This is a genomic window from Saccharicrinis sp. 156 (genome assembly GCF_050589685.1).
Classification (GTDB): Bacteria; Bacteroidota; Bacteroidia; order Bacteroidales; family Marinilabiliaceae; genus Saccharicrinis.
In genome coordinates this window covers 173,015-230,460 of record NZ_JBNGOS010000005.1, presented here as the reverse complement: position 1 = coordinate 230,460, position 57,446 = coordinate 173,015, and the positions used below count along the sequence as shown (strand labels likewise).

The following is a 57,446-nucleotide window of genomic DNA, read 5'->3' as shown; positions in this document are numbered from 1 at the left end:
TGCTCAATGCCACCGCATGGTCCTGATCCAATCCCAAATATTGTGAGCCAAACATAAATGTAACCTCCCTCAATCCCAATCCACCTAACGAAATTGGAATGGCAGACATAATACTGGACAACAAAAACAAAAACAAGTAGTCATCCTGTCTCCCCGTCAATTCGGTACCCATCGACTTTAAAATAATAATGGCCGAAATCATTTGTAATCCCTGAATAACAATCGACAGCAAAAAAACTTTCCAGGTAGCCCCGGTTAAATGGCGACTAAAAAGCCGCAAATAAATAAAATACCCCAGCGCAATAAAAGGAATAAAAACGATAAAATAATTGAGGAACGGATTAATCCATCTTAACAAATCATGGATCATCTGTATTCCGCCCTCGGGCACGGCAGCTTTACCTAAATCATAATCTATAAAATAAACCAAAGCGCACAGGAATACTAAAATCACCGATAAACCACTAAGCCTATCGGCCAAAACAGTTCCTATCAATCGCTTTACCGAAGTTTTATAATATCTGTTAATTAAGAAAACTTTATATCCATCTCCGCCAACGCCTCCAGGTAGAAACAAATTATAAAACATACCCAGCCAGTATAGTTTTAAATTTACCAATGAACCTATTTTAACCGGTACGTATTTGTAAAATATATTGAGCCTAAATGCCGAAACTATTTGAGATAGCCCATACACCAATATGGATAATATTAAAAACCAGACATTAATTCCTTTGATGGCCCCAAACGTCTGTTCAATATCAACTTTTGAAAAAACATAATACAATGCAGTAATTGATAACACTATTTTGGCAATCAGTTTTATTGCCTTGGAATGCTTTTTTAAGAACGACAAAATCCGAAAATTTTAGATATAATTTGAAGTTACAAAGTAATGCATATTTGCAACAATAACAGTTTATTAACCTAGCTTTAACTTTCTTTGTTTAAAATACGAAGGCAGATTACTATTTAATTTAGGTTTATAGGCCCAGTTTAATCGGTAACCTAAAAAATAATGAAGTAAATAGGTATAAGCTGTTCCGATAAGTGCCCCCACAAATATATCCATAAAAAAGTGTTGACACAGGTACACCCTGGAAACCCCTACCAATAAAGCTATAAAAAAAGTTACAACCCCCCAGTATCCTTTTTTTAAAACAATGCTGAAAGCAAATGCCCCAGCAAAAGCCGTCATGGTATGCCCGGAAGGGAACGAACCGGAGTGATGATATTTAAATCCTTCGATTACATGATAAAATGCTTCCGTCCCCAGATAAGAAGCCGGACGAGGCATTCCGTTAAATATTACCTGCTTTAATAAAAACGTAAAAATTCCGGCACAGACGAGTGCCGAGGCAAACAAAATGGAATAATAATATCGGATAAACAGAAATACAACCGAGAGAATGCCTAGTAATCCTCCAAGTCCCAAATGCGTATAAAGTTGAAAGAAACCATCCCAAGGTTCCGAAGCTAAACTATTTAAATGCAACAGTAGTTCCCCTTTGGAAAATAGGAATAAGCATGCACCTCCAACCAGCGCAAAAACGAGACAACAAACAATAAAAACTTTAGAGGATATAGGAATATGATTTTTCATTTTTACCTGATAATTTATCTTACATGCACATTATCTCAAACATAGAAAGATAATTCACCAAGATAACATGATAACTAATTAATTATGTAATAAACCTAAACAAATTGTTATTTTAAAAGCATTTCGGCGAGTTCTTCTTCATAGAAAAAGTCACCTCCTCCAAAGGCAGGATACAAATCATCTATCCATTGTGCTTGGCAATCGTACTTGGCAAAAAATGGGCGGGCTGCCCAATCGCTGTTACGTCCTTGAATAAACTCAAGCGCGATAATTTTCTCACCCTTAATTTCAGTTACGCCAATCACTCTTATTTTTCCGGGCGTACAGGACATACTTGGCCCTCTGACTGTACGGGCTATCCCGCTCACTTGGGTATAGGCTTTCTGAAAAATCTTCCACGCTCTCACAACAGGAATTCCAAAATAATCCTGTGCACCTGTGTCACGCGCAATAAACATGTAATACGGCACCATTCCTAATTCAACTTGTTTGCGCCACATATCAGCCCAAATGGTGCTGCTTGCATTAATATGATTGAGAACCGGCGATTGTGTTCTGATGATTGCCCCTGTGCTTCTAATTCTTCGAATAGCTTGTTTAACCGCATCCGTACTAAGCTCCTGTGGGTGGTTGAAGTGCGCCATGAACGAAAGCGACTTGCCTGCCTTTGTGATACGTTTAAAAATAGACAGCATTTCATCCGCATCAGCGTCCGTTAAAAAACGATAGGGCCAAAAACTCAGCGATTTGGAACCAATTCTGATGGTTTTTAGATGCTCTATGTTTGCCTCTATTATTTTGGATATATAGGTGTCAAATGTTTTGGCTTTCATTACCATTGGGTCACCTCCGGTAATCAGCAGATCTGTAATTTCCGTATGTTCTTTGAGGTATCCAACTATAGAATCGGCTTCTTTCATCGAAAACTTAAGCTCACTATCCATGTTGGTAAACTGCGGCCACCTAAAGCAGAAAGTACAATAGGCATGGCAAGTTTGCCCTTGTGATGGAAAAAACAACATCGTCTCTCTGTACTTATGTTGTACTCCATTTAATTTTTCCCCTTTTAATTCAGGTACATTGTATTCCAACTGACCTGCCGGATGAGGATTAAGTTTTTCCCGTATAATATTAGCTTCCCTTCTAATAACATCTTTGTCGGCACCAGAAAGAATTAGTTCGGCCATACGATTAAAATCTTCGCGGAACAGCATATCTTTCTGTGGAAAATTCAAGATAAACATGGGGTCTTCACGAAAATTATCCCAGTCTATTAACTCATCAACTACATAGTTGTTCGTTTTAAACGGAAGAACATTTCCAACGACCTCAATATTCAACAAATCTTCTTCCGACAATCTTTCAATTTGCGGAATCTTCCTAAAATTATGCAATGCGTAAGTTTGATACCTCATTGTTACACAGTCTTTATAAGTTTTTAATCTCTCAACACAACATCAAAACGCCCAAAAAAAAGCGATAGTATATCTGTCACTTTCAATTGGAAAGAGTAAGCATACTCATATAGTAAAAAGAGGGTGCTCCCAACACCCAAAAAGACAGATTCTACTAAAAATACGAAAAAAATACCATATTGGCAATTGCTTAACTTTTAATTAATCCAAACGTAAACCACAGTACGAAAGGATGTTATGGGCATATAGTATAAATCGGACACAAAATTAGTGAAAATATGTAAGAAATTCTACCTGACACCGTTTAAAAAACATGACATTAGACATCTTTATGTTCATATCAAAAGCTTTATTTTTGGCATAACCCTAACTTTAAGGCAGCAATCTGCTACCTGATGAGTTCGGTTCTATTGGTATCCAATTTCAGAAAGATGAACAACAACGTAGTGAAGCCCCATAATGACGATCCCCCATAGCTAAAGAAAGGGAGTGGTATCCCGATAACCGGAGCCAGACCAATGGTCATTCCAATGTTTACCGTAAAATGATAAAAGAATATTGACGCAACGCAGTATCCGTAGATCCTACTAAATGCGGAATGTTGTTTTTCGGCAAGAAATATTAATCTCAATATCAAAAACAAAAACAGAAAAACTACCGAAAAAGTACCTAAATATCCCCATTCCTCGCCGACGGTACAAAAAATAAAGTCGGTGCTCTGTTCCGGCACAAAGTCAAACTTGGTTTGGGTACCCTGAAGGTATCCCTTGCCTGTAAGGCCTCCCGAACCGATAGCAATTTTTGATTGATTCACGTTATAACCAGCCCCCAAGGGGTCATCTTTAAATCCAAGCAAAACATAAACACGGTTTCTCTGATATTCCGATAGTACATCATTTACAAAGTAATCTGCCGAAAAAGTAGCCGCTACGGCACCCCACATAAAAATTATAGCAGGTATTACTGGTTTTAGTTTCTTGGCAAAACCTCGTACCAAAAGATACACCGTTAAAACAACGATTGCAAACAATGCAAATAAGTCCCATCGCAACGTTAGCCCCAGCACATAAAACACAGCTAACATCAGTAAAAATCCTCCTGCGAGAAATATCATGCTCCGTAAAGCAATTTTTTTGTCGATTTGCAAAAACAGAAATAAGTATATCCCCAGCACAATCAATGATAATATGATGATATTGGGATAAACCAAGGTCAGGACTGAAGTTATGGCTGCTATAATTCCAAATATCAATATGTTACCCGTCAACCCTTCGCGATAGAACGGTAAAATAAAAATAAAGAAAACCAAAGCCGAACCCGTATCGTTCTGCAGCAAAATACACATTACCGGTAATGCCCACAAGCCAACAATCTTGATCAGTTCTTTAAACTTGCCAAACGAAAACTCATGCCGACTCATAATCCTAGACAGGGTTAGTGCCGTAGCAATCTTAGCCAGCTCCGCGGGCTGAAACCTAACCGGACCTATCTCAAACCATGATTTGGCTCCATTAATCTCTTTCCCGATGAATATAACCGTAAATAGCAACACCACAGATAAACCATAAAGAAAATAAGAGAACGCCACATAAAAAGTACTATTCGTCATAAATATGGCCCAAATAATAATCATGGAAAGGGCTATCCAGATAACCTGTTTGGCATATTCCATGTCGGTATCGAAAAATACGGGGTTCTCGGGATTATAATTGGCGGCATAAATATTAAACCAACCAAATAGTACAAGGGTTACATAGATAATGATGGTCACCCAATCCGCCTTTTTATCATAACTATTTTTCAACATGAATCAAATCTCCTTCTAACATTCGTTGTTCGATCCATTTCCGGGACGGATGGATTTCCTTATTCAAATATTTTTCTACCATCAAACTGGCTATAGGCGCTGCCCACCGCGCTCCAAAACCACCATTTTCAACATAAACCGCTATAGCAATCTGCGGATCATCCTTTGGGGCAAATGCTATAAAAACGGAATGATCTTCGCCATGGGGGTTTTGGGCCGTTCCGGTTTTTCCACATATGCTTATTCCCGGTATCCGGGCAATCGTCGCCGTACTTCCCGCACCGCCCCATATCGCCAATTCCATTCCATCAACAACAGGACTAAAGTGAGCGGTGTCTATCCCTGTCTCTCGCACCTGTTTAAACCTGGACGGTATGGTGTCTTTTTCAATTTCCTTAATGATATGTGGCGTATAAAAAGTTCCACGGTTGGCTAACGTTGAAGCCATATTGGCCATTTGCAGCGGAGTTGTCAACAGCTCCCCCTGACCAATAGCCAATGAAACTACGGTTAACGACGACCAACTTTTTTTGTAATATTTATCGTAATATTTGCTGTTGGGCACAAAACCGCGTATTTCGTTTGCAAAGTCTGCCCCTAATGTATAACCAAAGCCAAACTTAACCAGATAGTTTTTCCAAACCTCGAAACCTTCCTGAACAGATGCATTTTTGGGATTGTCCAGGATATTACGAAACACATGGCAATAATAAGCATTGCATGATTGAGCTATTGAGTTTTTTAAATCCAGCGGACTTCTATGATCATGACAGCCCAAATGAAATCGCCCTACATTATATCCCATGTAACACTCATATGCAGAATGGGGCGTTATCACACCTTCTTGCAATCCAATGAGCGCATTTATCGTTTTAAAAGTAGAACCTGGAGGGTACCAGCCCATAATCGATCTATTAAAAAGCGGCTTGAGCGTATCGGTGCTCAACATAGAAAAATGACTTGCCCGTTTTTTACCAACCAACAAGGCAGGATCGTAATTAGGTGCAGAAACCATAGAAAGCAACTCCCCCGTTTGGGGTTCAATGGCAACTATGGCACCGATTTTATTTTTCATCATTTCTTCGCCATATTTCTGCAAGTCGATATCAATAGTCAGTTTAATGTCTTTTCCTGCTTCAGCCGGGATATCATACTCACCATCTCTGAACACCCCTTTTTCGCGACCGTGAACATCTACTAAAACATATTTATATCCTTTTTTACCTCTAAGAAATTTTTCATATGTCGACTCTATACCATTAATGCCATGATAATCGCCGCGTATATAATAACCATCCTTTTCGATATCCTGTGGCCCCACTTCACCCACGTAACCCAGAATATGTGCTGCATGTGGGTATTCATATTTACGCAACGTTCTGCGCTGCACGAAGAAACCATCAAACTTATAAAGCTTTTCCTGAAGATATCCGTATTGCTTAGCCGATAACTGCTTATAAAATATGGATGGTTTTATCCTTGATATTTTCTTGTTTTTCAGCTTCCCCTTCATGTCGGCAAACAGCCTTCGTAGATCCTCTATATCTATTTCCAACGCCTTGCAAAAATCAACCGAATCGATTGGTTTAAGCTCTCTTGGCACCACCATTAAATCATAATCTGCCTGGTTGGAAACAATAAGCTTTCCGTTTCTGTCATAAACCAATCCCCGGGCAGGAAAATTAATAATTTCGCGACGGGTATTGCTTTCAGCCGAAAACTTGTAAGATGGGTCGTAAACCTGAAGAATAAAAAGCTTAATGACAAAGGTGATTCCAATGAACAAAAAGATAAGGGCGACAACTATGGTTCTTCTACTAATGTTTTCCACTGTTTACCTCCTTTAAATTCTTTGTTTCTTTTGGTACGTGAACAACAAAGTAACCCCTATGGCTACAAGGGTAAACAAGATGCTTCCAACTGTTTTAATCATTATCCCCACAAAATTCTCAATAGAAAATGATTCAATCACAAAATAAAATAGGTGGTGGATAAATACTAAAATCGCGGCATACTTAAAAAACCAACCAAAACCATAATATGATGGTAGCGGAAGTGTTCCCGGTTCATAATTATCTCGTGGTGCAAAGCGTTCCAAAACAAACGGCCTCACGAAGGCCAAAATTAATGAAGCGGCCATGTGCATTCCCATGGTGTTTGAAAACATATCGACAGTCAATCCCAGTACTGCGGCCAACGTCAACAATAACCAACCCGGTGTTTCGAAGGGGAGTGTTAAAATACAAATCACATATAAATAAGGGTTCAAGTAACCTGAAAACTCCATTTTGTTCAGGATTAAGACCTGAAGCAGTACAAAGAAGAAAAAATTAAATAAATATCTTGGTATTAGGCTTATCATTGCTCGGTCTCCTCCTCCAATTGTTGTTGCTGTTCCTGAAAAATATTCTCCACCACTTCTACATAGCTCAGTTTTGAGAAGTCGGTACTCAGCTTTACTTTTATTTTAAAAAAACTTTCGCCCTCCGGATGCAGTACCTCATCCACCGTTCCTATTAATATCCCCTCGGGAAAAGTAGATGAATACCCACTGGTCACAACCTGATCCCCTAAACTAACATTGGCATGTTCCGGAATTTCATCCAATATGGCATACAAAATAGATTTCGTATCCCAACTTACCGAGCCAAAAAAATCGGAACCTTTAAGTTTGGCGGATATTTTAAGTCTGGGGTTCAGAATTGAAAGTGCGGTACTGTAATTATCGCTGCATTTAATAACTATCCCCACTATTCCTCTACTACACAAAACACCCATATCAGGCTTAATACCATCTTTTTTACCTTTATTTAGTGTAATATAATTGAAATGCTTACGAACTGTATTATTCACTATTTTGCTCGCCCTGTATTTATATTGGTGCACCGACGAACTATCCTCAAGCATCGAAAAGTAATCTTTTGACTGTTTAAACGAGCTTGGCATCTGACTCCGCAAAAAAGCGTTTTCATTTGATAGTTCCCTGTTAATCTCTTTAAGCGCAAAATACTGCTCCACGCTATTCATCTTTTCGAAAAGGCTCCCGGCAATCCTTGACGATGAGCTTAGATATAAGGCACGTTGATTCTGATTGTACGAAACAATAAGAATAAAAGCTATTAACTCAAATAGTATAAAAAGAAATGTAAAATGATGTTTTAATATAAACCTTAAAAAATTTCTCATTCAATTGTTGTGTTTTCCGATTTTTAAGGCAATTTCTTGCTTTTGTTTATGTACTACGGCTTTAGGCCGGATAAAGTTAGTTTTTTCAGTGAAAAGATTGATTGATTACGATATTAAAATACAATTAATCGCTGTTAAAAAAGAAAACCCGGTTAGGAGATTTCACTCAGAACCGGGTTTTTTGCTTCTATCGAATAACTTATCTCATCAGGAATGAGAATTTATGCCTGTTTTTCAATGCAATCCCAGTGCCTCTTGCCACTGCATGCAGCGGATTCTCGGCGATATGGAAAGGAATATTAATTTTATCGGTCAATCTTTTGTCCAAACCTCTCAACAAAGCACCGCCTCCTGCTAAATAAATACCGTTGTTCACAATATCTGAATAAAGTTCGGGAGGGGTTTGTTCCAACGCACTTAAAATAGCTGTTTCTATCTTCGATATGGATTTTTCCAAACAGTGCGAAATTTCCTGGTATGATACAGGCACCTCAATTGGTAACGCTGTCATCTGATTGGGACCTTGAACAATATAGTCAGTTGGAGGCTCTTCCAACTCTGGTAGTGCCGAACCCACATGAATCTTTATTTCCTCCGCCGTTCTTTCACCCACTTTAATATTGTGCTGACGGCGCATATATTCCATGATATCGGCTGTAAGATCATCACCCGCTATACGTATCGACTTATTGGTTACAATTCCACCCAACGAAATAACTGCAATTTCCGTGGTGCCACCACCTATATCCACCACCATATTACCTTGTGGCGCCTCAACATCCAGTCCGATACCCAAAGCCGCTGCCATTGGTTCATAAATCATATAAACCTCGCGTCCACCAGCATGTTCGCCTGAATCTCGAACTGCCCTGATCTCTACTTCTGTACTTCCCGAAGGTATGCATATAACCATGGTTAACGATGGCGTAAATAATCTTGAGGACGTATTAATTAACTTAATCATACCTCTAATCATCTGCTCGGCAGCATTAAAGTCGGCGATAACACCGTCTCTTAACGGTCTGATAGTATAGATATTGTCGTGTGTTTTACCATGCATCTGGCGTGCCTTCTCACCGATAGCTATTAACTTGTCGGTTCTGCGATCAAGTGCCACAATTGAAGGTTCGTCCACTACAATTTTATCATTATGAATGATAATTGTGTTGGCCGTACCAAGATCCATGGCAAGATCCTGAGATAAGAATGAAAAGAATCCCATTGGGTTTGGATGTTTTTAATGTTTAAAATGACGTTTACCTGTAAATAGCATGGCTATTCCAAATTCATTACATGCTTCAATAACTTCCTCATCGCGAATACTTCCCCCTGGCTCGACAATATATTTAACATTGTATTTGTTCGCCGCTTCAATGCTGTCACGGAAAGGGAAGAACGCATCTGAGATAACCACTGAATTCTCTATTTTAACACCTTCTTTCAAATTGAAACGAGGCATTGTTAAATGACGTAAGCTGTCCAGACGGTTAGGCTGTCCCATACCTGCACCTGTTAACCAAAAAGAGCCATCTTCGTTCTCGGTAACAATAGCAATAGCATTACTTTTTAAATGCTTACACGCTGTAATACCAAACTTAGCCAATTCCATTTTATGGGAATCAAACTCGCGTTTAGTTACGTTTTTAAAATCTTTATCTACACCTTCGTCTTCATCCTGAACAAGAATACCTCCACTAACTGAACGGATTAGTTTTTCTCCGGTAATCTCATTTTTTATAGGGGTTTCCAATAAGCGCAGATTCTTTTTCTTAGCAAAAATACCTAATGCTTCCTCGGTAAACTCCGGTGCAATAATAATCTCTACAAATCTTTTTGAGAACCATTCGGCAATAGGGCCGGTTACGGTTCCGGTAAAGCAAATAATGCCACCAAAAGCACTAATAGGATCGCCTGCCCAAGCTAATTCGAGCGATTTTGCGATATCGTTCGTCACTGCCAAACCACAAGGATTTAGGTGCTTAACCACCGCTACCGCTTGCTTATTGTCCATATTGGTTACCGAATGGTATGCATCACTGGCAGCTTTCCAAGCAGCATCAGCATCCAACATATTGTTGTATGACAGCGCTTTTCCTTGTAGCACCTTCGCATTGGCCAGCGAAGCACCCTCTTTAATATTGTTGTATTTGTAAACGGTAGCTTGCTGGTGAGGATTTTCTCCGTAACGTAAAACTTCTCCGTCATTCAAGCTGATACGCTCCATATTGTCCGCATCAGGATTGAAATAATTAAAGATGGCAGAATCGTAATGTGACGAAACAGCAAAGGCAGCTCCGGCAAAGGCTTTTCTTTCATCAATGGTGGTTACGCCGTCATATTCGGTTAGCACTTTGGCCAAGTCGGCATATTGTTCTTTTGAAGGAACGATAACTACATCCTTAAAGTTTTTGGCAGCAGCACGAATTAAGGAAATACCACCTATGTCAATTTTTTCGATGATGTCTTGCTCAGGTGCTCCAGAGGCAACAGTAGCTTCAAACGGATAAAGATCAACGATAACCAGGTCAAGCTCAGGAATGTCAAACTCCATTAATTGTTCCTTATCGGAATCATTTTCCCTGCGCGACAGAATACCTCCAAACACCTTTGGATGAAGTGTTTTAACCCTGCCTCCTAAAATAGAAGGGTATCCGGTTATATCTTCAACCGCAGTTACTTCAACGCCTAAATCTTCGATAAATGTTTTTGTACCCCCGGTACTGTATAATTGAACATCAAGCTTATCCAGTGTTTTAACAATCTCGTCTAATCCATCTTTATGGAAAACCGAAATAAGCGCCGATTTAATTTTTTTTGAGCTACTCATCTTTTAATAATAATTATGCGATATTGAAAAATTCAAGTTGAAGTAAAGCATTCTTTTGAGTAAGAAAATATAGATACGTCATGTTTATATGTTTTGTTACACAAATAAATAGGCAAAAATGCTTCACTTCGGGCAAAATTAAGAAAATAAGCACATTTATCAAGGTTGTAATTAATTTTCTTGATAGATTTATAGTGGATAAGAAAAGCTGATATGATAATCGTATTTAAATTTTTAAGGGAGAGTCTTCTTTTTGCGCTTAATGCACTCAGATCAAACAAACTCCGAACCATACTAACTTTGAGTGGAGTCACCATTGGCATATTCTCCATCATTTCCGTTTTTACTTTAATCGATTATCTCGAAAGTCGCATCCGTGATAGCATTCAATCCTTGGGTGACAATGTTGTTTATGTGCAAAAATGGCCGTGGACTCCACCTGAGGGAGAAACCGAATATCCATGGTGGCGCTACTTAAACCGCCCCTTGCCCACTTTGAACGAGCAAAAAGTGATTGTACGAAATTCTCAATTGGCAGAGGCTTCTACTTTTGCGATTTCGGCACAGAAAAAAATAATTTTTGAGGATAACTTTTTCGACAACGTGCAGATTCTTGGTGTATCCCACGATTTTGACCAGAACTGGAATTTTGAGATCAGCAAGGGACGCTATTTTTCTCCATTTGAATCGAATAACGGAAGCAACATTGCTATTATTGGCGCCGAAATTGCCGACGAACTTTTTAGAGATGTCGATCCGATTGGCAAGCGTATTAAAATGGCAGGGCGAAAACTAACCGTGGTGGGCGTAATACTCCGCCAGGGCAAGGATATCTTCGGCAACAGTTTAGATACCAACATCATCATACCTGTCAATTACGCCAAGAGTATTTTTAATATTCGCAGCGAAAGCGTTCAACCTTTTATCATTGTTAAAGCAAAAGAAGGGGTTACAGCCGAGGATTTAATGAACGAATTAGAAGGGATTTTGCGGGCCGAAAGAAAAATAAAACCCAAGCAGGGAAATACTTTTGCGCTCAACAGAATAAGTATTGTCCAAAAGCAATTCGACGGACTGTTTGGCATATTGAATATTGCGGGTGGGTTTATCGGCTTTTTTGCGGTTTTGGTTGGCGGTTTTGGAATAGCCAATATCATGTTTGTTTCCGTAAAGGAGCGCACCCGGATTATTGGTATCCAAAAAGCTTTGGGCGCCAAACGAAGATTTATTTTATGGCAGTTTCTTTTCGAAAGTATCTTTCTTAGTCTTCTGGGAGGCACAATTGGTTTGCTGCTTATTTTTATTGTTATTCAAGTAGCCAATTCCACTATGAATTTGGGCATCCAGCTTACTTTCTGGAATATTTTTAGGGGGTTGTTTATCTCTATTTTCCTGGGCGTGGTTTCCGGTTATATTCCGTCCAACGGAGCCAGCAAGTTAGATCCTGTTGTGGCTATTAATAATTAAAACACAAAGCGAGAGCCAGACAGGGAGACCGCAGTATGACAAAAGGTAATAAGCTGCTTTTTATATATCAATCACCTCCTTTTGCCCCAGGCTGGGTTTAAACCCAGCCTGGGGCAGGTAGGTTCTTATCATCCCTATAAATCAGATCGACAAAATCGCTGTCAACTCCACTAATGCAGGATTTAATTTCTTTTTATTTTTTAAGGCCTGATTGAACGGAATATGGGTGATTTCTTTGTTCACCAACCCAATCATGATACTTTTTTGATCATCCATAAGCGCTTCAATGGCCGAAACCCCCATACGGCTCGCCGTTACCCTATCAAACGCTGTTGGAGAACCTCCACGTTGGATATGCCCAAGAATAGTTACACGAGTATCGTAATCCGGATATTCTTTCTGAACCCTCTCGGCCACCTGAATGGCTCCACCGCTGATTTTCTCGCCTTCGGCTACCAGAACAATACTACTGCTTTTATCCTTGTTAAACCCTTTTTCCAGAAAAGTATATAACTGTTTAAAATCCGTATCTATTTCCGGTACCAGAATAGCTTCCGCTCCCGAAGCGATTCCACTTCGCAAAGCTAAGAAACCCGCATCGCGTCCCATTACCTCAATAAAGAAAAGGCGACTGTGGGCACTGGCTGTGTCCCGTATTTTATCTACCGCTTCAGTAACGGTATTTAGCGCCGTATCGTAACCAATAGTATAATCCGTTCCGTAAAGATCGTTATCAATGGTTCCCGGAACGCCAACAATAGGAATATTGTATTCCTGTCCGAAAATACGGGCACCGGTAAAAGTGCCGTCACCTCCAATTACAACCAAACAATCAACACCTCTCTTTTTTAAGTTTTCGTAGGCTTTTTTTCTACCCTCAGGCGTTCTAAACCCTTCGCTCCGTGCCGATTTTAAAATGGTGCCACCCTGATGAATAATATTACTTACTGATTTGGACGTCATGGGCTCCATTCTGCCCTGAATCATGCCATGATACCCTTGCTTGATACCAACCACCTTAAGCTTGTGATAGATAGCCGCCCTAACCACTGCCCTTACGGCAGCGTTCATTCCCGGAGCATCCCCTCCCGAGGTCAGCACTCCAACTTTAGTCACTTGTCCCATAAATATTTATTTGTCTTTTGTTATCGTTTTAATATGTCGGGCCACTTTTTCCAACAGCCAGGGAGGCGTGGAAGTAGCTCCGCTGATGCCAACAGACTGAACAGGTTCAGCGAACCACTTTTTCTTCAATTCATCGACATCACTTACAAAATATGAATGTTTGTTGGTTTCCAGACACTTGGCGTAAAGCATCTTGGCATTACTGCTTTTTTTTCCTCCAACAAACACCATAACATCATGCTTTCGGGCAAAAAGCATCAACTTGGGTAATCTACCGGATACCTGTCGGCAAATGGTATCAAAGGATTTAAACTCAACCTGCGTATTGATGTTTTCTTTCAGATAGGTGGCGATACTTTTAAATTCATCAATACTTTTGGTGGTTTGTGCATATAAATGGGTAGCCTTGTTCAAATCAATCTTGGATATTTCATCCATCGATTCAATAACGATAGCTTCATTTTCTGTTTGCCCCAACAATCCCACTACTTCGGCATGACCTTTCTTCCCATAAATAATAACCTGTCCGTTAATCTTTCTCAGCATATGCCAGGAGGTTTTAATTCGCTTTTGAAGTTTTAAAACCACAGGACAAGTTGCATCGATTACCTGTTGACCGTTTATTTTAGCCTTCTGATAGGTGGTGGGTGGTTCACCATGGGCACGTATAAGAAATTTCTGTTTTTCAAGATTTTCTAACTCCCTGTTAGAAACCGACTTCAATCCTCTCTTCTCCAACCTTTCCATTTCCATATTGTTATGAACAATGTCGCCCAAACAATAGAGGATATCATTGTTTTCAAGCTCTGCTTCCGCGGCTTCAACAGCTTTCACAACCCCAAAGCAGAAACCTGAGGCCGGATCAATTTCGATGTGTAAAGATGACATTTTTATGGAAATTTATCTCACTCTTTAACAAGCAGCTACGCGATTTAAAAAAATTTAACATCTGCAAGATACCTTTTACTATAAACACACTTACTTAATCAACATTCTATTTTTTAGTTCACTAACGATAAATTCGAGTTGCTCTTCTTTGGTCATTTTTCCATTGTCCAACACTAGGGCATCATGGGCCTTTTTAAGTGGGCTTTCATCTCGTGTTTCATCGATATGGTCCCGTTTTTTCACGTTTTCCAGCACCTCCTCAAAAGTGATGGCTTCGTTTTTCTCCTGGTATTCCTTGAATCGGCGCCCGGCTCTAATCTCAGGCGAAGCTGTCATAAACAGCTTCAGGTCGGCATTGGGAAAAACTACGGTACCAATATCCCTACCATCCATTACTATACTGTCTGTTTCTCCCATCTTTTGTTGCAGTTGAACCATTTTCCTGCGAACAAAACCTAGCGCACTTATCATGCTAACATGATTACTCACTTCCAGACCTCTTATTTCTTTTTCAACTAACTTCCCGTTTAGGTATGTTTCGTTGGTTTTGGTTTGGGCATCGAATTTAAAAGAAATGGAGATTTTATCTAAAGCTTGCTTCAGAAAATCCTGATGAATGACACCGTCTTTTATAATATTGTTTTCCAGTGCATAGAGCGTCACACATCGGTACATGGCGCCAGAATCGATAAAAATAATATTTAACAGTTTCGCTAAATCTTTGGCTACAGTACTCTTTCCACACGAGGAATAACCATCAATGGCAATCACCAATTTTGAGATCGTATCAGTCATCATAATTTATTTGAGCCGGTAAAAATACTACTTTTGTTTACTGATTGCACAAATTTGGCAAATTAAAGATGTTTAAAAAACAAAATAGGCTACATCCTAAACCAATCCATAGGAAAGCTTAAAAAATCCACGCTCACAATAGCTATGTGGTTAAATTATAGTTCGTAATCCATTCTAGAAGGCTTGACAGCCTATTTAAAATTAGATAAGTTGGTGGATATTGAAAAATGATTGGATGCACCTCCCAAATGGTAACGTGCCGAACCATAGGAGAATAAAAATTTGTAAACCCGGAATCCGAATCCCCAGGACAATCCGGCGGTTGACATACGTTCCTCATAACCTAACTCTTGCCTTCGGCGATAATTATAGCCAAAGTCTACATGAAAGGTTTTAGACGGCATAAACTCTACTCCAAAAACCATGTACCGAAGCGCTTTGTCACCAAAACCCGAATCATCTGATTCGTTGGAGATTCCCGAATTACTGGCATTTTCAGCATCATAGGGTGTGTAGGTTAAATCCCAGTCCAACAGATTTTGTATGGTCAAGGAGAAACGAAACGGTGCATGTGCCAATTTCTTGGTAAATCCAATTTGTAAATCGGACGGCATGTCTTCTTGAATATTATCGTAAGATGAGATTTGGGACCCAACATTTTTCAGTACAATACCCATCGAAAAGTTCTTTTCGGCTTTTCGATAATGTACCCCAAAGTCGGCTGCAATACCGAACGAGCTGTAAACATCCAGCTTTGAATAGATAGGCTTTGCCGTTAAACCCATGGATAGAGTGGGTGATAATTGACGGGCATAGGTGAAGTTAAAAGAATACTCCGCAGCAGTAGCAATCCCCATGTCCTCACCAATTTCATTGGTTCTCTGAAAATCGCCGTAATTGATGTTGTGAATACCGAAACTAAATGTACCTACATTTTCAAAATGCTTTGCAAAGCCCACATAACCATAATTTATATTGGTCATGTAAGGAACATAGTTCAACACCATGGCCTCGTCCATTTCCTTTTGCAACAAGGCAGGATTATGGTAGGCCATATTTATGTCGTTATCTGTGATGGAAACATTGGAGCCTCCTAAAGCAGCCACCCTGGCCGAATTGGTCAGATTCAAGAAATCATAAGTGCTTTCTCCGCCACGCTGTGCCCCGATTGTTTGTGTTATTGCTACCAACAATATTACATATAAATACTTTTGCATATTATTCACTTATTCCTTGACTAACTCTTAAAACGACAAATATAAAGTTTTAGTGTTTATTCTAATACTCCTTCTTCAACGTTTCCAACACCTCGTAAACAGCCGGACACACAAAAGAGTTTCGAAAGGTGAGGTTTAATATCTGATAAAAACGTTTTCGGTCGGTGTGGGGGTATTCTCTGCAGGCCCGCGGACGAACTTCATAGATCATGCAATAATTATCGGGCATTAAAAATGGGCACGGCGTTTCTTTAAAAACATAGTCCTGGTCTTCATCTATCTCAAAGTATTGATCGATCAAATCTGGCCTTTTCATTATAAGATGCCTGGCTATACGGTCAATGTCACGGTCGATTATTATGGGACTGATGCTTTTGCAACAATTGGCACACCCCAAGCAATCAATATTCTCAAAAGCTTTAACATGGGCATTGTAAACAGAATCGTCTAAGGTTTTAGGCTTCTTTTTACGTAAACGAGCAACAAAGGCTTTATTTTCTTTGGCTTTATTGTTGGCCAGTTCTTTATATCTGTCTAAATCAAGCTTCATTCTTCCTCCTTTTCATCTGCGACACAAAAAGTCCGGTTACCACAATCGCTATACCCATCCCCTTCTGCGTATCGACAACATCACCTCTTAACCACCAGGCAAAGATGGCTGTAAACACCGGGATAAGATTAATAAACATATTCGACTTGGCTACACCGAGGTTCTTTATGGCCTTTGTAAAAAATATAAAAGCCAGTGAGGATGCAAAAATGGCTAGTTGAATAATGGCCAACCAGGAATCCGTAGTATGCTTGGCACTCATCAAACCTTTATGTTCCCAAAAAAAATAAAAAGGTAGAAACATAAATATTCCAATAAAATTTTGATAAGCGATAATGTTGACCGGAGAATATTTTTGAGCCAGCTTTTTCAATGTCAAGGAATAGCCGATTGTTGATAAAACCGCTACAAACATCAACATGATTCCCAGTAACGAGGCATTGAGTTCAAACCCGTTCTCAAATATCATGGTCCCTACGCCAAAAAAAGAAACAGCCATTCCCAACACTACCAAAACCGTTATTCTTTCCTTTAGAAACAGAAAGGCAAAAAAAGTAGCAAACAATGGAATCGTAGATATGATAACTGCCGCCAGTGTACTTGATACCAACTGCATGCCAAAGCTCTCGCCCATAAAATACATGAAAGGCTCAAAAAAAGAAAGCCATAAAATGAGTTTGTAATCTTTCTTGTTTAAAGCAGTCATTCTTCTTGTAAGAATTAAAAACAAAAACAATAACCCAGAGCTGATGATTAACCGCATCAGAACGGTAGAAATGGGCGCAAATGATTCATAAGCTACTTTTACCCACACAAAGGAAAATGCCCAAAAAATCATGGACATGATGATGTATATGATGGAAGATATATTTGTTTTTGACATAACCTTTAACAACGAGCCGCAAAAGTAGGTATTTTGTACGGATAAATCAGAGTCTCTCGTAATACCGCGCGGGATATTCTTTTAACATTTGTTTTTTTGTTATGCAGCCTCCCCCCAGCATAAAATACCCTAATAGGAACAGTACGCACGGTCTTCTGCAGAGCCTTCTGTAATGCCGCGGAACAAGCTCCCGATTCTTTCCAAGAACACAGAGGTGTGAGGTGGAAATAATGTTTTAAAAGGGAAATCCATGTCCGTGCCGCACATGCACCTAAAAACCGGCGCAGACTTTTTGATTCCGATTGAAACGAAAGCATTTACATATTTCCAACACTCATAAACACAACCAACATATAAAATTTCTATACATTTGCATGAATTATCTTTTGTATGGAGACCACATTTTACACAGATATTATATTACCCGTTCCATTGCCCCGATTATTCACCTACGAGATTTCTCAAAGGTGGATAAATGATGTGGAAATTGGTATGCGCGTGGTAGTTCCTTTTGGTAAAAAAAAATATTATTCGGGCATAATATATAGCCTGCACGATCAAAAACCAGAAGCATACGAGACCAAGGAAATCGTTTCTGTTTTGGATAGCACGCCCATCGTGAACGAAACACAGTTGCTTTTTTGGAAATGGATTTCCGAATACTATATGTGCACTTTGGGCGAGGTATATAAAGCTGCCGTACCTTCCGGCTTAAAGCTGGAGAGCGAAACCAAAGTTCATTATAATACCAATTGGGTTCCCGAGGAAAAACTCACCCCCAAAGAAACCATGGTGTTAGACTTTCTATCGGAGAAAAAAACGGCAACCGTTCAGGATTTGAACAATATTACCGAGCTGAAAAACTCCCTGCCCATTATTAAGTCTTTGCTCGATAAAGAAGCTTTATTTGTAAGCGAACGCCTTAAAGACGGGTACAAACCTAAAACCAAGAAGCTGGTGCAACTGGCACCCGAGTACTGTCACGATCAGAAATTACAAAATGTCTTCACGGAATTAAGCCGGGCCAAAAAACAATTGGAAGTTCTGATGGTATTCTTTACCATCATTGGAGGAGCCAATAAAAACAATTACAGCAAGGCTATAGAAAAAAACCTGTTGAAAGAAAAAAGCGGGGCCTCACTATCGGTATTAAATGAGTTGATAAAAAAAGGGGTGCTGCTGGAAGTTGAAACGGCCATCTCAAGATTGCAAACCGATACACTTTTAACAGATGGTTTACATGAACTTAATCCTGCACAACAAAATGCGAAACAGCAAATAGAGCAACAATTTAAAGAGAAAGACGCGGTGCTGTTGCATGGTGTAACTTCCAGTGGAAAAACTGAAATATATATCCACCTTATCAAGGAACAAATTGATAAAGGCAAGCAAGTGCTGTATCTGCTGCCTGAAATCGCCTTGACCACTCAGATCACTGGTCGCCTGAAAAAAGTATTTGGTAACGCAATAGGCATATACCATTCTAAATATAGCGATGCGGAACGCGTGGAGGTATGGAACGATATATTGCACCAAGAGAATTACAAAGTGGTGATCGGGGTACGTTCGTCCATTTTTCTCCCGTTTGACAACCTTGGCTTGATCATAGTGGATGAGGAGCATGAAAACACATACAAGCAATTCGACCCTTCTCCTCGCTATCACGCGCGCGATGCAGCTATGGTTCTGGCACATATGCATAAAGCCAAGGTACTTATGGGAACTGCCACTCCTTCTATCGAAACCTACAGAAACACGCAGCTGGCCAAGTACGGTCTGGTTGAACTATTTGAAAGGTTTGAAGGAATTCAGATGCCTCAAATAATTACCGTCAATGTGCGGGAGGAAAAGCGCAAGAAAAGGATGCACGCTCATTTTTCGGCCACCCTGATAGAGCATGTCACCAAAGCCATTAACAACGGGGAACAGGCCATTCTATTTCAAAACCGAAGAGGCTTCTCTCCTTATCTGGAATGCACACAGTGCTCCTGGGTCCCTAAATGCGACTTTTGCGATGTAAGCTTGACCTATCACAAGCACATCAATCAGCTGGTGTGCCATTATTGCGGTCATTCAAGTTATTTGCCTAAAACATGCAAAGCCTGCAATTCCCCGGCCTTACAGACCAAAGGCTTTGGCACCGAGAAAATTGAGGAAGATATAAAAATTATCTTCCCGGAAATCAAAGTGGCACGAATGGATTTGGACACGTCACGCACCCGCAAATCACACGAAACCATTATTGGTAATTTCGAACGGGGCGAAGTAGACATCCTAATTGGTACCCAAATGATTTCCAAAGGATTGGACTTTGACAACGTTAGCGTGGTGGGCATACTAAATGCCGACAGCATGCTGAACTACCCCGACTTTAGGGCCTTCGAACGCAGCTTCCAGATGATGGCACAGGTAGGCGGGCGCGCAGGACGTAAATACAAACAAGGAACTGTTATTTTACAGACCTCTAATCCGGATAATCCTGTCATATTAAATGTGATCAATAACAATTTTAAAAATCACTTCCAGTCGGAATTAGCCGAGCGGGAACTATTTAAATACCCACCTTTTTATCGTTTAATCCACCTTACGGTAAAACATAAAAATCAAAATACAGTCAATCAAGCCTCGGACTATCTCGGACAATACCTTCGTGGTCTTTTCAAGGAGCGCGTGGTGGGTCCTCAGGCACCCACTGTCAGCAAAATTCAAAACTGGCATATCCGCAAAATCATGCTAAAAATAGAAGGAGGAGTATCTCTTATCAAAGTGAAAGAAATGTTGCGGGATGCCATTAACACAGTGGTTTCTCACCCGGGATTTAAAGCCGTGGTGATACAGGCGGATGTTGATCCTATGTAGATAAAAGCAGAGAGACAACGGCACCGAGGTTTAAACCTGGAAGACCTTCGGCTTTCATGTCCAATATTATCCCTACCAGGATCTATGCCCTTGCTCAACCTACTGCAACAATTCTCACTCTTTAAGGTTATTAACCTACATCACCAAACAAATATCACGTTGAAGGATTATCTAATTGTCGGACAAGGATTGGCAGGAATGCTAATCGCAAATCAGCTAATGCAACGAAACAAATCTTTTTTAGCCGTAGCAGATAAAAACCAGATCTCAGCCACTTCGGTTGCAGCAGGCATGTACAACCCCTTAGTTTTCCGGAGAATCACCAAGAGTTGGATGGTGGATGACCTGCTTCCAGAGATGTATTCCACATTCTCGGAGCTGGAAGAAAGACTTCACACCAAACTGATTTACCCTACCCCAATTGTAAAACTGGTAACGGAGGATGAGTATAGGCGATGGACAAGCAAGTTGGAAGATCCCGAAATAGAGAAGTATATCCAAAAGCTTGAGAAGGGAACAAGTATCCATGGCATCCATCAGTTTTACGGTTCAGCTACCATTTCCGATTCTGGTTTTATTGATTTACAGGCTTTGCAAGAAAATTTCCATCAAGAATTGTTACACTATAATCATTTGGTGTATGATCATTTTTATTACGACGACATCAACATTCAAGAAGACTGCATTATCTGGAAAGGCTCTCAATTTAAAAACATTATTTTCTGTGAAGGGGCATTTGCTATCGACAACCCTTTGTTTCCCGAAGTAACCTATAAGCTTACCAAAGGCGATGTAATTAACCTTTCCATTGACGAAATTCAACTGGAAAATATCATCAATAAAATGGTGTTTTTAATGGAAAAATCTAAAGGGGAATTCCTTTCTGGTTCCACCTATAATTGGAGTGGTTTAAATTTTACAGCATTTGAGCAAGATCGCAACTATTTAAGCGAAAAGTTGTCCTCCATACTAAATAAGCCATTTAAAATTCTCCGGCATAAAACTGCCATTAGACCTACAGTTAGCGATCGAAGACCTGTGCTAGGCACCCATCGGAAATACAATAACGTACATTATTTTAATGGACTTGGAACAAAAGGCGTTATGTTAGCACCGTATTTCTCAAACCAAATGATTGAATATCTTGAAGAAAAAAAGGTGCTGCACCCGGAAGTAACGATGAATAGATTTAGATAATCAAAGGCACTTGGCCTTTTTTTATATATTTGTGCAAAATCAAAAGCATGCCACAAGACTATTTTTCAAATTTATTTCAGTCTTTTAACGATAAAAACATCTTAATATTGGGCGATGTAATGATCGACTCCTATTTATGGGGAGATGTGAACCGCATTTCGCCGGAAGCACCCGTGCCTATTTTATCAGGAATTGGAAGAGAAAACAGATTGGGTGGAGCTGCCAATGTTGCATTAAACATTCAGGCATTAGGCGCCAATCCAATTTTATGCTCCGTAATTGGAGACGATATTCGCAGTCATGATTTTTTCAAACTGCTCAAGGCGCAAAAGATGAGCAAGGAAGGTATTGTCACCTGCCATCACAGAAAGACTACGGTAAAAACCAGGGTAATCAGCCAGCATCAGCATCTACTAAGGGTTGACGAAGAGATATGCACGCCCATCAATCATGATTCCGAAGAAAAACTGATGGCAAAACTAATACATGTGTTAGAAACCCATCGGATTGATGCCATTATTTTTGAAGATTATGACAAAGGAGTGATCACTTCATCCGTGATTGAAAAAGTAGTTAAACTGGCCAATGAAAAAGGCATTCCCACGTTGGTTGATCCCAAAAAAAGAAATTTCAACGACTACAAAGGGGTTACCTTTTTTAAACCCAACTTTAAGGAATTTAACGAAGGCTGTAAGCTGGAACTTAACAAAAGCGAAAGTAAAGAATTGGTTGAAGCAGGCAAAAAATTTCAGCTCGAACAAGATATTGATATTCTAATGATTACACTTTCTGAGCGTGGGGTTTTCATTAATCATAAAGAAGGTGATTCAGCCATTGTACCTGCTGAAGTCAGAAGCATTTCAGATGTTTCGGGAGCCGGCGACACGGTCATTAGTGTTAGTTCACTGTGTCTTATACAGGGAATGGAACCCGGTCTGATTGCAAGAATAGCCAATATGGCCGGAGGATTGGTATGCGAAGAGTCAGGGGTAGTCCCCATTAACAAAGACTTACTTCTGCAAGAATGTGTTCGAAAAATCAAATTATAAACCTTTATCCTACAACCGTTTATAACTTTAAAGCTGAAGCAAAACTTTTAAACGTTTTTCGTATATGATTTTTTAATTAAAAGTTTAACTTTGACTGACTTTTATAGCAACAGAATATGGTGTGGTTAAGCCGCTCATTTCAAACGCTAGAAAACTGAATTACAGTAAAATACAACGACACTAGCTAGTAATTATAGAATTAAATTATCATTTTAATTTCCGTAATATGGGAAAAATTATTGCTCTTGCAAATCAAAAAGGAGGTGTTGGCAAAACAACTACAGCAATTAATCTGGCAGCAAGCCTCGCTGTTTTGGAATATAAAATATTGGTTGTTGATGCCGACCCGCAGGCAAACGCTACTTCTGGTTATGGTTTTGACTTGAGAGAAATTGAAGCAAGTATTTACGAATGTATCGTAGACGGTATCGATCCGAAGAACGCTTTGCTTAAGACGGATATAGAAGGATTGGATATTTTACCATCGCACATCGATTTGGTAGGTGCCGAAATTGAAATGCTTAATCGACCAAACCGGGAAAATGTTTTAAAAGATGTGTTGTACCAGATTAGAGATCAGTATGATTTTATTTTTATTGACTGTTCTCCTTCACTGGGTTTAATTACGGTAAACTCGTTAACGGCAGCCGACTCAGTTATAATACCGGTTCAGTGCGAATACTTTGCGCTTGAAGGCCTTGGGAAGTTACTGAATACCATTAAGATTATCCAAAGCCGACTAAACACCACTTTAGAGATTGAAGGATTTTTGTTAACCATGTACGATTCGCGTTTGAGATTATCGAACCAGGTGGTGGAAGAGGTTCAGCGTCATTTCCAGGACATGGTGTTCGAGACGTTGATTACCCGTAACATTAAGCTGAGCGAGGCGCCTAGTTATGGTAAGGCAGTGGTAGAGTACGATGCTTCGAGTAAGGGAGCGATCAATTACCTAAACCTTGCCCGGGAGTTGTTACAAAAAAATAACATGACCAAAATCGACAACAAGGATAAAGTTATCAAGTAGTCGAAATACTAAACATATAGGGAAGCCGTTCTCTACTTGCGACATGCAACAAGAACGGTTTCGTCATTACAAATAACAAAAGAAATCAAAAGTCATACGGAAAGCACCGGATGGCAATTATAGTAGTAGGATGGCAAAAAAGAATGCTTTAGGAAGAGGGCTGGGAGCTCTAATAGATAATGCCGATGAGGTAACCAGAGGAAAACCTTTGGAGGGAATGGACGAGATTGAAATGAGTAAAATTGTTGCCAATCCATGGCAGCCTCGTTCTCGCTTTGATGAGGAAAAATTAGAGGAGCTGGCAAACTCAATAAGAGAAATTGGTGTTATTCAACCGCTTACCGTTCGTAAGAGTGGTAATAAATATCAATTGATTGCAGGTGAGCGCCGATTCAGAGCTTCTAAAATTGTTGGACTTGAAAAAGTACCCGCCTATATTCGTACTGCCGACGACGAAACCATGCTTGAAATGGCTCTGGTTGAAAACATTCAGCGCGAAGACCTTGATCCCATTGAAATTGCCATCAGTTATCAACGGTTAATGGACGAATGCAATCTTACACAAGAAAGCATGTCGGAGCGAATTGGTAAAAAACGTGCTACGGTTACCAACTATCTTCGCTTGTTAAAACTTCCGGGTGAGATTCAATTAGGCTTGCGCGATAAAAAACTGGGAATGGGACATGCCCGTGCTATCATTGGTATTGAGGATGCGCAAACCCAAATTAAAATTTACGAAAAGATCATAGCCAATGACTATTCCGTGCGCAAAGTGGAAGAGGTTGTCAGAGAGATCAATGCCCCTAAACCTGAAAAAGATCCCGCTAAAGAAAAAGAGGCACTGCCGCAAGAATACAAACAATTAAGTAATCAAATTTCTTCTGTGTTTAATACTAAAGTACAATTTAACCGCAACGAAAATGGAAACGGTAAGATTGTGATCCCTTTTAAATCGGACGAAGATTTGGAAAGGATCATTGCTATATTAGACAAAGCGAACACAAAGGAATAGTTTTTGCTGTTGCAGCACCTGTTGTCAAAAAATGTTTATTTGAATTTTTTATCGGTGAAGAAAGATAGGATTATTTTCCTCGTTGCCATATTTATGGTAATGATGCTTGGCTATTCCCACGAAGCAAATGCCCAAAACAATAAATTCAACGTTGTTTCGGCAGATACCATCGATACCAAACCGGTTGTAGTAGAGCCCCATTCGCCGCATAAAGCAACATTCTATTCCGCTATATTGCCAGGATTGGGACAGGCGTATAACAGAAAGTATTGGAAAATCCCTATTTTATATGCAGGAATTGGTGGTGTAATTTATGGTTTGGATTTTAACACCACAAACTATAAAAAATACAGAAGGGCGTATCGCGATTACCTGATTCAAGACCCGGGTAACACAAGTTATTTGAATGAAAACGTACGCCCGCGCGGAACAACATTGGAAGAATTTGAAACATTACTCGAAACAAACAGTTCTTATGCCGACTGGTTTGAATCGGCATTAGAAAATAAAAGAGATTATTATAAAAGATACAGAGATTTAAGTTATGTAGGCCTGGCCTTGGTTTACGTATTAAATTTAGTAGATGCCAGTGTAGACGCTCACTTTAAAACGTTTGATGTGAGTAACGATCTAAGCATGCATATTGAACCAACGGCCACACCTATGTATGGCGGTTTTAATAGCATAGGCATGCAAATAAGGTTTACCTTTTAAAATTTAATTTATCAACACAACAATAAAAAATAGGAAAATGTTAAGGTTTTTGATGATTGGTGCAGTAGCAATTACAGCATTTAACTATACGCAAGCGCAGGAAATTGAAATCACGGACTCACTAACTGTGGTTGCTGACACATTACAACAAGATTCAGTAAAGTTAGACAACAACGTGGAAGCAGGCTTTTTTACCGAAAATCTGGACACCGTTAAAATTACTGCTGAAACCAAAGTAAATAACACACCTTTAAGTTACCCTAAAGACTTACCCGATTCTGTCTACATCAAGCGTCTACAGCAAATTGAGTCTCCACTCGAGTTTCCTTATAACTCAAAAGTAAAGGCATATATTCAACTGTACACGCAAAAAAAACGAGAGCAGGTTGAAATTATGCTGGGTCTTTCCGATTATTATTTCCCTTTGTTCGAAGAAGCTCTTGACGCAGCCAATCTTCCATTGGAATTAAAATACTTACCGATTATTGAATCGGCTTTGAACCCAAGAGCTTTCTCCAGAGCGGGCGCTTCGGGCCTTTGGCAGTTTATGTACGGAACAGGTAAAATGTACGGACTAAAAGTAGATTCGTATGTGGATGATCGAAGGGATCCGGTTAAAGCGACACAAGCTGCGGTAAAATTCCTACAGGATCTATATAAAATATATGGCGATTGGTATTTGGTAATTGCAGCTTACAACTGTGGGCCTGGCAATGTAAACAAGGCCATTTATCGCTCGGGTGGTAAACGCGATTTTTGGCAGATATATTACCGCCTGCCACGCGAAACCAGAGGATATGTTCCTGCATTTATTGCGGCAGCCTACACCATGACTTACCATAACGAACACATGATTAAGCCCAAGCCTGCGGATATTGTTCAAGCTACAGATACCATAATGGTTTCAGATTTATTGCATTTTAAGCAAGTATCAGCGGTTACGGGTTTATCTGTAGAAACATTACGTGCATTAAACCCGCAATATCGAAGGGATGTGGTTCCGGCCCAAAAGAAAGCCTATAGTTTAAAACTGCCATTCGATGCAACGGAGAAATTTATTGCCATGGAAGATTCTATCTTCGGATACCAACGCGAAAAGTATTTCGCATCAAACCGTCTGGTAGTAAGCCCTTCGAACCACTACAATGCACCTGCCGCCCCCAAAAACAAAGCCAAAGTTTATTACACGGTTAAATCCGGCGATGCCGTAGGACTCATCGCGGATTGGTTTGATGTTTATACCTCTGACTTGCGTTACTGGAACAACATCCATAGAAACTTAATTAAAGTTGGGCAAAAATTGGTCATATATGTACCCAAAAACAAAGTAGATTATTACGAAAAGTTTAACACCATGAGCTATGCGGCAAAGCAAGCTACAAATGGAAAAACTGTTGCCTCATCGCATAAACCTTCGTCCACTAAAAAGGTATCTCAATCCATAGATGCCAACTACGAGTATTATACCGTTCGAAGAGGAGATAACCTATGGTCAATTGCCAAAAGATATCCAGGTATTTCAAACAACGATATTATGCGCCTAAACGGCTTAACCGCGTCATCAAAAATTAACCCCGGACAAAAATTAAAAATAAGACCTAAAAGTTAATTTTAGATTATACAAAATGCCCAAACGCTCATTTGTCCTTCAAATGGGCGTTTTTTTTGTTGACACTGTTCAAATTTCTAATGCCAGCTCTCGGTTAATCATTTCTGTATAAAACATTTTTGTTTGATACATTTTTGTTTGATATAAATAAATTATAATTTTAAAGTATGGATAAGGCAACACCATTCACATACGGAAAACTCACTAACGCGCATACCTTTGCCAACAGAACAAAGGAAATAGAACACTTGGGGTTTAATTTCAGAGGAGGAGTTAATACCATTATCATATCACCCAGGAGGTGGGGGAAATCCTCTTTGGTTGAAGAGGCAGCCCGAAGAATTAAAGACAAACACATAAAAATTGCATTCCTTGATTTGTACGACACTAAAACCGAAAAAGAATTTTATTTTCTTTTAGCAAATGAGGTTATTAAAGCTTGTACGAGTAAAGCAGAAGATTTCTTTAATAATGCAAAAGGTATTTTCAGACATCTTATCCCAAAAATTTCGTACTCCCCTGCACAAGACCAGAAGATAGATATTGAATTTAATTGGGAGCAAGTGCAAAAAAATCCATCCGAAATACTGGATATGGCAGAATCATTGGCTATAGCCAAAAATATTCGACTAGTTGTTTGTATGGATGAATTCCAGAACATTGGCTCATTTAAAAAATCTTTGGATTTTCAGAAAAAACTCAGGGCTCATTGGCAACGACATCAACACGTAACATATTGTTTATATGGAAGCAAGCGTTCCATGCTTATCGAGTTTTTTTCGTCCTCCAGGATGCCATTCTATAAATTTGGAGATATTATCCTGTTAGAAAAGATTTCAGGCTTGGAATGGGAAAAATTTATTATCCGGAGATTTAAATCCACTCAGAAAAAGATCGGCACTCCCATCGCCAGACTTATTCACGAATATGCAGAACAGCATTCATACTATGTGCAACAATTGGCACAACAATGCTGGTTACGTACCGAAACCGTATGCACCGAGGAGATTGTAGAAAACGCATTGGAAAGCCTTATCAACCAACTAAGCCTGTTATTTCATGGAATGACCGATCTCCTGCCAACGACCCAGGTTCGTTTTTTAAACGCCCTTCTTGATAACCAAACCTCTTTGACGAGTAAAAAAGTACTTGAGAAATATCAACTTGGTACTTCCAGCAATGTAAAACGCATTAAACAAGCCTTAGTGCAAAAAGAGATTATTGATATAATGGGAAAAGACATCAACATCCTTGACCCCATATACAAGCACTGGTTACGAAGGTTCTATTTTCGATAAGCCATACCGGCCTCTAAAAAGGAAAGGGCCTCTGTTCTCCTATGGATAAAGGACATCGCACCCTGTTTGGAACATCCCCGGGCTTTGACCATGGCTAGATATTAAAATGCTGTTCGCACTTCATCCCAAAATTGTCATTAGATTTCATTTAAACGCCAATTCAATGATCAAAATCTAAACAATACTACACCTGCAATATGCATTAGAAATCCTGTTACACACTTCTAATACATCATCCGGGTTAAACATAACAATGTAAGATCTTCTTTCCAGATATAAATCGGGACCGTTGATGCCGGTTGACATTACAACAATCCCCTCGATTTAATCTCCAAATACTTATTCACCGTATTAACGGTTAAATCTCCAGGGGCACTAAGAATGGCATGAATACCATATTGCTTGAGTTCGCGGACAATTAGTTTCTTGTCGAAAGTAAATTTCTCGGCTATGGTCTTCACATAAATATCTTCAATGCTCTCCGTCGTTTGCTCCGTTATTTTTGACACTTCGGTATTTTCGAAGAATACCACTACCAACAAATGGTTTTTAGCCAAACTCTGCAAAAAAGGAATTTGTCTGCGCGCAGAACCCAGGCTTTCGAAGTTGGTGTATAACATCATTAAACTACGATGATAAACCTTTCGCTTAATTTGCGCATATAACAATTCCAGATTTTGTTCTTTGAAATCGGTATCCTGATTGTACAGCACCTCCATGATATGCTGCATATGTCTTCCGTTACGAGCCGCAGGAACCATAGAGTGAATGGTGTTACTAAAAGTAAAAAGTCCAGCCTTATCGTGTTTGAGCATGGCAATGTTGGAAATCACCAGTGATGTATTGATCGCGTAATCCAGCAAGGTCATCCCGTTGAAAGGCATTTTCATGGTTCGCCCCAAATCTATCAAACTAAAGACCTGCTGCGACTTTTCGTCCTGGTACTGATTCACCATTAAATGCCCTTTGCGTGCGGTGGCTTTCCAGTTAATGGTTCTGTAATCGTCACCGGTAATGTAATCCCTAATCTGGTCGAACTCCATCTGGTGTCCAATCTTTCGGATTTTCTTAACGCCAAGCTCCGTGAGCCGGTTTGAGATGGCCATTAACTCAAACTTGCGCATCTCAATGAAACTGGGATACACCTTCACCATGGCATCCTGGTTAAAAATATATCTCCTGGAGATAAAAGAAATAGGCGAGCGGGCATAAACATTTAATGCGCCAAAATGATATTCGCCCCTGTTGACCGGACTAAGCGCGTAACTGAACTTTTTCTCCTGTCCGGAAACCAATATAAACTTCTCGTTAAAATCCCTTTCCTGAAATTGAAAAGGCAACTCATCGATAAGCGTAACAGAAACCCTAAAATTAAAGTTGCTTTTAAAAGTAAGCTCTACCTTATTTGCGTCACCATTTGAAAATCTTTCCGGCAGTTCCCTAAAGGCTTTAATCCTGGTTGAACTTTTACCTGCATACATGAGTAAACTATCCACAATGAGCAGTAAAGCAAAAAGGAAGAATGCTAATTGCCCCACCACAAATATCATTTGGTAATACTGTCCCAAAATCATTAGCACCATAATAAGTGCCAATGAGGCAAAGAATCGTTTTGTGATAAAAAGGGACTTCCAGAATTTACGCATTACCACCTTAATTAGATATTAAAAACTGATTGGACTTTGCTTACCTGGGTATTTCAACAGAATCCACAATTTGTTGAATTACGGCATTGGTCTTTACTCCTTCCATTTCCTTTTCGGGAGTTAGGATAACACGATGTGTCAATACAGGTGTAATTACAAACTTAATGTCTTCAGGAGTCACAAAATCACGTGCTTCTATAGCCGCATATGCTTTGGCCGCATTCAAAATAGCAAGCGAAGCCCTCGGGCTTCCTCCTAAAAACAGGGCATTTGATTTACGGGTCTTCTCAACAACCTGGGCAATATACCGGATCAGGTTAGGTTCCACCAACACTTTTCTTACCAATTCCTGCAAAGCCACCATCTGATCTGCCGAAATTACCGCATTCACCAGCGACAGTTCTGCTGTATTTGCACGTTCTTGTGCATTGCTTAATATTTGTACCTCCTCTGCTAATGATGGATAATCCAGTTCAATCTTAAACAAGAAACGGTCCAGCTGAGCCTCAGGCAAACGGTAAGTACCTTCGTGCTCCACCGGGTTTTGCGTTGCAAACACGATAAACGGCGCTTCCATCTTTCTGCATTCTCCATCAACGGTTACCTGACGTTCTTCCATTACCTCGAACAGGGCTGCCTGTGTTTTTGCGGGCGCACGGTTGATTTCATCTATCAAAATCAAATTTGAAAAGATGGGGCCTTGTTTGAATTCAAACTCCGATTTCCCCATATTAAAAATGGTGGTTCCCAAAACATCCGAGGGCATCAGGTCTGGCGTAAACTGGATTCGTTTAAACCCTGAAGATATGCATCTGGCCATTAATTTGGAAAGCATGGTTTTTGCCACGCCGGGAACACCTTCCAATAAAATATGACCATTGGCCAACAAGGCGGTTAACATCAAGTCAATGATTTTTTCCTGCCCAACGATAACTTTTGCTATCTCGTTTTTTATTTGAAATGCGGCACGGTTTAATTCCTCCAGATCAAGTCTGTTTTCAAATGGTGTTTGGTCTTGCATATTTTGAGTCTTTATTTTTTTGTAGTCCTACATTTATCGTAGAAAAATTCAATTTTCTTATTAAACTGCTCTAAATCCTCTTCCGAAATACTTTTAACCTGCTGCAGTTTTACCGCAATATCAAAAAGCTGTTTTACGGTTCTGATTGGCACCTCACATTTTTCGGCTATCGCATCGTACAATTCGGAATTTATATTAGCCGTATCGATGTAATATTTTGTTCGTAGAAACTCCAGAAAATAGGTATACTTCTTTTTTGCGATATCGAGATGGTCCCTTTTCCTGAAATACAACCGGCCTATGGTTTCAATAAAGGTAAGGGTAGTATTTTCAGGAGCGTTAATGATGGGTATCATCCGCTGTTGACGTTTAGCCGCAAAAACCATGTAGATGAGAATCCCGAAAAACATAATATACCAGGCATATCGCAACGCTTTTTGCGAGAGTATGTATCTAAACTCCGATCCTGAGATTGGCGCATCCTGCTTGTAAAACTCGTCCCAAATAACCTCTGCTCCGGGAAGGTAGGACAAACATTTAAAGACGTATTCGTAGTTCTCTCCAATCAACAAATTATAATTGGTAAATGCCAATGGGTTGGTATTGATAAAGAAGTTTCCTGCTCCATATTTTATTTTAATAAAATTGGTTTTAGCTTTTTCCCCCAATCCGAGTACAGTTGTTTTTAGTGTGTCGTACGATTGAAAATAAGCTCTGTGGTAAGCTCTTTTGTAATGGTATCCCCATGGGGATTTAAGTTTTGGGTTTACCAGGTTTAACTGAATGGAATCCTGTTGCATTAATCTAAACGAAAAATCCTCATCCATCTTAAATCCTAGGGTATCTTTTACTTGTTCGGAAAACTCTACCGCAGCTATAAATATATTATTACCGGATTCAACAACATTCAACATTTTTCCCAAATCAAATTTGTCCGGTTCAAACGAATCGTTGATATAAATGATTCCCGCACCCTCAAGGCGCCTGTCCTTTAAAAAATTATAGATGGGCGTATGAGCTGTTTTAATATCCTCTTTGGCAAACAGCTGCTCCAATTCATCAAACAAGATACTGTTACCAAACGGAATTTTATCATCTTTTGAAAAACTAAGGCTCCAATCTATCTGGCCGGGCGAAATTATCAGAACCATTAAATACAACATAAAGGCAGCTGTAACTCCAAAAACCAGATATTTGTTATGTATACCTTTTCCCATGGTTAAGCCGAAATTTTTCCTTTTTGAATGAGTCGTTCAAACGCATCAAACTCTGAGCGAACGAACCCAAACTTTTCTGCCTCTACACTAAATTGGCCATACCAGATATATTCGTAGCTTATTACCAATCTTTTAAACAATTTTTTGTGTTCGCCCGACTTTAACTCGTAATAATATTCCTTATTGGTTTTCCAGGGTTTCCATTCAATCAAATCCGAACTATCCAAATGTCTTAAACTTAAAAGGTACATTACCCTTACCGCCTCGCGATAGGCCTTGTTTTTTATGGCCACATCTAAAACTTTTTCCAGATTTTCGTTGTAAATATCATCATCCCCCTGTTTAAAACTGAGGTTTTGAACTTTACTGTCTCCGGTAAAGATAAACAAGCTAGAAATTTTAATGCCCAATAGTTTTAAAATCACAAACAGCAATATTAAAACAGCCATTCCCATCAGCACATATAAAAAGGCCTTACCATTTAACCCACTGCGTAAAATCTTCGACCAGAACCATCGCTTGAATTTTTCCCACCAGGTTTCAGGTTTCTCGTACCTGTCATAAACATATTGGGGCATTCGCTTATACGCTTCCATTTTGTCGATGGATGCAGGCCTGTAATCCACATGCGACCTATCCCAAGCCTCCACTTTGGCAGAATCCTGGGCATTGGCATCCTTCCCAATTAAAGTAAGTAGGATTAAAAATAGAATTGTATAACGCGATTTGCTATTCATCTTTGACTTCCGGCTCTTCGTTAATTTTGTCAATCTTGCCCAATAATGACAAGTTATCCTTATGTTCTACCAGGCTGTAATATTGAAACGAGATAACAATGGAGGGAAGTGGTGTTACAATCGCGGTTCCGATGGTGGATATAACGGTGGTAATCATAAAAGGTATGGAAACGCCCGTCATGTTTTCCTCCAAAACACTTTGAGCTCCGGCAATTATACCGGCGGGAACACCAAAAACAGCACTCAATACAAACATGATAATAGATGCAATGATTAATAATCCGAATGTTTGCCACCAGTGATCTTTCACCAAATAAAAACATCTTGATAAAGTATTTCCAAACCCTTCGTTTTCTGCTGTTTTAACGATTAAGATTAAGGACAATGGCACCATCACATATATACCTGGAACAATCAATGCAATAAAGGCAACAATAACTACCAAAACCGAAATGATATTAAATCCGATATATGCGGCAAATAACGAAGTGAATTTATTCCAAACTTCCTTAACCTCAACATTTCCCGCCCCCCTTTCTACATAGAGAACAACATAACAATAGGCCAATCCAGTCAAGAATATTTGTACAATAAGATTAATCATATTAAACATAATCGCTTTGCCGGGCATCGTACGCACAAACTCCTCTGACGCAGATGGATTCCCAATATTATTCAGGAAATTAGTTAATGTAGTATCTACATAAATACCACTTAATATGGCTTGAATAAGCACGGGGATACCCGCATACAAAAGCAATGCATACCCCAGGACTTTATATTCCTGTCTAATAAACGCAAACGTGGCATTTAAAACGTCGCTAAAATCTCTTTTTCTCCTTAATTCTACTTTCTCGTCAAACATATATTCTTATTTAATTTGTTTGGATTTTAAATGGTGAGCTTCCTTTGTAAATCTTTTAAAAACCAAATTTGGGTATCTGAAGAAATACCAAATGATAAATGACAACGAACCCAATATGATGATTAAATTAATGCTAAGTGGCATGTTATCATAATGCCTGGTAACAAAACTCTCTAAAAATCCAGCTACCAAAAAAATGGGCACCAACCCAATCATAATTTTCACGCCTCTCCGCACTCCGATACCCAGGGCAGTAATTCGGGGGAGGGTTCCGGGAAACAAAAAACTATTCCCTAAAATAATTCCGGCTCCCCCTGCAATCACAATTCCCGGAAGCTCCAACGCTCCGTGAATATAAATAGCTAAGGAAGAAACCGAGAACAGCTGCTTTTGATAAAAAAATGCCTGAAACGCTCCTACCATGATACCGTTTTGCACCAGAACAAAACCAACGCCAAGCGAGGTAAGCATGCCAAAAACAAAAACCACGAACGAAACCCAAATATTATTGGATGTGATGGCTAAAAACATTTCAAACTCTCCCATGGTCCCATAGATACCCATTGGGTCACCTTTTTCAATATTGTCGAGAGTAGTGTTCACATAGGTATCCCCTAAAATCAGCCGAACAAAACCATCGTCATTTAAGGCAGAAACTGCACCAAGCGTTCCGGCTATTAAAAAAATAACCAAGGATATAAGGAAGTACTTTCGACTGTGATAAAATTCCAACGGAAGTTCCGTCAACCAGAAAGTTTTAAAACGACTCGACTTCTCCTTCTTGTTTTTGTATATCTCCTGGTGTGTTTTTACCGTTAATGAATTGAGATATGAAATCGTTCCTGACTTTGGAAAGAACGTTCTCGCATATGCCAAATCGTCGGTCAATTGTATAAACTGGTCGGCAAGCTCGTCCGGGTTCAATTTATCGCCCTTCTTCATGTTTTCCTCAAAACTTTGCCAGCGCGACTTATTGCGGTTAATAAAGGTTATTTCTTTCACGACAAGTTAAGCTCAATTAAAAATAGGACGTATTAATGATTCAAATATAAGTAATAGAAGTAAATTTGTTACATTTGATTTCCGTTTATTTAACAATTTAAACTGTATTCATGGAGTACGTAAGTGTTTCCACTACTCAAAATATTGATTTGGAATATAGGATGGCAGGCATAGGCGATCGTATATTGGCTTTTGGTTTTGACCTTTTGGTATTAAGTTCATGGGCAATCCTATGGTTGATTGTTTTTTCGCAAACCGGAGGCCTTCAATTGTGGCAGATTATTTTTGTATTACCCATTATGTTCTACAGTTTACTTTCCGAGTTGTTTTTAAATGGCCAAACATTTGGTAAAATGGTACTCAAAATAAGGGTGGCTAAACTCGATGGCTCCGAACTAACCTTGGGCACCTGTCTTATAAGATGGATTATGCGTATAATTGACATATGGCTATTGTCGGGTGCTGTGGCGGTACTTGCCATTTTGGTAAGTAATAAATCCCAACGTTTAGGCGATTTGGCCACAGGCACTTCCGTGGTTAAAACTTCGCACAAAAATCTATTTGAAGAAACCACATACATCGAAGTGCCCAAAGATTACACAACCGTTTATCCACAATCGAGTCGGTTGAGCGATGAAGATGCTGCCACTATCAAAGAAGTATTGAATTTTGTGGAGGCGAAAAACGATACCGGTACTGATGTTGAATACCATCCTATGCAACTTAAATTGCAGAATGCACTGAAACAAAAGTTAGAGATACGGGATATTAACGGATCGGCTAAAACATTTTTAGAAGACTTGTTGAAAGATTTTAACCATTTACACAAATAATGAAAACCTTTATATATATACTCGCGTGCTTACTGTTTGTGATTACCTCTTGTTCTGAGAAAAAGGTAAAGCAAATTCCTTTAATTGAAGGACACATATCCAATTACAACGGAAATAAAGTTTTTCTGTTTGAGGATGGAGCTGCTGATGTAGCATTAGATACTGCTGATGTAGATTCGGAAGGCGTATTTTCTGTTTCCAAACAAAGTATTAAAACAATAGGTTTCTTTTACTTACAGTTTCAGGATGGGGGCAAGATTAATTTTTTCCTCAAACCAACCGACTATGTTTATTTACAAGTTGATGCTAACAACCTGCTGGAATCTTGTAAAAGCAACAATTCAAAACTTTTGATGAGTTACTGGGAACTGGAGAAAATAAATCATGAATTTAACTCTAAACTTAAAAAACTTTCGGAGGAATTTAGTTATATGGAGGGACAGGCACTGAACGACTCCCTGTATCAAAACCTTTACCGCAGAAAGGATATACTTATTAAAGACCTAAGAAACAAAAGCTTGAGAATTGCAAAGGAGGCTAATTCTCCTATCATTGACTTTTTAATGTTAAACCAAAAAGCAGGCAACAATTCTCTTTTTTCCCTTGAGTCCGACTTACAATTATTCGTAGATAATGCAGAACAATTAACCAGCGATGAGCAACTTAAAAAACTTTTTGCAGAGTACGATAAAAAAATCATGCAAACCTACGCTTTAATCCGGGCAGAAGGACATTATCATAAAGGAAACAAGTTTCCCGAACTGAGAGCGCGAACCAATTGGAATGAGATCGTTACACTAAAGGATATGAACGGAAAACCTACCCACATCATCTTTTGGTCGGGCCATGACTTGATGGACGATGCCAAACTGAAACAAACCAAAAGTATGATGTATCGCTATGGCTCCCAAGGATTAAAAACCGTAATGGTAGCCTACACCAAAAACAAAAAAAATTGGCTGGCCCATATTAAAAAACACAGACTCCCTTATTGGCACTTGATTGATACCATGTCGGTACATTCTTTAGATTTAGTTGAAACCGGTGTACGGTCCCTCCCATGCAACTTTGTTGTTGACAGTGCCGGAACTATCATAAACAGGGACATTTGGGGAGATGAGCTCGAGCTGACCATACGTAGCAATATCAAAAAATAATGATATCTTTGGGCGACCAAAAACTCAAGGACAATTCAAAACACTAATTGACAAATGAATACATCTCGAATCATACTTTTTTTAGGGTTTATACTCTTAGCGACGGCCTGTTCAAATAAAGACCAATTAAAGGTCAGCGGTAAAATTAATGGTGCCGAAGGAAAAACACTCTATTTTCAGCAACTAAATTTAGACGGAACCGTTGATTTGGATTCTATCAAACTCAAGGCAAATGGAAACTTTAAATTTTCGATTCCTCGCCTTGAATACCCCAGATTCCTTTTGTTAAAATTAGCGGACAACAACTTAATAACCCTGTTAGCGGATTCAACAGAAAAAATTGAAGTGACAGCGGAAAGTTCAAATTTAGCGGAAAGCTACAATGTTAAGAATTCAATGGGATCGTCGTATGTTAAAACGCTTAATCGTAAATTGGAGAATACGAAAAACGATATCGACAGTTTAGTTACTGTATTCAACAGCCTTCCCGAAACAGAAGAAGATGATAGAAAAAAGATTAGAGATGAAATGATTGAAATAGTAGACAAGCAAAAGGACTTTATCTTTGACTTTGTGATGACGAACTCTCGCTCCTTCGCTAGTTACTATGCTGTATTCCAACGCTTTGACGATGGAAGCCTTATTTTGAACCCTAATGAAAAAAAGGATTTGAATATATTTACTACTGTTGCCACCAGCCTTGATCTCTTGTATCCGGAATCACCAAGGGTTCAGCAATTAAAACAGTTTGTATTGAGCATTCAAAAAGAACAACGCACACAAGCGTTTACAGAGAAGCTAATGGCGGAAGGAAAAACTTTAGCATCGGTACCCGATATTGAGGAAGAAAACCTTAATGGTAAAAAAATAAAGCTTTCATCCCTGAACGGGAAAATGGTATTGCTGTCATTTTGGGCATCGTGGGACGCTAAATCCAGAATGGAGAACAAACGATTATTGAAAATATACAATAAGTACAAGCCTAAAGGCTTTGAGGTATACCAAGTATCTCTTGATAAAAGCAAATTGCTTTGGGAAGCTGCCGTCGAACAAGACAAACTTCCGTGGATAAATGTGAGTGACCTCAAATACACCAGCTCATATCCCGCTCGATTATACAACGTTCGGCAACTGCCGGCGAATTACCTGATCAGTAAAGAAGGTGAAATTATTGGTAAAGACTTATTTGGGAGAATTTTGGATGAGAAACTGGATGACTTACTTAACTAAATAACTTCAATAGAATATATTAAAGGGAAATTCGAACAGATTTTCCCTTTTTTGATATAATAAATCTAATATCTTTGTGCGTTTGTTTATGAAATAGATACAGTTGAAAAAAGGGGAAAAGATATATTTTGCATCGGATGTTCACTTGGGTGCTCCATCCATAAAAGATGGTAAAAAACACGAAAAGGTGTTTGTTGATTGGTTAGACTCCATAAAAGAAGACGCTGCAGAATTATATTTGCTTGGAGATATTTTTGACTTTTGGTTTGAGTATCAACATGTCGTTCCCAGAGGTTTCAGCCGGTTTTTGGGTAAAATATGCGAGTTTACCGATAAAGGTATACCTGTTCATTTTTTTACGGGTAACCACGATATCTGGGTTTTCGATTATCTTCCCAAAGAAACCGGAATGATAATCCATCGCGACCCTTTTAAAACCAAGCTTAACGGCAAAACATTCTATTTGGCCCACGGTGATGGTCTTGGTCCTTACGATAAGGCATACAATAGATTAAAATGGGTTTTTACCAATAAGTTTTTACAATGGATGTTTGCTCGAATCCACCCTAATTTTGCGGTTGGATTTGCCCGTAAATGGTCCAAACAGAGCAGATTGAAAAATGAAAACTCCAATGAGTCACAATTTCTGGGCGAAGACAAAGAATATTTGATGCTTCATGCCAGGGATGTTTTAGAAAAAGAACACTTCGATTACTTTGTATTTGGACACAGACACATCGCTCTGCACAAAGATTTTATGGATAACAGTCAGTTCGTATATCTTGGCGATTGGGTAAACCACAGGTCGTATGGCGTTTGGGACGGCACAAAGTTTGAGTTGAAGTTTTTACAATAGTAGTATATATATCATGGTACGAGTGCCATGATATATATACAGGCAGTTTTTGGGTAAATAAATTGCTGCAGATATACAATAGCAAAAATCGAAAATAATGAAAATTTATGCTGTCGCTACCGGCACGGGCTCTTATATCCCCCCGGTAGTGGTAAAAAACATTGATTTTGCCAGTCAACTGTTTTTAAATAGTGATGGCACAAAAATCGAAACTCCGGGAGAGGAAATTGTTCAAAAATTCGAACAGATTACTGACATTGTTGAGCGGAGATGCACGGATCAAAAACATGTTACATCAGACATAGCGACCTTCGCAGCGAAAAATGCTTTGGAGGCTGCCGGTTTTGATGGCGAAAAACTTGACTACATTATTGTTGCCCATAACCTGGGCGATATAAAACACGGCAGCCACTTTCCTGATACACTGCCGACCTTAGCTTCGAGAGTTAAGCAAAAGCTGAAGATAAAAAACCCAAGGACTATTGCATACGACATTACATTTGGCTGCCCGGGCTGGACACAAGCCATGATTCAGGCCAAATATTTTATTGAATCGGGTGATGCAAAAAGTGCCTTGGTTATTGGTGCCGACACTTTAAGCAGAATGATGGATCCCCACGACAGGGACTCCATGATTTTTGCCGACGGAGCGGGAGCTGCTCTTCTCGAGGCCGTTGAAAGCGAGGAGCCCGTGGGGATTCTCAAACATTCTGCCAGAACAGATACCGAAGAGCATCTGGATTTGCTTCAAATGGGAAATTCATACAACCCCGATCTTGAAGACGACCACATGTACCTTAAAATGCACGGGCGAAGATTATATAACTATGCACTCACCAACGTTCCCTTGTTGGCAAAGGAATGTTTGGATGCTAACAATTTAACTTTAACCGATGTTAAAAAGATTCTTATCCATCAGGCCAACGCAAAAATGGACGAAGCGATACTCAAACGCATTTATCGTTTATATGGCGAACGTAACGTGGATTACGATATTATGCCCATGACCATTAAAACATTGGGGAATAGCTCTGTGGCCACCGTACCAACTTTGTTCGACCTTATTGTTAAAGGTAAGCTAAACGGACAAAAATTAGAAAGTGGCGATTATGTGATGATGACCTCGGTTGGTGCCGGCATGAACATCAACGCATATATGTATAAGATGCCTTAGTGATTGATTAGCAGTGATCCGTTATTTATATGTCGAAGATGGGAATCGAGCCTTGAGGGGTGAGGTTTAATAGCCTGGGGCAAAACGTGGCAGAGCCCTAGGTTAGTAATGTAAATCAAACTGACGCATCACCGGTTTGAATAAATAGGCTAAGTTTCGTTATATCGCAATTTAGTAAATCATCCAGCAAAGAACCATTTTTCCCATCAATGGTTGCTCAAACCTTAGAGACATTTTTTATGGAAAATTTCAAAGGAACTAATACTAGTTATACATCAAAATGATTGATAAGACTTTTTGCCTATAATACCCCTTTGACAAAAAAAGTAGGTTTATTTTTTTAGGTATAATGCAATAAAAAACGTAAGGGTATTCATAGTTGAATATCCTTTTTTAATTTTGAATTATGGATTTACTTCAAATTACAATAGGGTTTACCGTTGGCTCATTCCTTGTTTCTGTTGTCAGCTTCATATTTTTCCATTCAAAAAAATCCGAAAACAAGATACAATCCATACGCCTGGAACTTGAGAACGAACAGTTCTCCAAAATCAATACCGAATTACAAGAACAATTGACAAGCGTGCAAAACGAACTTGTTCAGGCTAAATTACATGTTGCGGCAGTCGATACGGAGAACTCGAATCTTATTAAAACCAATAACGAAAAAGCTAAAGAGTTACAAGAGTTGCAGGAGAAACTTACACTTGAGTTTGAAAACATAGCCAATCGCGTGCTTAGCCACAGGAGCAAAGAGATCAGTGAGCAAAACCATCAAAAACTTTCTGACCTTTTGTCTCCGCTAAAAGAAAAGATAATCCAATTCGAGAAGAAAGTTGAAGATACCTACGATAAGGAAGTAAGGGACAAACTAAGCTTGCAGGCTGAGGTGAAACGCTTATTTGATCTGAACCATAAAATAAGTGAAGAAGCCGGTAATCTAACCCGTGCCCTGAAGGGGGATGTAAAAAAAATGGGAAATTGGGGCGAAATGATTTTGGAACGCGTTCTAGAGCAATCGGGACTCACCAAAGGGCGGGAATACAGAAGGGAAGTTCTTGGCAAAAATTCTGAAGGACAATCCATACGACCCGACGTAATTATAGACTTACCCGAGAACAAACATCTCATTATTGACTCCAAGCTGTCACTCACAGCATACGACGAATACGTTAATGCCAGTGCAAAGGAAGAACAGGAACATGCTATTAAAAGACACAAAACAAGCCTTAGGGAGCACATAAAAGGTTTGCATGAGAAAAATTACGCAGCGGCAACCCATATAAACTCACCTGATTTTGTTTTGATGTTTATTCCTGTTGAGGCCTCTTTTGCGGTAGCCATTGAAGCAGACAAAGATTTGTTCACATTTGCCTGGGACCGGAAAATAGTTCCGGTTAGCCCATCTACATTATTGGCTACCCTTAAAACGATCTCGTCCATCTGGAAACAGGAAAATCAGACGAAAAATGCCCAGGAAATCGCCGAGCAAAGCGGGGCTTTGTATGACAAGCTGGTTAACTTTTTAACCGACCTGGATAAGATAGGCCAAAATATCCATCAGCTGCAAAACAATTACTCCGCATCCATGCTGAAACTGCAAAATGGCCGGGGCAACCTGATTTCAAAGGCCGAAAAAATAAAGGAATTAGGGGCCAAAAACAACAAAAGCATCCCTGATAAATTTATACACGATTAAATGGGCTTAAGCTTTGGTTTGGCTATGCGAATTGATGGCGAAAATTTACCTCCTTCCTATATTTCAAATCGCTCTTCCCTTCCATTCTTGATGGCTAAAAGCAGCATTATATACCGATATAACAATATAAAGTGGATAAACACATGCTATCCAAATGTAGTTTTTAAACTTAATTGGCACATTAAAAAATTTGGCACCTTTATTAATAAGCACATAATCAAACATCATTTTAATGATGCCCCACGTTATTGTCCATAATCCGATGTAACTATCTATAATAAATATGATGGGTATTGCTGCCAACATTAAATTGGTTAAAAAAACCAGCCAGGCCACAAAAAGGGTAAAAAAGTCGGTATAGCCTTTACTCTTTGAAGCCCAACGGACCCTTTGCTTCAGGAAATCTTTCATTTTCTTTTGAGGAAAAGTCTCCACTATAGAATCTTTATTCTTTAGAAACCTGATTTCTTTTTGATTAGCCACACAAAACTGCAACAGAAAAATATCATCGCCTGAAGCATATCCGTTCTGTAATTGCGGGATTGCATTTAGCCATACGCTCTTTTTTACTGCCAAATTGGCCCCATTACACATGATGGCCCTTTCGGATCCAATTGCACCTGCACCAGAAGTTACCAAGCTTAAAAAATCGATACTTTGAAATAATTCGAATTTGCTTTCAGGACGAATGAGCACCACCGCCCCCACCAATAAATCCACTTTATACTCTCCCAAAAATCGAGAAATGCTTCTTAACCAATTGGGCGGATGAATACAGTCGGCATCCGTAAAAACAACATAGTCGGACTGTGCCTCCCCAACTCCGGTTTCCAACGCGGCTTTTTTTCCGACCCCTTTATTTTTTAATATAACAAAACGATCTAAATCTGCAGTTAAATTACGGGCTAACTCATAGGAGCCATCCGAACTACCATCATCAACAAGTATAATTTCGTGCTCTTTGTCGGTTTGCTGCTGTAACCCACTTATAAGTTTTGTAATGTTTTTATTTTCATTTCGGAAGGCGATTATACAGGACAACTGTACCATGTTGGCAGTCGGTGCCGGACTATACGCACTCATATTATTCCATCCTTTCACAAAGCATGCAATAGTGAAACAATAAGCTCCAAAAATGAAACACAACATAATGATAAGGGCATACAACATTATATGTACGTCAGAAGTTAAAATATGGGTAAAAAAATCCCGAATCCAATAAATGGATCCGGGAAAATATATTGAGAATTTCAATTACTTGATAGTATATAGCCAGCTTTCAATCTTTTGCTCAAGGATCTCCTGTTGCCTGGCTTCGACTTTCGAATAAGAAATGTTCGAATCAATACTCACCAAAAACATTTTGCCTTTTGTAATCACTTGGGCCTTGGTGTAACCTTGTCCTTTAAGCTTATCCACCATGTTTTTGGCATTAGTGACTTCCGAAAAACCTCCAACGATAATGTGTATTTGTCCCTTCATGGGCGGTACACCAGAAGTTATAGTTTTTTCAACCTCTGGAACTTTCTTCACCGGGGGTTTAACCGTTACCGTATCCTTAACAACCGGCTTTACAGGTACCGGTTTTACAATTTCCTTTTTTACAACTTTCGGTTTTTCGGTTTTTGGCTTCTTGATCAACAAGAAAAAAGCACCCAATCCAATTATTATAATTGCTGCAACTATTAGAAACAATACCAGCCCTTTATTGCCGTTTCCCTTTTTGTTTTCACTAACCGGTTCAGGCTTTTTTAGTTGTACTTTTTTTTCTTCCGTTTTCTCACTTATCGGAGCTGTAACCGCAGGCGGTACTATTACCTTTTTTTCCTGATTAGGTTTATCCCATGTTTCTTTAACTCCCTCTTTCTTGTTATCAAGAAATTCTTCCTTACTTTTATTTTCCGGTTTATCAACATCCAATACAAAAACCTTTTTTTCCGGTTCTTCAGCCGACTCTTCTTTTACTTCCGCTTCCGTATTTTCTGTCGCCTTTTCATCTTTAGGTACCGATTCCTTGTTCAACATATCGGCAAAGTCCTCAGCCTGCTGAAAGCGCAAAATTCCGTTGTCGTCCTTTTTAAAGGATCCTAGCTTATTAATATTGTACGTACCTGTCTCATCCAGCTGTTTTTTCAGTATGTCCACGTATTCAAACACCTGATCGGTAGCAGTGATCGCATCAATACCTTTTTTTTCGGCTATGTAATTCACCAATAAGCCATCATTGAAACTTAAAAAGTTATTAAATAATATACTTGCCCCATGCTCTTTTGAAACAATGAATGCTCCAAAGTTTGGGATGATAACTCTATTATTTTCTGAAATTAATTCTAGAATATATTTTTCCATTATGGTTTTTTATCGGTTTTCAAGGTTAATACAAGGAAAAATCGAACTAAAGATAATGAGTTTTTAAGAATTAAAGATAATTTACTGCAAAACTTTAGTCCCTGTAAAACAGGTCTTCAAAGAAAAGCCATAAAATGAGTTGCAAGAACCGAATCCGTCCATGCTTCCACTAACTATCTCAATACTTGACTTTTACTTCTTTACCGAACAGTATTAGCGTACACCCAACCAAGGCTGGAACAGCTTGATTTAAAAGCCATAATGTCGTTACTATCAACACAATATAAACATCGGACAATCCAAAATCCGAGAATACAAACAAAGCAACAGAACCCCTGACTCCTAAATCTGCAATAAAAAATGAGGGTGCTACGGTGATCAGCATAAAATAAACAGGAATCATCAGCAGTGACTCCAAGGTTATACTATATCCCAAATACCATAACAATAGCAACAACTGGAAATTATAGATCAAATATCGCAAAAAGCTATATCCAAATATCAAAGTAAGATTACTTATGGTCATTGACAATAGTTCCTCAACGGGTCGCTTTATTCTTTTTTGATAAAAGAATCGCTTTAACGCTTGTTTCAACCATTGTCTTTTTAATGTTACAACAAACATCACGGATACAATTACACCCAAAAACAAAATGTACATTCCTGATCTTAGCGAAAGATTTATTGAAAAATGCTCCCAGCTAAAAGCAAAACATAAAGCACCTATAACAAATATGATTATATTTTGAATAATACCGCCAATATAATTTAGTACTGTAGCCTTAGCCCACCATTTTTTAGACAAATGCATTATACGACCGACAGGTTCGCCAATTTTGGCCGGAGTGAATATACCGGACGCAAATCCTGCCAAAACCATATTTATGGATTGCCTGAACTGAAGCGTTAGCAATGACCTTAGTAACCATTGCCATTTTTTAGTTTCGAAGAAAATGTTCAAACACAGCAAGAACAATTGCGCTATGGCTAATATTGGCAACGAATTATAGGCCGACTCGGTAATTTCCGGCACAGAAAGATCCTCGCCATATTGAAGCAATCGATAGAATACATAAATAAAACTAGCTATAACAATAATAGCTCCCAGCCACTTTCCCTTTTCGAGCTGATTGCTCATTTAATAACATTGCGGTTGATAAGAGGAAGAATAAACATAGAAACAATACCAAGGACAACAATCATGGCGTTTATCGAACTCCATACAATAAGGGCAAATGCAGCACCCTGATTCTCCGATATACCATACATTTGCAGCGTGGCAATAACCATAAAGTGCCACGGCCCCATTCCTCCCTGAACAGGTGCCACCATACCCAAACTACCCAGTACAAAAGCAGCTAGTCCGGCCAATGGGGTAAGATGCGATGTAAATTCGAAGGCGAAAAAACATACATAGATCATTAAAAAATACATGGCCCAAATAAAAATGGTATGTATTATAAACAACCACTTATTTTTAATATCCCTGACTGCCAAAAATCCTTCGGCAAACTTGGCCCATAGTGCTTTTAATTTAAAATATGGCGATGTTTGCGAAAACCATTTCTTAAAAAACCGCAAAACCAAAACCATTGCCAGAATACCTACAAAGGTCCATATGGAAGTAAAAATGTCCGAGAACTTGCTAAAATCCGTATTCTTAAAAAGAAACTCGGTAACCACGCTAAACTGTAAGGACAAAACCAGTAACAAGCAAACGAATAGCATTATTACGTCCATAAGGCGCTCTACCACCACCGTGCCAATCAATCTCGATACCGAAACCTTTTCGTAACGACTTAGGACTCCACACCTTGAAATTTCGCCCATCCGCGGAATTAACAGATTGGCAAAATACCCAATCATTACAGCGAAAAAGGTGTTGGTGATCCGGGTCTTCTTTTCAACAGGCTCAATTAACATTTGCCACCTGATTGTTCGGCTAAAATGGCTTGCCAATCCAACCACCATCGATAACAACAGCCACCAATAATTAATTCCCTTTTTGAGCGTTGCCCGAATTTCATGCATATCGTAATTACGATAAACAAACCACATCAAAAACCCCCCAATTGATAAATAAATAAGGAATTTAAGAGTATTAAGTAATAATTTCTTCAATGCGCTATAATTATAACCGACCCTTTCAGTAATATTAAGGATAAATAGATTTAAAATTTTACCTTTGCCGCAGATTTTACGAGTGCAATTTTATAAAAGATTATTTGTTTGACCAAAACCTTTTAGCATTAGTTTATGGTTTAAACTAACAAATTAAATAAAAGATACTTGGCTGATAATAAATACAAACAGATGAAAAAGGTCAAAGCAAAAAAGCACCTTGGTCAGCATTTTTTGACTGACGAGAGCATCGCCAAAAAAATTGCCGACAGCCTGATCAATCACCGAACCAATGTATTGGAGATTGGGCCTGGAATGGGTGTATTAACGAAACACCTCATCCCCCAACAGGGAATTAACCTAAAAGTGGTAGAGGTGGACTCGGAATCCGTGTCGTTTCTTGAAAAAAATTACCCGGAATTACGTGACAAAATTATTGCGGGGGATTTCTTAAAAATGGACCTGAAAGAAATTACCTCGGAACCATTGAGTATAATCGGCAATTTTCCTTACAATATTTCAAGTCAAATATTTTTTAAGGTGTTAGACTTCAAGGAGCAGATACCTGAAGTTGTGGGGATGCTGCAGAAAGAAGTTGCTGAAAGACTAGCAGCCCCTCCGGGAAGCAGGACTTATGGGATATTAAGTGTTTTTTTACAGGCCTATTATACGGTTGAGTATTTATTTACCGTACCGGAACATGTGTTTGATCCTCCGCCTAAGGTAAAATCCGGCGTCATACGTTTGGTTCGTAACCAAACCCAAAAATTGGATTGCGACGAAAAGTTGTTTTTCAGGGTTGTAAAAACCGGATTTAATCAGCGCAGAAAGACCTTGAGCAATTCACTAAAGTCCATTCAATTCAATAGGGAGAAAGTGCCGGAAATGGAAATCTTCAGCAAACGCCCTGAACAATTGGGAGTTCAGGAATTTGTAGAACTCACTAAGTTTATTCAAGCCAACCTACAACAGCAATAAAATTCCAATTAACACCATATAACTCATGGCTAAGTTCAAGTTAACCCGAGAATACGTAGACGGAATAAGGGATAAAATAGAAATTAAGGAAGAAAAGAAAATCCTGGAAAACCTAAGCGAACTGCACCCTGCTGATATTGCTGATCTTTACAGGGAACTTGACCTTGAAGAGGCCAAATATTTGTATTTGCTTGCGGACGACGAAACTGCTGCAGACGTAATCACCGAGCTAGAGGAGGACGAACGTAAACGTTTCTTAGACTCCTTGCCTAGTGAAGTCATTGCAAAGCGCTTTATCGACAAAATGGATTCGGATGATGCCGCCGACGTTTTAGGTGAGATGGACGATGACCGACAGCAAGAGGTTTTGTCACATATGGATGACGTTAAATCGGCAGGCGACATTGTTGACTTACTAAACTATGACGAAAATACGGCCGGCGGTTTAATGGCCAAGGAATTTATCAAGGTAAAAGAATCGTGGAACATAACAACCTGTTTGCGGAGCATGCGCCGCCAGGGCGAAGAGGTTGACGAGGTTTATTATGTGTACGTGGTGGATAACGATGGTATTTTGAAAGGAACACTATCCTTAAAGAGGCTGCTACTCAGTCCGGTCAACAAAACGGTAAAAGATATTTATAACGATGATTTAATCTCGGTCAAAACCGATGTATCGGGGGAAGAGGTAAGTTCCATCATGGAAAAATACGATTTGGTTGCTCTTCCGGTGGTTGATGGCATTGGACGTTTAGTAGGAAGAATCACCATTGATGATGTGGTGGATTTTATCAGGGAAGAAGCCGAGAAAGATTACCAACTTGCCTCCGGTATTACCGATGACGTGGAAACGTCCGATAGTGTTTGGGTACATACCAGAGCAAGAATGCCCTGGCTTGTTATTGGATTGCTTGGCGGTATATTTTCATCATTGGTCATTGGCCGCTACGAAGGTCTTATACAAACTTTCCCCGCCTTATCCTTTTTTACGGTAGTCATTGCGGCTATGGGAGGAAATACCGGAATGCAATCGTCGGCAATTATTGTGCAGTCAATCGCGTCAGGTCACATAAGTCTGGAATCAACCTGGATAAAACTGTTAAAAGAAATCTCGATTGCATTGATCAACGCCGGCGTTCTTTCAGGTTTAATACTGCTATTTAACATTGTAATGGGCGCAGAAACAGCATTGACCTACACGGTTTCAATTGCCATGTTTTCGGTTATTGTGTCAGCATCACTTTTTGGAACATTTATTCCTTTACTGATGAAAAAAATGAATATAGATCCTGCCGTTGCTACGGGCCCTTTCGTAACCACATTGAACGATATCATCGGAATGCTTATATACTTTACCATTGGTGCTATTTGTTATAGCACATTTTTATAAAAAAAAGAGGATGTACCAAAAGAACATCCTCTTTAATAACCAACACCTGTACTAATTGATATCGATTTGTTTCTAACATACCGCAACATTTCGCTAGCCTCATTTTACTGCTTCAGAAATCTTTCGGCATAAAACCATGCTGCATTAATTGTTTGAGCTGGTTTTATTTTTTATTAAATCTACCACCTAATGAAATTTCTTTTACATTTCCATCCTCGTCGGTTACCGTTGCTTTGTTATCGCATGTGTCGCTGCTTCCGTAATCTAACCAAACTGTTTTAGAAACATCATCTTTAACCCTAACAATCTCTACGTTACCCGAAAGCGGAAAACGACACACTCTTTCGCGGTAAACCGGAACAGTAATTTCGCGGGTAACGGAATAACCTTCCGAACTTGTACCGGAAGAACCTCCGGTAATCAAAAATGCATCGTCCCATACGTTTCTGGTATCATCGCCGGCTATCATAGTTCTTGTTCTGTCCACAGTCCTGGTCCAGGTAATTCCTTCGGTAGTTTCGATAGTGATGTTTATAACGGTAGAGAAATACCATTTATCGTCGTCGTTTTTTCCTTCGTTAGTGTACACTTTAGAACCACTAATTCCATTATCATTCACATAAAAGTCTTCAAACTCAACTGTTCTGGTCGCACCTTCTACCCAGTGGCGATTGGTAACGGTAACAATTACTTTCCCTCTTTTCATTCTGCCGAAACGGTCTTCGCAATTCTCTTCCCCAAAGTCAAAAGTTACTACTTTAGGGTATCTGGCATCCTCGGGGCGGTCAACATAAACCGTAGGACAACCTTGAGGCTCATCATCCTCCAGGGCACTTTTAAGTTCGCTTACCGCGGCCAATTCACTTTCTTGCGACAGGTAAACATCAATTTCGTCAAATATACTTTCCTCCAAATCTTCGATAGAAACAGATTGTTCAACCACGTCTGTATCTACATCGTCAGAATCCATGACAGCCGAATCATTCTTATCACATGCATTAAACATGAACAATCCTGCCATTAGCATTCCGCTTAAAATTAAATTTTTTGTTTTCATAATTTCCAGTTTTAATTTTTTTATCAACTTGCTTGTTTAATCCTGAACATGCTCTTTTTTGTTCTTCGTGTTCTTGGATAGATAAACTCACAAAAGGTTTAACGGAGTGGCAATTTTTTTTGATATTTTTTTAAAATATCCTCTATCCAACTACACTACTGATTGTTACATGTTTCTTCAATAAAGTAAAAATTACATACCTCTGCATTTATCAAGCAAGATTGATATCCTCTTAGCATAACAATTAAACCTGTAGGAGTTGAATATCAGGATAATTGCCTAACTTTATACTATGGTGGTATTTATACGAAAACAATGTATTATGTGCGCTAAACGACAGTATGACTAAAAAAAAGATGAAAGGTGAATTTCATCAATGACTATGAAGGTATTGGAGGGCACGAGCATTTCAGAGGTGATTTGACATTAATGTATTTTATACGTGTAGATCCGCCCACTGGCAAAATTGTTCATTTGCAGATGAAGCCCATGCAGATTAAACACCTGAAATTAAGTTAGGTATCAAGAACCGATGCATTATGGCTAAGTAACTCCTTAAACAGGGAAGGTGAAAAGTTTGGAACCCGGGTACAATTAAACAAGGATAATACCTTATGGCTGCAACTAATTTAGTTGATGAAAAATGTTGGTCTTTCTAAAATTGTAAATGTTAAGCTATGGATATCGTTGATTTGTCAGATAAAACCAGAGGGGACTATTTCACTTGCTTAGAAGAGTGGTCGGATGAGATGAAAGATGGTATTTGTCGCAAAGAATGCTGGTACAATACTATGGCGAAAAAAGGTTTGAGGGTGAAACTGGCCCGTAATGATGCAGGCATAATCGCCGGTATGATTCACTATGCCCCGATTGAACATTCCTGGATTGAAGGAGAAAATCTCTATTTTGTTTATTGCATCTGGGTACATGGGCACAAAAGGGGGCGTGGAGATTTAAGGAAGCGTGGAGTGGGCAAGGCGTTATTACGTGCAGCGGAAGAAGATGTAAAAAACCTCAAAGCTAAGGGATTGGTTGTTTGGGGATTAATATTACCATTTTTTATGCGTGCAGGATGGTTTAAAAAGCATGGGTACAAAAAGGCAGACAGAAAAGGCATCAGTGTGTTGTTGTGGAAAACGTTCACCGAGAATGCATCTCCTCCCCGATGGATCAGAGCGAAAAAGAAACCGAAACCAATCCCGGGCAAGGTAGTAGTTACAGCACTGTCAAATGGCTGGTGCTCCGGAATTAATGGCATGATAGAGCGTGCAAAACAAATCTCCGGTGAATTTGGGGATCAGGTAATCTTCCGCGAAATCGATATGAATAGCCGGGCAGCTGTACGGGAATGGGGTCTTTCGGATGGATTATTTATCGACGACAGGAATATTTACAAAGGGCCGCCACTGTCATCTGAAAAAATCAGGAAATTTATTAGTAGGAAGGTGAAGAAACTGAAATAGATAAAAAGAAAAGCTGTCCATTTAGTTGAACAGCCCCGCCTCTTTGCGTATTTATTTCGTTATTTTATTTCAACCCACCCTTAACAAAAGTGTCCCAGATATTGGCGGCAAAGAATTTCCCGAACGATGAAACCGAACCTATACCGGATTTTCCTTTTTCTACGTTGACCGGACGCATGGTGGTTAATTGTTTTACAAAATCTGCCATTTCAATTTTCAACTTTCCCTTACCTAGGACTTTTCCGGAATTATCCTTCCCATTATAAATAGTGATAAATAAGGTGGTAGTGTCAAGCCACACATCAACGCTATCGTTATTCTCAATTTCTTTATAACCAGAAAAATAATAGGTTTTACCTTCTTTACTTTTTAGTATAGCATTATATATCATTTTCTTTTTTTCGGAGCTTGATGGATCTGCTACGAACAGGTTAAATTCGCCCCGATAGGCCATCAGTGGATATGCGGATAGCTTGGGTGCTTCCATGGTGCCCAGCATTCCTGCCAGGTGATCCGGATCCGACAAAAAGGATTCCACATCTTCCGAACGAATTGTGAGTGTAAATTCAAAGGTCGAGTCTTGTTGTTTTCCAAGTTTGAAAGCCTCTTCATAATCCTCTTTTTCGTCCAGAGAGAAGTATCCTTTCATAGTTTCCGTAAATTGAACGCCTTGTTTTATTGGCATATTTGCTTTTACTTCCAACATCTCAAACCCATAAGGTATTTGCCTGTTCATATCATGTGCAATCAACTTACAATTTCGTTCTGCCATGCCGCTAATCGTCAATAACGGATTAGTGCCAACCGGCCGGGGAAGTATTGCCCCATCCATCACAAACAGACCGGGATGCAGGGTATTGCCCAATTTCCCCTTAAATACCTGTCCCTTGTGATCTACAACGCCCGATGAAGCATCATCGCCCATGATGCACCCCCCTAACGGATGAACGGTAACCAGGTCGTAATTCATCAGCTTGGTCCAGCTTGGGTTTTTAATATAATTTCCGCCCAGCGCCTTAGTCGCTTCTTTTAATTTATTACTTACCTTTTTAAATATCTCATCTTTACCAACACCCTTCCAATTGATTTTCAGATGGTCGTTTTTCAATTCCATTTCCCCATCCCCGCTATCATGCGTCATTACCAGATAAACTTGCGTATGGTTAATGGCTCCTCTATAGGCACCCCCAATCCAACTAAGAAACTCACGCCATTTTTCCTTTATATAGTCCGTAAATCCCCTGTCCGTATCTCGCCCGACAAGTCGCGACAAACTGGTAAGTGCCGGAATCATAATGGATTTGATGGGTGCAGGAACGGTACCTTCTTCCAAGGTCATGCCTTCTTCCAATTCTTCTTTGTTTCGTATATCTATGACACTGGTAATGCATGGGCCAACCTTGAAAATCTTTTTATCGCCGCCCTCGTTACACTCAGGTTTATTGTTGCCCGTTTTTTCACCCAGGCCAATCCCATTAATTTTAACATCGTTATTATATCCGAATCCCAACACATCACCATTACCGCTAAAACGCTTGCCCAGCATATCCGAAACATCCAGCCCTTTTTCGGCTGACCTAAATAATATTTCGGTACTACCCAAAGATCCTGCACAAACAAAAACGCTATCAGCTGAAATTACCAAAGGAGGCGCATCAAACTTCTCTCGTCCTGTGTTATACAGATTGCAATAAACCCGCCATTTGTTTTCGTTCCGTTCGATGTGGGAAACCCCGATTTCTGTAAAAATTTGTGCTCCATGATTTACCGCATCCGGCAGGTAATTCATGGCTGTCGTGTTCTTTGCCCCATGATTACAACCCGTAACGCAATCGCCACAATTGATGCATTTGCATTGTTTTATTCCAACATGGTTTACTTTGTTTTCGAAGTTTACATTGATGTCCAGTAATCGGAAGTTCTCTTGCATAGCTGCTGCCGATTTACGCATCCCTTCGGTTTTGGCCAAAACAGGATAACCGTTTTTTCCTTCGGGATAAGGAACAGGCTTTAACATATCCCAAGCCACGGCAATGCCTTCCTTCAATGTATCCATATTGTTTCGTATGGCGATGGGCCACAGGGAATCATCAAACACGCGCTCTTCCGCCTCGATAGAAACGTTGGCATTCACCAGCGAGGTACCTCCAAGTCCGCATCCTTTAAATACGCTGATATCTTTACCGATGACAAACTCGTACAAACCATTATTGTCGCCAATATCTGTCTTACCCTTGTTTATCTGCATTTCTTTGCCTGCTTCCAACAGTTTATCCGGAAATTCTCCGGGAAGAAATTCTTTTCCTTTTTCCAGCAGACATACTTTTTTGTTCAATCGCGACATTCTTGAAGCAGCTATACTGCCGCCATAACCGGAACCTATTACTATTACTTCGTATTCCGATTTTAATTCTGTGATGGGTTTCGATAATCTGTTCATGGCCTAAAGTTTATTTCTATTGGTTTGTCTTCTAATAAATTGTATTGGATTTCATCACCCTCGAATTTTGGTTTTTCTACGGTACCTACATTTTTCCAATTGGTAACAATATTCTTAAGGCCTATTGGATAAATGGTGAGTTTGTCTTTGGCAAGATGTATTCTCAGGAAATTTTTGAATCCTTCGTGCCGGTATGAGGATGATCCCTCATTGGCATGATTCTTTAAGACAAGAATACTGAAAGAAAGATAAATGCCAAAGATAATACCCACGCTTAATCCACCTAAAACCATCATTTCCACTCCAAACAATAAAGCCTGGTAACTTTGGTTTATATCCAGATGAAGAATATTAAGGTTCCATATTGAAAACACCCAAATCCAGCAATAAAGATTGGTAATTTGCGCTGTGGCATGAAAAAAACCTCCTAGAAGTAGGTTCCACTTTTTTAAACCTAGTGAAACATCAGTAAAAAAGAGTATTCCAAGGAATAATACCGCATTTAATAAAAATACTGAAGGACTATGCTGTACGGTTTTCCATATAATACTCAAATAATTGTCGATATTACTGATAGAAAATGCAAGCTCAGCTACGGTTTCCATAAAAGTAGTGCCTGTTGAACTAACATTGTTACTCTGAATAATCCACGAAGTTAAAATATGAATGGCAGCTAAAAACAGACAAAAACTCCAGTTGTAGAAAGGGAATAACAGGTTCCGCCATGAAAGATTCTTTGATTGTTTAAAATTGGGAAATGTACATTTCAGTTCGGCTTTTGATTCATTGGGGAAACTAAACTTGTCCTTTAAGAAATGGGTAGGATGCATAAACGCCCCGCCACCACCAGCTGTAATCAACTGGGATATTTTTCCGTCTACATCCTTTTTCTCATATCTTGAATAGTGATGCAAATCCCCGGTCAATATAACTTCGATATGAAAATGGGCGTTTTGTTTTTCACCTTCTTTCCGAAGGCTTTCGATAAAGAAGTTCAACCTCTCTTCATCATCAAATTTACCGGATGTAGAGCCATAGACCCAGGTTGGTTGTGCCGTGCACAGAATTATTTTATCTCCTGATTGAAAACACCTTCCGGCCACCTCTTTAAAGTAACTCAGTTGGGGTTCGTCAATATCGCCCATCAATTGAATATCGATACCTAATAGCCAGTACCGGTGCGGTAGTTGAAGTGCAAAATAGCTTCTTTTTTGTTGGGTAAGCCAGTTGCCCAGTGCCCGCCCTTGACAGAACAAACGCATAAAATTGGTTAACCCGTCGTACCAATCGTGGTTGCCGGGGATGACAAAAAGTTTTGGCTTCAATTCTTTGGCCTGTTTTTCCTCATCGATCCATGGGAATGCAGCATTGTACGGACCTTGAAGCCTGTTTTTATATTCATGGATTTCGGGTGTAGGATAAACTTCGTCACCCCCCATCACCAGAATATCGCCACGAGGTAAATTCTTATTATTTACTTGTATTTCATCTTGAGCCATCAGGTGGGCCATGGTATAAGTAGGGTTGAATCCGTCGCCTAAATCGGAAATATAATCGATCCAAAGCTCTTCCTTATCAGACAAATCAAAGGGTTGGTCCTGCCTGGCAAAGGCCTGCATCTCCCTTTTGTCGGAATAGCTTCCAAAAACTACAGACACCACGGCTTTTACGCCGGTACTCATAAGTTGGGCCACATCAAACCACCCCACCATTGGTTTTCTTTCAAATTTCATAGTTCATCAGTTTTAATCCCATGCGATATTTTAATCCGATACCTCCCGATTTTCCGTCCTGCCTTCGGATATTTGTGCTATACCAGGAATCTGCTCTTTCCTTTATGTCCTGATATAACCTGCCTTCCATTCTATCTTCGTTTTCATCTGCTTTTGCAATTGAAACATCAACATACTTAAATTCCAACCCTAGTAGCCAATCAACAACCGAACCCAGTTTCCAGCTTGCGGTCAACATGTATTTGTCATTTTTGTGGACAAAGGAACACGTAAGTTCCAATAATTTTTCACCTTCTACTTTTGCGCTTTTTACCAAATGATTAAAGCAAGGCACCTCCTTGCCCAAAACCTCAAAACTTACGCTTGAATATATTTTTAGGATGTCTCCATCGTTTTGAGCGGACAGGACCATGTATGTATAAAAGCTGACTTTACTTTCATCTTCATTGTTTGAAATGGTACCATGAAATTGATTGCGCATATTCAACCTAACTCCCGGATTCTTCATTTTAGTAGCTTCCTTATCCATGGGCAGTCCATCGGATGGTAAAGACTTCAAACTGGTTTTAGCATCCACATAGCCCATGTTGATCAGCGAACGGGCATCAATTTTATTAAAAAACAGATCCGGATCGAGCGGTAGCGGGAATTCCGGTTTAATAACAAAAAGCTTTACGGGCGTTTTCTGCCCGGATTCAGAATGACCTTGTTCTATCTGTTTATTGATCATATCTATTCTGGCGTACTCTTCCAACAAACCGCCATTGGCGCTCATTTCAATCATATGCACATATTGGTTAAGTGCTCCAGGCAAGTATGTTTCCGTATTGCCAATAGCCCAGACCAGCCATAGTTCGTCTGCACCCCGGTTCACTGCTTCCATTAAATTGGCATCTTTGATCCACACCGCATCAGAGTACCATTGTTCTTTAATTTGTATTCCCGGCATCACTATGGGCAGCGAAACACCGGCCACTAAATGATCCTCCCAAGCTTGATTATTTGGAATGGCCTCAATGGTTTTTTCAGAGAAGTTACATACATTAAAGGTGATATCGCCTTGGTTAAAACCATTGATTTTTTCAATGTTGATACCCAGGGCAGGGAATATTTTATTTCTGATTCCATCCGCGTCGGCATAACCCATCATATTTAAGGGTTTAAAATAATTCTTCAACGGTCGCATCGACATAAAATTTTTCATCTTCAGCTTACGCCATCGCTCTGCAATCTCGTGTGGGTTGCGTCCTGACGCCAGCATGCCCGCATTAAAAATCCCCCCTGATGTGCCATCCACATGATTAAACGAAACTCCTTGCTCATCCAACGCGATAAGAACGCCGGCTTGATAAGCCAAACGCATACCTCCACCAGCCAATATGAGTGACTTTTTGTTTTCCTGCGCGTTACTTTTAATCAGCATTTTTATATCTTATTTTAAACGTATAAATAAAAATCAATATCCAACCGGTTAACTCATGAAACATAAAAAACTGCATTAAACCGTTTGGCGTCCCTTCTACTATCCATGACATTACTCTTGCCAAAATTCCTGAGCCCATAATCACAAGGAACAGAATGTTAAATGATTTCTTAGTAAATATCATTCTTGTATAGAGTATGGAGAATAGACCAAACCCAAACTCCAGTGCCCGTAAAAAACGATATTGACTGAATAAATTTATGTATCCATAGTCTGCAAGAGTTTGGGGATCCAGATCAAACAGAAGGTTAAAGTCAAAGTAAGGATTGATAAAAGCACCCCAAAATCCCGCAAAAAGCAGGAGTACCACGTAGGGATAATAAAAGGAGTAGCTCAATATTTTCATGTACCTGTTATTTATCAAACCTTAATCACTTATTCCAGGGAGGTTGCAAATTTCATGTTGCTAATTCTCCAACTCTTTTAAATAATATAAAAAGAGTAGACCGGAGAATAAATCAAACAAC

General features: G+C 39.4%; 50 protein-coding genes (1 of these 50 cut by a window edge). 19 read left to right on the top strand and 31 right to left on the bottom strand.

Annotation, left to right across the window (positions count from 1 at the left end):
* The 9 genes from ACRD64_RS04645 to purH form a co-directional block, all read right to left on the bottom strand.
* Window positions 1–856 (bottom strand): lysylphosphatidylglycerol synthase transmembrane domain-containing protein (locus ACRD64_RS04645; protein WP_430932052.1); only part of this gene is annotated, 856 nt, incomplete at its 3' end.
* Window positions 857–922: 66 nt separating this feature from the next.
* The gene (locus ACRD64_RS04640; protein WP_430932051.1) at window positions 923–1,603 is read right to left on the bottom strand and encodes a phosphatase PAP2 family protein; all 681 of its coding nucleotides are present in this window, start codon (window positions 1,601–1,603) and stop codon (window positions 923–925) included.
* A 107-nt stretch (window positions 1,604–1,710) separates the two neighbouring features.
* Window positions 1,711–3,018 carry a KamA family radical SAM protein gene (locus ACRD64_RS04635; protein WP_430932050.1) on the bottom strand — a complete coding sequence of 436 codons (1,308 nt, stop codon included), beginning with the start codon at window positions 3,016–3,018 and terminating at the stop codon, window positions 1,711–1,713.
* A gap of 388 nt (window positions 3,019–3,406) precedes the next feature.
* Entirely contained in the window at window positions 3,407–4,825 is a 1,419-nt protein-coding gene (gene rodA, locus ACRD64_RS04630) for a rod shape-determining protein RodA (RefSeq protein ID WP_430932049.1), read from the bottom strand.
* The gene (gene mrdA / locus ACRD64_RS04625; protein WP_430932048.1) at window positions 4,812–6,656 is read right to left on the bottom strand and encodes a penicillin-binding protein 2; all 1,845 of its coding nucleotides are present in this window, start codon (window positions 6,654–6,656) and stop codon (window positions 4,812–4,814) included. The genes rodA and mrdA overlap by 14 nt, the downstream gene beginning before the upstream one ends.
* Before the next feature lie 12 nt (window positions 6,657–6,668).
* Window positions 6,669–7,187, bottom strand: coding sequence for a rod shape-determining protein MreD (mreD, locus tag ACRD64_RS04620; RefSeq protein ID WP_430932047.1), 519 nt, complete (start codon window positions 7,185–7,187; stop codon window positions 6,669–6,671).
* The gene (gene mreC, locus ACRD64_RS04615) at window positions 7,184–8,011 is read right to left on the bottom strand and encodes a rod shape-determining protein MreC (protein WP_430932046.1); all 828 of its coding nucleotides are present in this window, start codon (window positions 8,009–8,011) and stop codon (window positions 7,184–7,186) included. Before mreC ends, mreD begins: the two co-directional genes overlap by 4 nt.
* Before the next feature lie 199 nt (window positions 8,012–8,210).
* On the bottom strand, window positions 8,211–9,233 hold the full coding sequence (locus tag ACRD64_RS04610; protein WP_430932045.1) for a rod shape-determining protein: 1,023 nt from the start codon (window positions 9,231–9,233) through the stop codon (window positions 8,211–8,213).
* A gap of 15 nt (window positions 9,234–9,248) precedes the next feature.
* Complete coding sequence (gene purH, locus ACRD64_RS04605) at window positions 9,249–10,838, bottom strand: bifunctional phosphoribosylaminoimidazolecarboxamide formyltransferase/IMP cyclohydrolase (RefSeq protein ID WP_430932044.1); 1,590 nt, start codon at window positions 10,836–10,838, stop codon at window positions 9,249–9,251.
* Window positions 10,839–11,051: 213 nt separating this feature from the next.
* Here purH and ACRD64_RS04600 point away from each other — a divergent pair, with 213 nt between their 5' ends.
* Entirely contained in the window at window positions 11,052–12,305 is a 1,254-nt protein-coding gene (locus ACRD64_RS04600) for an ABC transporter permease (protein ID WP_430932043.1), read from the top strand.
* 141 nt (window positions 12,306–12,446) lie between these two features.
* Here the strand turns inward: ACRD64_RS04600 and pfkA are convergent, their stop codons facing one another.
* From pfkA to ACRD64_RS04570, 6 genes are all read right to left on the bottom strand, one after another.
* Entirely contained in the window at window positions 12,447–13,430 is a 984-nt protein-coding gene (gene pfkA / locus ACRD64_RS04595; RefSeq protein WP_430932042.1) for a 6-phosphofructokinase, read from the bottom strand.
* A gap of 6 nt (window positions 13,431–13,436) precedes the next feature.
* The gene (locus ACRD64_RS04590) at window positions 13,437–14,318 is read right to left on the bottom strand and encodes a 4-hydroxy-3-methylbut-2-enyl diphosphate reductase (protein ID WP_430932041.1); all 882 of its coding nucleotides are present in this window, start codon (window positions 14,316–14,318) and stop codon (window positions 13,437–13,439) included.
* Between the two features lie 90 nt (window positions 14,319–14,408).
* Complete coding sequence (gene cmk, locus ACRD64_RS04585; protein ID WP_430932040.1) at window positions 14,409–15,116, bottom strand: (d)CMP kinase; 708 nt, start codon at window positions 15,114–15,116, stop codon at window positions 14,409–14,411.
* 188 nt (window positions 15,117–15,304) lie between these two features.
* The gene (gene porQ / locus ACRD64_RS04580) at window positions 15,305–16,330 is read right to left on the bottom strand and encodes a type IX secretion system protein PorQ (protein ID WP_430932039.1); all 1,026 of its coding nucleotides are present in this window, start codon (window positions 16,328–16,330) and stop codon (window positions 15,305–15,307) included.
* Between the two features lie 61 nt (window positions 16,331–16,391).
* Entirely contained in the window at window positions 16,392–16,880 is a 489-nt protein-coding gene (locus ACRD64_RS04575) for a YkgJ family cysteine cluster protein (RefSeq protein ID WP_430932038.1), read from the bottom strand.
* Window positions 16,870–17,763: a DMT family transporter gene (locus ACRD64_RS04570; RefSeq protein ID WP_430932037.1), complete on the bottom strand. Its 894-nt coding sequence runs from the start codon at window positions 17,761–17,763 to the stop codon at window positions 16,870–16,872. The genes ACRD64_RS04575 and ACRD64_RS04570 overlap by 11 nt, the downstream gene beginning before the upstream one ends.
* Window positions 17,764–18,153: 390 nt before the next feature.
* On the opposite strand from ACRD64_RS04570, the gene priA reads away from it, so the two are divergent.
* The 8 genes from priA (at window position 18,154) to ACRD64_RS04530 (ending at window position 28,528) form a co-directional block, all read left to right on the top strand.
* On the top strand, window positions 18,154–20,622 hold the full coding sequence (gene priA, locus ACRD64_RS04565) for a replication restart helicase PriA (RefSeq protein ID WP_430932036.1): 2,469 nt from the start codon (window positions 18,154–18,156) through the stop codon (window positions 20,620–20,622).
* A 159-nt stretch (window positions 20,623–20,781) separates the two neighbouring features.
* Entirely contained in the window at window positions 20,782–21,819 is a 1,038-nt protein-coding gene (locus tag ACRD64_RS04560; RefSeq protein ID WP_430932035.1) for an NAD(P)/FAD-dependent oxidoreductase, read from the top strand.
* Between the two features lie 47 nt (window positions 21,820–21,866).
* Window positions 21,867–22,868, top strand: a complete 1,002-nt coding sequence (locus tag ACRD64_RS04555) for a bifunctional heptose 7-phosphate kinase/heptose 1-phosphate adenyltransferase (RefSeq protein ID WP_430932034.1) — start codon at window positions 21,867–21,869, stop codon at window positions 22,866–22,868.
* A 226-nt stretch (window positions 22,869–23,094) separates the two neighbouring features.
* Window positions 23,095–23,895, top strand: a complete 801-nt coding sequence (locus ACRD64_RS04550; protein ID WP_430932033.1) for a ParA family protein — start codon at window positions 23,095–23,097, stop codon at window positions 23,893–23,895.
* Window positions 23,896–24,025: 130 nt separating this feature from the next.
* Window positions 24,026–24,907, top strand: a complete 882-nt coding sequence (locus ACRD64_RS04545; protein ID WP_430932032.1) for a ParB/RepB/Spo0J family partition protein — start codon at window positions 24,026–24,028, stop codon at window positions 24,905–24,907.
* A 39-nt stretch (window positions 24,908–24,946) separates the two neighbouring features.
* Window positions 24,947–25,621: a DUF5683 domain-containing protein gene (locus ACRD64_RS04540; RefSeq protein WP_430932031.1), complete on the top strand. Its 675-nt coding sequence runs from the start codon at window positions 24,947–24,949 to the stop codon at window positions 25,619–25,621.
* Between the two features lie 37 nt (window positions 25,622–25,658).
* Complete coding sequence (locus tag ACRD64_RS04535) at window positions 25,659–27,230, top strand: transglycosylase SLT domain-containing protein (RefSeq protein ID WP_430932030.1); 1,572 nt, start codon at window positions 25,659–25,661, stop codon at window positions 27,228–27,230.
* A 167-nt stretch (window positions 27,231–27,397) separates the two neighbouring features.
* Window positions 27,398–28,528 (top strand): AAA family ATPase, encoded by a 1,131-nt coding sequence (locus tag ACRD64_RS04530; RefSeq protein ID WP_430932029.1) that lies wholly within the window; start codon window positions 27,398–27,400, stop codon window positions 28,526–28,528.
* A 305-nt stretch (window positions 28,529–28,833) separates the two neighbouring features.
* On the opposite strand, the gene ACRD64_RS04525 is transcribed toward ACRD64_RS04530, so the two are convergent.
* Genes ACRD64_RS04525 through ACRD64_RS04500 form a run of 6 tightly spaced genes read right to left on the bottom strand, consistent with a single transcriptional unit; the run spans window position 28,834 to window position 35,016 of the window.
* On the bottom strand, window positions 28,834–30,174 hold the full coding sequence (locus tag ACRD64_RS04525; protein ID WP_430932028.1) for a DUF58 domain-containing protein: 1,341 nt from the start codon (window positions 30,172–30,174) through the stop codon (window positions 28,834–28,836).
* A gap of 40 nt (window positions 30,175–30,214) precedes the next feature.
* On the bottom strand, window positions 30,215–31,195 hold the full coding sequence (locus ACRD64_RS04520; RefSeq protein ID WP_430932027.1) for an AAA family ATPase: 981 nt from the start codon (window positions 31,193–31,195) through the stop codon (window positions 30,215–30,217).
* 11 nt (window positions 31,196–31,206) lie between these two features.
* On the bottom strand, window positions 31,207–32,412 hold the full coding sequence (locus ACRD64_RS04515; protein WP_430932026.1) for a DUF4350 domain-containing protein: 1,206 nt from the start codon (window positions 32,410–32,412) through the stop codon (window positions 31,207–31,209).
* Between the two features lie 2 nt (window positions 32,413–32,414).
* Window positions 32,415–33,149, bottom strand: a complete 735-nt coding sequence (locus ACRD64_RS04510; RefSeq protein WP_430932025.1) for a DUF4129 domain-containing protein — start codon at window positions 33,147–33,149, stop codon at window positions 32,415–32,417.
* Window positions 33,142–34,014 carry a hypothetical protein gene (locus ACRD64_RS04505; protein WP_430932024.1) on the bottom strand — a complete coding sequence of 291 codons (873 nt, stop codon included), beginning with the start codon at window positions 34,012–34,014 and terminating at the stop codon, window positions 33,142–33,144. Before ACRD64_RS04505 ends, ACRD64_RS04510 begins: the two co-directional genes overlap by 8 nt.
* Window positions 34,015–34,020: 6 nt before the next feature.
* Entirely contained in the window at window positions 34,021–35,016 is a 996-nt protein-coding gene (locus tag ACRD64_RS04500) for a stage II sporulation protein M (protein ID WP_430932023.1), read from the bottom strand.
* Between the two features lie 110 nt (window positions 35,017–35,126).
* On the opposite strand from ACRD64_RS04500, the gene ACRD64_RS04495 reads away from it, so the two are divergent.
* From ACRD64_RS04495 to ACRD64_RS04470, 6 genes are all read left to right on the top strand, one after another.
* Entirely contained in the window at window positions 35,127–35,849 is a 723-nt protein-coding gene (locus ACRD64_RS04495; RefSeq protein WP_430932022.1) for an RDD family protein, read from the top strand.
* The gene (locus ACRD64_RS04490) at window positions 35,849–37,006 is read left to right on the top strand and encodes a TlpA family protein disulfide reductase (RefSeq protein ID WP_430932021.1); all 1,158 of its coding nucleotides are present in this window, start codon (window positions 35,849–35,851) and stop codon (window positions 37,004–37,006) included. Before ACRD64_RS04495 ends, ACRD64_RS04490 begins: the two co-directional genes overlap by 1 nt.
* 54 nt (window positions 37,007–37,060) lie before the next feature.
* Window positions 37,061–38,236 (top strand): redoxin domain-containing protein, encoded by a 1,176-nt coding sequence (locus tag ACRD64_RS04485; RefSeq protein ID WP_430932020.1) that lies wholly within the window; start codon window positions 37,061–37,063, stop codon window positions 38,234–38,236.
* Between the two features lie 103 nt (window positions 38,237–38,339).
* The gene (locus ACRD64_RS04480) at window positions 38,340–39,092 is read left to right on the top strand and encodes a UDP-2,3-diacylglucosamine diphosphatase (RefSeq protein ID WP_430932018.1); all 753 of its coding nucleotides are present in this window, start codon (window positions 38,340–38,342) and stop codon (window positions 39,090–39,092) included.
* A 97-nt stretch (window positions 39,093–39,189) separates the two neighbouring features.
* Complete coding sequence (locus ACRD64_RS04475) at window positions 39,190–40,266, top strand: 3-oxoacyl-ACP synthase III family protein (RefSeq protein ID WP_430932017.1); 1,077 nt, start codon at window positions 39,190–39,192, stop codon at window positions 40,264–40,266.
* 406 nt (window positions 40,267–40,672) lie between these two features.
* Window positions 40,673–41,965, top strand: coding sequence for a DNA recombination protein RmuC (locus ACRD64_RS04470; RefSeq protein ID WP_430932016.1), 1,293 nt, complete (start codon window positions 40,673–40,675; stop codon window positions 41,963–41,965).
* 63 nt (window positions 41,966–42,028) lie between these two features.
* Here ACRD64_RS04470 and ACRD64_RS04465 read toward each other — a convergent pair whose 3' ends face one another.
* The 4 genes from ACRD64_RS04465 to ACRD64_RS04450 all read right to left on the bottom strand — a co-directional run bounded on the left by ACRD64_RS04465 (window position 42,029) and on the right by ACRD64_RS04450 (window position 46,435).
* On the bottom strand, window positions 42,029–43,048 hold the full coding sequence (locus tag ACRD64_RS04465) for a glycosyltransferase (RefSeq protein WP_430932015.1): 1,020 nt from the start codon (window positions 43,046–43,048) through the stop codon (window positions 42,029–42,031).
* Window positions 43,049–43,219: 171 nt separating this feature from the next.
* Window positions 43,220–44,314, bottom strand: a complete 1,095-nt coding sequence (locus ACRD64_RS04460; RefSeq protein WP_430932014.1) for an SPOR domain-containing protein — start codon at window positions 44,312–44,314, stop codon at window positions 43,220–43,222.
* A 178-nt stretch (window positions 44,315–44,492) separates the two neighbouring features.
* Window positions 44,493–45,452 (bottom strand): lysylphosphatidylglycerol synthase domain-containing protein, encoded by a 960-nt coding sequence (locus ACRD64_RS04455; protein WP_430932013.1) that lies wholly within the window; start codon window positions 45,450–45,452, stop codon window positions 44,493–44,495.
* Window positions 45,449–46,435, bottom strand: a complete 987-nt coding sequence (locus ACRD64_RS04450; protein WP_430932012.1) for a lysylphosphatidylglycerol synthase transmembrane domain-containing protein — start codon at window positions 46,433–46,435, stop codon at window positions 45,449–45,451. Before ACRD64_RS04450 ends, ACRD64_RS04455 begins: the two co-directional genes overlap by 4 nt.
* A 192-nt stretch (window positions 46,436–46,627) precedes the next feature.
* Between ACRD64_RS04450 and rsmA the strand changes: the two genes are divergently transcribed.
* Complete coding sequence (gene rsmA, locus ACRD64_RS04445) at window positions 46,628–47,413, top strand: 16S rRNA (adenine(1518)-N(6)/adenine(1519)-N(6))-dimethyltransferase RsmA (protein WP_430932011.1); 786 nt, start codon at window positions 46,628–46,630, stop codon at window positions 47,411–47,413.
* A 25-nt stretch (window positions 47,414–47,438) separates the two neighbouring features.
* Window positions 47,439–48,803: a magnesium transporter gene (gene mgtE / locus ACRD64_RS04440; RefSeq protein ID WP_430932010.1), complete on the top strand. Its 1,365-nt coding sequence runs from the start codon at window positions 47,439–47,441 to the stop codon at window positions 48,801–48,803.
* 163 nt (window positions 48,804–48,966) lie between these two features.
* On the opposite strand, the gene ACRD64_RS04435 is transcribed toward mgtE, so the two are convergent.
* Window positions 48,967–49,860, bottom strand: coding sequence for a hypothetical protein (locus ACRD64_RS04435; RefSeq protein WP_430932009.1), 894 nt, complete (start codon window positions 49,858–49,860; stop codon window positions 48,967–48,969).
* A gap of 363 nt (window positions 49,861–50,223) precedes the next feature.
* On the opposite strand from ACRD64_RS04435, the gene ACRD64_RS04430 reads away from it, so the two are divergent.
* Window positions 50,224–50,379, top strand: coding sequence for a hypothetical protein (locus tag ACRD64_RS04430; RefSeq protein WP_430932008.1), 156 nt, complete (start codon window positions 50,224–50,226; stop codon window positions 50,377–50,379).
* Window positions 50,380–50,537: 158 nt separating this feature from the next.
* Entirely contained in the window at window positions 50,538–51,323 is a 786-nt protein-coding gene (locus ACRD64_RS04425; protein WP_430932007.1) for a GNAT family N-acetyltransferase, read from the top strand.
* Between the two features lie 64 nt (window positions 51,324–51,387).
* Here ACRD64_RS04425 and ACRD64_RS04420 read toward each other — a convergent pair whose 3' ends face one another.
* The 5 genes in view from ACRD64_RS04420 to ACRD64_RS04400 are tightly spaced (at most 60 nt apart) and all read right to left on the bottom strand, a layout consistent with a single transcriptional unit that may run on beyond the window.
* On the bottom strand, window positions 51,388–53,763 hold the full coding sequence (locus ACRD64_RS04420) for a GMC family oxidoreductase N-terminal domain-containing protein (protein ID WP_430932006.1): 2,376 nt from the start codon (window positions 53,761–53,763) through the stop codon (window positions 51,388–51,390).
* A complete protein-coding gene (locus tag ACRD64_RS04415; RefSeq protein ID WP_430932005.1) occupies window positions 53,760–55,496 on the bottom strand; it encodes a metallophosphoesterase family protein in 1,737 nt (578 codons plus the stop codon). The genes ACRD64_RS04420 and ACRD64_RS04415 overlap by 4 nt, the downstream gene beginning before the upstream one ends.
* Window positions 55,486–56,919 carry a patatin-like phospholipase family protein gene (locus ACRD64_RS04410; protein WP_430932004.1) on the bottom strand — a complete coding sequence of 478 codons (1,434 nt, stop codon included), beginning with the start codon at window positions 56,917–56,919 and terminating at the stop codon, window positions 55,486–55,488. The genes ACRD64_RS04415 and ACRD64_RS04410 overlap by 11 nt, the downstream gene beginning before the upstream one ends.
* Window positions 56,909–57,325 carry a DUF4345 family protein gene (locus tag ACRD64_RS04405; protein ID WP_430932003.1) on the bottom strand — a complete coding sequence of 139 codons (417 nt, stop codon included), beginning with the start codon at window positions 57,323–57,325 and terminating at the stop codon, window positions 56,909–56,911. The genes ACRD64_RS04410 and ACRD64_RS04405 overlap by 11 nt, the downstream gene beginning before the upstream one ends.
* A gap of 60 nt (window positions 57,326–57,385) precedes the next feature.
* On the bottom strand, window positions 57,386–57,446 hold the 3' end of the coding sequence (locus ACRD64_RS04400; protein WP_430932001.1) for a hypothetical protein. 314 nt of this gene lie beyond the right edge of the window; 61 of the gene's 375 nt are visible here — the last part of the coding sequence; the start codon falls outside the window, past its right edge — the gene reads right to left on this strand; it ends in the stop codon at window positions 57,386–57,388.

Bases quoted from the DNA above. Each gene is read 5' to 3' on its own strand.
- ACRD64_RS04640 (WP_430932051.1), bottom strand. From the start codon at position 1,603: ATGAAAAATCATATTCCTATATCCTCTAAAGTTTTTATTGTTTGTTGT.
- ACRD64_RS04635 (WP_430932050.1), bottom strand. From the start codon at position 3,018: ATGAGGTATCAAACTTACGCATTGCATAATTTTAGGAAGATTCCGCAA.
- rodA (WP_430932049.1), bottom strand. From the start codon at position 4,825: ATGTTGAAAAATAGTTATGATAAAAAGGCGGATTGGGTGACCATCATT.
- mreD (WP_430932047.1), bottom strand. From the start codon at position 7,187: ATGATAAGCCTAATACCAAGATATTTATTTAATTTTTTCTTCTTTGTA.
- mreC (WP_430932046.1), bottom strand. From the start codon at position 8,011: ATGAGAAATTTTTTAAGGTTTATATTAAAACATCATTTTACATTTCTT.
- ACRD64_RS04610 (WP_430932045.1), bottom strand. From the start codon at position 9,233: ATGGGATTCTTTTCATTCTTATCTCAGGATCTTGCCATGGATCTTGGT.
- purH (WP_430932044.1), bottom strand. From the start codon at position 10,838: ATGAGTAGCTCAAAAAAAATTAAATCGGCGCTTATTTCGGTTTTCCAT.
- ACRD64_RS04600 (WP_430932043.1), top strand. From the start codon at position 11,052: ATGATAATCGTATTTAAATTTTTAAGGGAGAGTCTTCTTTTTGCGCTT.
- pfkA (WP_430932042.1), bottom strand. From the start codon at position 13,430: ATGGGACAAGTGACTAAAGTTGGAGTGCTGACCTCGGGAGGGGATGCT.
- ACRD64_RS04590 (WP_430932041.1), bottom strand. From the start codon at position 14,318: ATGTCATCTTTACACATCGAAATTGATCCGGCCTCAGGTTTCTGCTTT.
- cmk (WP_430932040.1), bottom strand. From the start codon at position 15,116: ATGATGACTGATACGATCTCAAAATTGGTGATTGCCATTGATGGTTAT.
- porQ (WP_430932039.1), bottom strand. From the start codon at position 16,330: ATGCAAAAGTATTTATATGTAATATTGTTGGTAGCAATAACACAAACA.
- ACRD64_RS04575 (WP_430932038.1), bottom strand. From the start codon at position 16,880: ATGAAGCTTGATTTAGACAGATATAAAGAACTGGCCAACAATAAAGCC.
- ACRD64_RS04570 (WP_430932037.1), bottom strand. From the start codon at position 17,763: ATGTCAAAAACAAATATATCTTCCATCATATACATCATCATGTCCATG.
- priA (WP_430932036.1), top strand. From the start codon at position 18,154: ATGGAGACCACATTTTACACAGATATTATATTACCCGTTCCATTGCCC.
- ACRD64_RS04555 (WP_430932034.1), top strand. From the start codon at position 21,867: ATGCCACAAGACTATTTTTCAAATTTATTTCAGTCTTTTAACGATAAA.
- ACRD64_RS04550 (WP_430932033.1), top strand. From the start codon at position 23,095: ATGGGAAAAATTATTGCTCTTGCAAATCAAAAAGGAGGTGTTGGCAAA.
- ACRD64_RS04545 (WP_430932032.1), top strand. From the start codon at position 24,026: ATGGCAAAAAAGAATGCTTTAGGAAGAGGGCTGGGAGCTCTAATAGAT.
- ACRD64_RS04535 (WP_430932030.1), top strand. From the start codon at position 25,659: ATGTTAAGGTTTTTGATGATTGGTGCAGTAGCAATTACAGCATTTAAC.
- ACRD64_RS04530 (WP_430932029.1), top strand. From the start codon at position 27,398: ATGGATAAGGCAACACCATTCACATACGGAAAACTCACTAACGCGCAT.
- ACRD64_RS04525 (WP_430932028.1), bottom strand. From the start codon at position 30,174: ATGCGTAAATTCTGGAAGTCCCTTTTTATCACAAAACGATTCTTTGCC.
- ACRD64_RS04520 (WP_430932027.1), bottom strand. From the start codon at position 31,195: ATGCAAGACCAAACACCATTTGAAAACAGACTTGATCTGGAGGAATTA.
- ACRD64_RS04515 (WP_430932026.1), bottom strand. From the start codon at position 32,412: ATGGGAAAAGGTATACATAACAAATATCTGGTTTTTGGAGTTACAGCT.
- ACRD64_RS04510 (WP_430932025.1), bottom strand. From the start codon at position 33,149: ATGAATAGCAAATCGCGTTATACAATTCTATTTTTAATCCTACTTACT.
- ACRD64_RS04505 (WP_430932024.1), bottom strand. From the start codon at position 34,014: ATGTTTGACGAGAAAGTAGAATTAAGGAGAAAAAGAGATTTTAGCGAC.
- ACRD64_RS04495 (WP_430932022.1), top strand. From the start codon at position 35,127: ATGGAGTACGTAAGTGTTTCCACTACTCAAAATATTGATTTGGAATAT.
- ACRD64_RS04490 (WP_430932021.1), top strand. From the start codon at position 35,849: ATGAAAACCTTTATATATATACTCGCGTGCTTACTGTTTGTGATTACC.
- ACRD64_RS04485 (WP_430932020.1), top strand. From the start codon at position 37,061: ATGAATACATCTCGAATCATACTTTTTTTAGGGTTTATACTCTTAGCG.
- ACRD64_RS04475 (WP_430932017.1), top strand. From the start codon at position 39,190: ATGAAAATTTATGCTGTCGCTACCGGCACGGGCTCTTATATCCCCCCG.
- ACRD64_RS04470 (WP_430932016.1), top strand. From the start codon at position 40,673: ATGGATTTACTTCAAATTACAATAGGGTTTACCGTTGGCTCATTCCTT.
- ACRD64_RS04465 (WP_430932015.1), bottom strand. From the start codon at position 43,048: ATGAGTGCGTATAGTCCGGCACCGACTGCCAACATGGTACAGTTGTCC.
- ACRD64_RS04460 (WP_430932014.1), bottom strand. From the start codon at position 44,314: ATGGAAAAATATATTCTAGAATTAATTTCAGAAAATAATAGAGTTATC.
- ACRD64_RS04455 (WP_430932013.1), bottom strand. From the start codon at position 45,452: ATGAGCAATCAGCTCGAAAAGGGAAAGTGGCTGGGAGCTATTATTGTT.
- rsmA (WP_430932011.1), top strand. From the start codon at position 46,628: ATGAAAAAGGTCAAAGCAAAAAAGCACCTTGGTCAGCATTTTTTGACT.
- mgtE (WP_430932010.1), top strand. From the start codon at position 47,439: ATGGCTAAGTTCAAGTTAACCCGAGAATACGTAGACGGAATAAGGGAT.
- ACRD64_RS04435 (WP_430932009.1), bottom strand. From the start codon at position 49,860: ATGAAAACAAAAAATTTAATTTTAAGCGGAATGCTAATGGCAGGATTG.
- ACRD64_RS04425 (WP_430932007.1), top strand. From the start codon at position 50,538: ATGGATATCGTTGATTTGTCAGATAAAACCAGAGGGGACTATTTCACT.
- ACRD64_RS04420 (WP_430932006.1), bottom strand. From the start codon at position 53,763: ATGAACAGATTATCGAAACCCATCACAGAATTAAAATCGGAATACGAA.
- ACRD64_RS04415 (WP_430932005.1), bottom strand. From the start codon at position 55,496: ATGAAATTTGAAAGAAAACCAATGGTGGGGTGGTTTGATGTGGCCCAA.
- ACRD64_RS04410 (WP_430932004.1), bottom strand. From the start codon at position 56,919: ATGCTGATTAAAAGTAACGCGCAGGAAAACAAAAAGTCACTCATATTG.
- ACRD64_RS04405 (WP_430932003.1), bottom strand. From the start codon at position 57,325: ATGAAAATATTGAGCTACTCCTTTTATTATCCCTACGTGGTACTCCTG.